This is a genomic window from Desulfovibrio simplex (assembly GCF_055387835.1).
Window position 1 is genome coordinate 3,215,903 of the sequence record NZ_AP042377.1, and the last position, 57,671, is coordinate 3,273,573.

Below are 57,671 nucleotides of genomic sequence, written 5' to 3' on the forward strand. Positions count from 1 at the left end.
CGTCAGCGGCGGCGTCCTTGAGGTGGATGGTCTTGCCCGCAAGCACCTCGCCGTCCATGCCGCTGCGCTTCACTTCAACCGACCCCTTGCGCAGGTAGGTGGCGGAAAGGCCGTAGGCAGCGCTGGGCAGCAAAAAGCGGCCCGTGCTGTCCAGCAGGCGGATGGTGCTGGCTTTGCAGCCCATGGTGACAGCCGTCTGTTCGGTTATTTTGTGCAGGACATCCTTGGGCTCAAGGCTGGAGTTGATGACCAGCGCAACATCTCTGAGAGCGCGAAAATAGTCTTGTGCCATGTGTGCCTCCTTGAAGAAAGCGTTGCAAAGTCGTCTGCCTGTACTGTGGCCAGCGGCCACTGGAGCAAGTGCACTTTGAAGTTGCTCTGGCGGGCGCGAGAGCAGGCGTCCGCCATGGGGGTCGCAATGTAGTTACGCGGGTAAACGCCATTTTGGCGTTTCTGGCGGCTCTGCGCGTAAACATACGCAAAGCCATGCCGCCAACCGACTGTGCCGGTTGTGCAACGTACCAGAGTATGAGTATGCGCTATTTTCCCTCATGGGGCAAATGGCGGCGGGGGAGGCCCCCCGGAGCGCAGGCGGGGAGGCACAAAAAACTCTGTGCGGCCTCCTGTGCGTCTGTGTGGGCTGAATTTCTTGTGCGGGTGGCGCGCCTATGTGCCTGTGCTTCAGAGTGGGCTGTGCGCCTAGACCAGATTAACTTTGAGAATGGACATTCTCAAAGTTTAAGACACGCATGCTTCGGCGCTTAACAGCGCAAATGAATAGCGGTGCTGTCTTCGCGGCAGCCGTTGCCCGCAGGGCTTACGGATGGCGACAGCGATTGTATGGGGCAAGCCGTGTCGTTACGCGTGCTGTCTTCAAGCGTAGTTTCCTGCGTCACAACGCTTGAAGCATCCGTAAGCCCTGCGGGCAACGGCTGAAGCTGCGCTTACGCCTTCGCTGCGGGCGCCTGCTCACGCAGTCGCCAGAGCAATTTCAAAGTGAAAATGCTCTAAGCAGGCTGTATTTCTTGCTGGCGGCGTTTTTGCGGGAGGTGTTTTGGCGCGCGTTCACGTCAGAACACACGTTGCAGCAGGCGAGAGCAGCGGTAGAGCATGTATACTTTTTCAAAGGTAAACTGCTCTAACACAGTAAGAGTTTTAGGGGGTGGGGGCGTGGAGGGAGGAGACCCTTTTGCAAAAGGGTCCCTCCCCCACAAAGAACTCCAAAATAATATTTCCCTAGGCTTTGACCTTGCCGGAGCTCTGCATGCTCACCTGCCCTTCAATGATGCCGCCTTCTTCGGTCAGCAGCACGGGGGTTTGCACGCGGCCTTCAAGGATTCCCGATCCGTAGACGACCACCCGGCGGCGGGCCGTGATTTCGCCGGAGAACCGGCCGGAGAGCAGAAGTTCGCCCACATCAAGCGTGCCGGTGACCTGAGCGTCCTTGCCCACATTCAGTGTGCCTTCGCTCACGATCTCGCCATTGTATTTGCCTTCAATGCGTACGGTACCCTTGAAATGCAGTTTGCCTTCATAAACTGTATCGGAACCCAGGTAGGCTATTTCGTCCTTGGCCACAGCAGTCTCCCCGTTATATTTGCGATTAACCCTTGAACATGAATCGCCGCATGGACACGTTGAGCACTATGCCCAGCAGCGTGAAATTGACCAGGGTGGCGCTGCCCCCGTAGCTGATGAAGGGCAGCGGAATCCCCACCACGGGCATGATGCCGATGACCATGCCCATGTTGATAAGTATCTGCCAGAAAAAGTAAAAGAATACCCCGACCACCAGCATGCTGCCAAAACGGTCTTTGGCCTGCACGGCTGTGGAAAAAATGGAAAGCAAAAAGAGGCAGAACAGGGTGACCAGGGCAACGCAGCCCACAAAGCCCCATTCCTCGCCAAAAACGGCCACGGCAAAGTCCGAATGGCGCTCGGGCAGAAAGCGCAGCTGGCTTTGCGTGCCCTCCTTGAAGCCCTTGCCCCACAGCTCGCCGGATCCGATGGCGATGCGCGACTGGATGATGTGGTAGCCGGTGCCGCGCGGGTCTGTGGTCGGATCAAGGAAGGTCAGAATGCGCTGGCGCTGGTAGTCGTGCATGCCCACAAACCACATGAAGGCCCCCACGCCGGGCACGGCCAGAAGGCATGTTTTCAGCACATAGCCCTTGAGCCCGTGAAAAAGTATCATGCCCGCCAGGATAAGCAGGAGGAGCATGGTGGTGCCAAGGTCCGGCTGGGTGATGATGAGCGCGCAGGGCAACAGGCAGACGAAGAATACGGAGAAAAAGTCCTTCCAGCCAAGGGGGCGGCTGTCGCGCGCCAGCAGGCGGGCAGCCAGCACCAGCACTGAAAGTTTGGCCAGCTCGGAGGGTTGAAGGCTCATGAAGCCCAGGGAAATCCAGCGTTTGGCCCCGTACACGGTCTTGCCCACAATGGGCACCAGCAGCAGAAGAAATATGGTCAGCAAAAAGAAGGGCCAGGCCAGGTTGCGCAACTGCCGGTAGTCAAACATCATGGCCAGCAGCATGCAGACCAGGCCGCACAAGCCCCAGATGACCTGGCGCTGGTAAAAGCTGTTGAAGGCCAGGCCCGATTCGACCCGCGTGCCGCTGGCAGAATACAGATTGCCCACGCCCACAAGGTAGAGCAGCAGCATGCAGGCCAGCAGGCCCCAGTTGATATAGCTGAGAAGACTTTTATCCATGCGCTTCTACCTGGTCAGAACATGTTCCCCGGACCGTAAAGGGTATGCCGCCGATGTCGGCGTCCTTAGAGCATTTTAACTTTGAAAAAGTGTAAATGCTCTAACGCTGCACGACAGTGCAGCGCGCCACAACGTGGCGTGGATTCAGCCGAAAATCGCATTTTTCGGCTGAATGAAAACTTTGAAATGCTTCTCATTTCAAAGTTGATCTGCTCTAGTCGGCCCGTTCCCCCGGGCTGGCTGGGGCCTGAACCGCAGGCGCAGCCGGGGCGTAGGGGTCGGGACCAAAAAGGTGATCGTAGACTTTCCGTGCCACGGGGCCAGCCACGCTGGAGCCGCCGCCGCCGTGCTCGACCATGACCACCACCACATAGGATTTGCCGTCCTTGATGCCCCATGTGGTTACCCAGGCGTGGTCGCGCTGGGCGTATTCCATTTCGTGGGTGCGCAGACGGCGGTCATTGGCGGCCATCTTGAGTTTGACCACCTGGGCCGTGCCCGTTTTGCCGCCCATGTCGGCGTCCTTGCGGCCCACCACTCTGGCAGTGCCGTTGGCGGCCGTTTTGCGCATGGCTTCCACCACAAAGTTGAGGGTGGAGGGTTTGGCGGGTATGCGGCCCTTGCTTTCGCGCGGCGCGTCATCCAGCAACTGGGGCTTGAGCAGGTCTCCGCCATTGAGCAGGGCGGACACAAAAACGGCCATCTGCACGGGAGTGACCAGGGTATAGCCCTGGCCGATGGAGACGTTGTAGGTCTCGCCGCGCACCCAGGGACGGCCGAAGCGGCGGCGCTTCCATTCCTTGGAGGGCACAAGCCCGGATTTTTCGTGCGGCAGGTCAATGCCGGTGGGGCGGCCAAAGCCGCTGGCCTTGGCAAATTCCTCCAGCTTGTCAATGCCCATGCGCTCGCCCATCTGGTAAAAATAGACGTCGCAGGAGTTGATCAGGGCGTTCTGCATGTCCTGTGAACCGTGGCCGCCCCGCTTCCAGCAGCGGAATATCTGGTTGCCAAGCGTTACCTGCCCTGCGCAGTTCACGCTTTCACGCGGGCTGACGCCACGCTCAAGCAGCATGGCGGCCACGACCAGCTTCCACACCGAACCAGGGGGGTAGACGCTCTGAATGACCCGGTTTTGCAGGGGAAAACGGCTGTTGGTGCGCAGGGCGTCCCAGTCGCGCTGCGAAATGCCCGCCGCAAAAAGATTGTTGTCATAGGCGGGCGAGGTGACGAGCGCGCGCAGCTTGCCCGTGTCCGGCTCCATAACCACCACGCAGCCAGCCTCGCCGCCAAGGGCGTTCCAGGCGGCCTCCTGAAGGTCCCTGTCCAGCGAGAGGCGTATTTCCTTGCCGCCACGGGGTTCTTCACGCAAAAACTTGCCAAGCACGCGGGAGTGGGCGTCCACTTCAACGTCGTAGAGGCCCTTGCGGCCGCGCAGCTGTTTTTCCAGTTCCAGTTCCAGACCCTGCTTGCCCACGAGGTCGCCCATGGCAAGGGCGCTGTCTGCGGCCATTTCCTGCTCGTTGGCTTCAGCCACGTAGCCGAGCACATGCGCGAAGAGGTCTTTTTCAGGGTAGCTGCGTTTGGTGCGCACCACGATTTCAAGGCCGGGCCACGCATAGATTTCCGACTCAATGCGCGCGACCAGGTCAAAATCGATATCTGTAATCATCAGGAGAGGTTCAAATGATTTGACCTTGAACCTGTCCTGACGGAACTTGTCCCATATCTGCGGCAGGGGAATGCCCGACCACGCGCTGATCTGGGCCAGGGTCGCCGGGATGTCGGGGCAGTCTTCGCGTACCAGTGAAAGGCCGTAGGCCGTGCGGTTGTCGGCCAGCACCTTGCCCTGATCATCCATGATGCGGCCGCGCGGGGCGAAGATGCGCTCGATGCGCAGGCGGTTGTTCTGCGCCTGCTGCGCAAACTCTGCTCCACGGTGCATCTGCAAATACCAGAACCGCACCACAAAAACAAAAAACAGCAGGCCAACCAGGACCTGAAGCAGGATGACCCCGCCGCGCGGGGGCTGGTAGCCCTCGCTTTCAACCTGAATTTTCAGCCAGGAGCGTATGCCCTTGCGGGCGTGCTTTTCTTTTACGCCGAGCAGGCTCTTCTTAGCTTTCCGAAACATGGCCCTTCCCACGGCGGGTTGCCACCAGTATTTTCCAGGCAAAGGGTATGAAGATTGCCTGGATCAGGCTTTTGTCCAGTATGTCGTGCGTATTGAAAGGCAGGTCCTGCAATGGCGCCATAAGCCATGCCACCGCATAATACGCCGCGCCCATACAGGCCGAAAGCAGAAAAATGAACAGAAAATTTTCGGCCTCAAACAGCCAGCGGCCCATGCGAAACAGCACGATTACGGCCGCGTACCAGACGATGACGCCGCCAAAGAACCTGGTTCCCATGCCTTCCTGCAAAAGAATGAAGGCTGGCAGCAGCCAGAGCATGTTTTTGTAGTCCCGTTCCTGAAGCAGAATAATAAGGCCCACCGTCATGACGTCCAGCCCCGGAACCGCAGCCTGTATGCCCACAGCCACGGCCAGAAAGCAGAGCCACCAGAGGATGTCGCGCAGGGTGCTCATGGGCCGGGGCGACCGGGCGCGGGAGGCCCGTGAATTTCTTTGGGCGGCGCGCCCAGATCCGGAGGCGGCGCTATGCCTGTGGGCTCCAGCAGCAGCACTTCTTCCAGATGGTGCAGGTCCACCAGCGGTTCGGCCTTGATGGCCATGAACTGGGTGTAGTCAGAGGGGGCAACGCTGAGCACCTTGGCCACGGGTATGCCCTTGGGATACTTGCCGTCCAGCCCGGAGGTGATGAGTATTTCCCCTTCGCGCACCCTGGCCGCGCGCTGCACGAAATTCACTTCCATCGGCTGTCCGGTACCGTGCCCGGTAAGGATGCCGGGGGCGCGACTTTCCTGAGAAAATACGGCAATGCGGCTGCCCGGATCAGTGAGCAGCAGGGCAATGGCGCTGTGAGCGCTGGCCTTGAGCACGCGGCCCACAAGGCCCTGGTGGGTGACGATGGGGGTGCCGGGTCGGCCGCCCGTGCTGTAGCCACGGCTGATGGTGATGCTGTCAAGCACGGCGTTGGGGCCCATGCGCCCGGCCAGCACCCGCGCGCCGAGGGGACGCCAGCTCTGGTCCACCGGCAGCTGGATGAGGGAGCGCAAACGCTTGAGTTCCGCCATGTCTTCGCCGTTGGCCAGCAGCTTGGCCTCAAGCTCGTTGACGCGCTGCTTGAGAACCTCGTTTTCTTCGCGAACGGCCACAAGGTCAAAGTAGCGGTCCCACATGTCCTGCCCGGTATCCTGGAGGGTGCGCAGGGGCTTGAGCACGGCCCCGGCCAGTTCAAGGCCGACTTCCGCGGCAAGGTCGTCCAGCGCGCGCGTGCGTTGATTCCAGGAATACATGGCCAGAAAAAGGATGAGCATGATGCCCGCAAGAATGAGAATACGCCGCAGGGTCACAGGCAGGGGCTCCCGTTGAGCAGACCGTTCAAACGCGAGCGGCGCCACGCTGGAATGTGTTTTTCCAGCACGGCGCCGTCAGCAATCCGGCATTGAAGCTGGGTGCGCGCGTATGCCGCACAGATCAGTCGATGCACACTTCTTTAAGAATATGCAGGTTGTCCATAGCCCGGCCCGTGCCCACAACCACGGTGGACAGGGGGTCGTCCACAACCGTGATGGGCAGGGAGGTTTCTTCGCGCAAAAGCTGGTCCAGGCCCTTGAGCAGCGCGCCGCCGCCCGTAAGCACGATGCCCCGGTCCACAATGTCGGCCGCCAGTTCGGGCGGCGTCTGTTCCAGGGCGATGCGCACGGCCTGCACTATGCTGTCCACCTGTTCGGAGATGGCCTTGCGCACTTCCTCCGAGGTGATGATGATATTCTGGGGAATGCCCGTCACAAGGTCGCGGCCCTTGACCTCGATCTGCTGTTCCGGGTCAAGCGGATAGGCCGAGGCGATCTTGATCTTGATTTCTTCAGCCGAGGATTCGCCGATGAGCATGTTATACTTGCGCTTGACGTGCGTCATGATGGCTTCGTCCATCTTGTCGCCGCCAACGCGCACCGAGCGCGAATACACGATGCCCGAAAGGGAGATGACCGCCACTTCCGTGGTGCCGCCGCCGATGTCCACCACCATGTTGGAGGTAGGCTCCTGAATGGGCAGGTCCGCGCCAATGGCCGCGGCCATGGGCTCCTCGATGAGGTATACTTCACGCGCGCCGGCGGACTGGGCCGATTCTTTCACCGCGCGCTTTTCAACCTGGGTGATGCCCGTGGGCACGCAGATCATGATGCGCGGGCGCACCAGACGGCGCGAGTTGTGTACCTTGGCGATGAAGTGGCGCAGCATGGCTTCGGTCACTTCAAAGTCGGCAATGACGCCGTCCTTCATGGGGCGGATGGCCCAGATGTTGCCGGGCGTTCTGCCGAGCATGCGCTTGGCGTCCTGGCCGACGGCCAGAACCACATTGTTGCCCCGCGCATCCTTCTTGACGGCCACCACCGACGGCTCACGCAGCACGATACCGTGTCCCTTGACGTAGACGCAGGTATTGGCCGTGCCAAGGTCGATGGCCAGGTCATTGGAAAACATGCCTAATGCGAAATCCAGAATTTTGGACATTACTCTAACTTGCCTCACTGTGCTGGTATGCGTATCTTCGCCCCAAGGGAAATTGTCCGTCAAGTTCAAAGACAACGCCCCGCGCCCGGTGTGCGGATAAGGCGGGGGGCGGTAAAAATCGGTAACGTCAGGCTGAAAACTGTTCTGCTAAATCGGGCGTGAAGTCAAGATGGCTGGCGCGAGGTTCAAAATCTTTGTCCCCCTGCTGCCCGGATTTTTCCGCCGTCAAGGCTTGTAAACATGCTGCGCTGGCATACTCTGGCCGTGTATTTTCGCCGCAAGTACGGCACACGGGTGCAAAAAATTCCACTTGACGCAGGAGCCTCCTGCCCCAATCGCGATGGTTCCCTCTCGCGTCGCGGCTGCACGTTCTGCAATGCTTCCGGCTCCGGTTCCGGCCTTGGCGGGCGCGGCTTTTCCCTGGACAGCCAGTGGCTGGCCTGGTTTGAAAAGTACCGTGCAACCGATGCAGACAGGGCCTTTATGGCCTATCTTCAGTCCTACTCCAATACCTACGGTTCGCCAGAACGCTTGCAACTTCTGCTCCAACAGGTGGCGGGCCTGCCCGGCTGCCTTGGGGTGGCCGTGGGCACGCGGCCAGACTGTCTTGACCACCGCAAACTGGACATGCTGGCCGCCTGCGGCACAAAGGCCTGCGCCACCAGGGGCGATGCAGGGCACTATACGCGAAATACCGGCGGAGACAATGGGCAGAAAAGCGGCCTCGCCGAGGTGTGGCTGGAGTTGGGGCTGCAAAGCATGCATGACGCCACGCTCAGGCGCATAAACCGTGGGCACGACGCCGCCTGCTCCGAGTGGGCCGTGCGCGCCGCGGCCGCTCGTGGTCTTGCGGTGTGCGGGCATCTCATGGCCGGGCTGCCAGGCGAGGATGAAAAAGCCTTTCTGCAAAGTCTTGACTGGGCGCTCGCGCTGCCGCTCAGCGGGTTGAAAATACACAATGTCTACGTGCCGCGAGGCACGGCTCTGGCCCGTCAGTACGAGGAGGGCGGTTACAAGCCCCTGGCCCGCGACGAATATGTGGACCTGCTCTGCACGGCCCTGCCGCGCATCCCCTCCATCGTGGTCATGCACCGGGTACAAAGCGACCCGGCCCCCGGCGAACTGCTGGCCCCGGCCTGGGCGGCGGAAAAGCGCGGCGTCATCACAGACCTCCGACGGGCCATGACAGCGCGTGATCTCTGGCAGGGCAAGGCGGCGGATGTGCCCGAAGCCCGGCCAGAGTGGTACGGCGGTTAAGGAAACGCTGACTTATGCCGCTTGGCGGCGTTGCTTCACTTTTTTTGAAACAGTCGAGGACGGGAGAGTCCACTCCTGCTTCAAAAAAAGATCGCGCCTTGCCAAACGAAGCAACTGCGCGTTTCCAGGAGGCTCTTTAATCAGTGCGCCCTTAACCGCGCAGATAAACGGCACTTACGCATCCGTAGCGAACGCGTGCTCACGCAGTCGCCAGAGCAACTTCATTTTGAAATTGCTCTACATGAAAATGCAGTAAGGATTTTAGGGGGTGGGGGCGTGGGGGAGGAGACCCTCTTGCAAAAGGGTCCCTCCCCCGCAAAGCCTTTCAAGGTTCGGCCCTGGCTTTGTCAAGGAATGCAAATGGCGGCCCCTCCCCCCACAAGACATTTCAGCGACGTGCCCTAATCCAGATTCAGAATGACTGAAAAAGATTTGAACAGCACGGTGGCTTTTTGTCCCGCCTTGAGCGCGGCGGAAGATTCAAGGCAACAGCTTTGTATGGCGCACACAAGGCTGCCTTCGGGCAGGGCCACCACAACCTCGGCCACCATCTGGTCCTCGCGCACCTTTTCAACCACGCCAAGAAAGCAGTTTTCCGCCGGAGGCGAGGAGTTTTTGGGCAGTTCGCCCGGCGACACGAGAACCCACGGGGCCTTGACGCTGGCGTTGACCAGCTTGCCCTCGGTCAGGGCCAGGGTGCGGCAGCTTTCGTCTGTAATAAGCGAGACGATGCGCAGGCCGCCAGCGGTGCGCAGCACCACTTCCACCAGGATGCCGGTCTGCCGCAGTGAGGTAATGCGCCCCTGAAAGACGTTTCTGGCGCTGGTTTTCATCGGGCGCTCCCTTTGCAGTTGTTCGCGCAGAAGGCGGCGGGCCTCCTGCGGGTCGCAGCGCACAATGCTGCTCTGTCCCGGAGCGGCGCGGCGTCCCAGAAAGATGTCCACCACAGGCAGGGGCAGGCCCTGGCGTCCCAGTTCAAGCGCGCGGCTATGGCGCAGGGCGCGGGCGCTTAAAAGCCCCTTGGGCAGCCCGCAGGCGGCCCCGCACTGTTGGAGGCAGCGCCGCACGTAGCTGGCGTCACAGCGCATGAGGTCCTGGCTTTCAGGAAAGAGCGCGGGGTCTTCCAGCACGCGGCGCAGACGGCGGCTTACGGTCAGCGGCAGGGGCACCTCACGCCCGGGGGTTCCGTTGCCATCCGGCACGCGGATGATGCCTTCCTGAAGATCCAGATGGGGAGGCCTGAGGTTGAAAATCTCTACAAGGCGTAAGGCTGCATAGCGCAAAAGCATAAAAATGAGCCACATGCGCAGGCGAGGGCGCTTTTCGCGCGGGCCACGGGCCGCGCTGGCCTTTTCCCACAGCCATGATTCCACGGCCAGCAGTTCACGCGGGCTGATGCGCCCGGTGTCCTGCAACAGCGCGGTGGAGTCCCGGCGCATGAGACGCTGGCGCAGCCATGCCCGGTCCGCAGAAGATAGGGTGCGCAACAGCGCGGCCATTTCCTCACGGTTCTTATTTTTTTCCATGCCGGATCCTGCCGTTTTTTGGATCTTGTACATGTAAAACTATCATGTTGTACAGTCTTCACGCTTTTCGTAAAAAACGGGATCGTCTTGCCCCTTTGGCCTGCTCCTGTATGAGATAACCAAAACTAGCGCGCTGCGGCGCCCAGGAGAAGCACATGAAAAAACCGTTCTTTTTGCGCATTTTTCTTGCTCTGGCTTGTACAGGATTGCTGGTCCTTCCCGCGCAGGCAGCTGAAATGACCGTTTCGGGCGCGGCCAGCCTGACCAACGCCTTCACCGAACTGAAAGGCCTCTTTGAAAAGCGGCACGCCGATCTCAAGGTCAATGTGAACTTTGCCGCGTCCAACCCTCTGCTCAAGCAGATTCAGGAAGGCGCGCCCGTGGACGTCTTCGCTTCCGCCGACCAGGCCACCATGGACAAGGCCGTGACCGCCAAGGTCGTGAACCCCGCCACGCGCGTGAATTTTGCCGAAAACGATCTGGTTCTTATCGTGCCTGCGGGCAGCAAGAAGCCTGCCAAGCTTGATGACCTCAAGAATCTGAAGAAGATCGCCATCGGCAATCCCGACTCTGTGCCCGTGGGCCGCTACACCAGGGATGCCCTTGGCAACGCCAAACTGTGGGAAGCCGTGCAGCCGGCCCTTATTCAGGGCAACAGCGTGCGTCAGGTGCTGGACTATGTGGCCCGAGGCGAGGTGGATGCGGGTTTTGTCTATGCCACCGACGCCAAGCAGATGGCTGACAAGGTGGACGTGGTGATGATTGTGGGCGGTCACGAACCTGTGACCTATCCCATTGCTGTAGCTCTCACGGGCTCCAACCCCAAGATGGGGCAGGCATTCATCGATTTCGTGCTCTCGCCCGAAGGGCAGGCGGTTCTGGCCAAGTACGGCTTTTCCAAGCCGTAGGGCAGAGTGCCTTTGTGCTGTGGCAAGGGGCGTGACGCCCGGTATGGCGCGGCACAGCGCGGCCAGACAGCGTGGCACAGCACGGGTAAACAGCGCTTGCGCCTTCACTTACGCGCCTGCGCACGCAACGGCCAGAGCGGTTTCAACTCGAAACGGCGCTGGGACGAAAGCATGTCGGGGCCTGACCTCCGGCTGGCAGTGGCATTGGTCTGTCTGAATTTAGAGCATTTTAACTTTGAAAAAGTGTAAATGCTCTAACGCTGCACGAAAGTGCAGCGCGCCACAACGTGGCCTGGATTCAGCCGAAAGTCGTACTTTTCGACTGAATGAAAACTTTTAAATGCGAAGCATTTCAAAGTTAATCTGCTCTAGTCAGCGAATACAGTGTGGCAAGTAAAACGCCTCACGAGGTATCAACCGCGTCGCGCCGGGCGTCAACAGCGCCCGGCGCGGTTTTGCTCCTGCCGGTTCGGTCAGTCGCTGTACGGGGCAGCGGGAGCGTCTGAGAATTCCCGGTGCCTGAAATTTGCATTGCCAGTTTTTTCAGGCATGCGGCCAAAGGGCCGCAACCGATGCCAGCCTGTTCGCGCCGTTCGCGTTGTTTGCGTTGTTTGCACGGGCCAGACCGGCAGCACGCTCCTGCCCGCATAGGGCAAGCCGGCGCGCGGCAGTGCGGGCGGGGAAAGGTTGAAGGCAAGAGAGCATGCGGCCAAGGGCCGCCTGCGACAGCAATGTGCGGAGGGGACGCGTTTTAATGGACTTTGACGGCATTTCCATCTGGAGCCCGCTGGAGCTTTCGCTCAGGGTGGCTGGCATGGCCACGCTGGTGTCCTTTGTGGCGGCCACGCTCATGGCCTGGGCGCTGGCCCGTAAAAAAGGTCCCATGCCCGCGCTGCTGGACGCCCTGTGCACCTTGCCTCTGGTTTTGCCGCCCACAGTGCTCGGTTACTATCTCATTCTGCTGGTGGGCCGACGGGGGGTGTTTGGCCATTGGCTGGCAGAACTTGGCATCAATCTCATATTTTCGTGGAAGGGGGCGGTAGTGGCGGCCACGGTGGTGGTGTTTCCGCTTATCTATAAATCCGCCAGAGCGGCCCTGGAGCAGGTGGACGCGCATCTGGAAGACGCCGCCCGCACTCTCGGCGCGTCGGAGTGGCGCGTGTTCATCAGCGTGTCCCTGCCGCTGGCCTGGAAGGGCATTTTTGCCGGGCTCATGCTGGCGTTCGCGCGCGGGATGGGCGAATTCGGCGCTACGCTCATGATTGCGGGCAACATCCCCGGCAAGACCCAGACGCTGGCCCTGGCCATCTATGACGCCTTTCAGGCTGGCAACGACGCGCAGGCCACCTGGCTTGTCTTCGTCACTTCCCTTGCCTGCGTGGGGCTGCTTATGGCAGCGGAATTGCTGTTGAAATTGAAAAGGCGGCGGCGATGATTTCCCTGCGTTTGTACAAGAGCTTCAAAAACGCGGCAGTGCCCTTCAGCCTGGACGTGGACTATGAAATAGGCGGAGACCACAAGAGTGTGGTGCTCTTCGGGCCTTCCGGTTCGGGCAAAAGCCTGACCATGCAGTGCCTCGCCGGGCTGGTGCGCCCGGATTCCGGCCATATTCTTCTTGGCGGACGCACGCTGTACGATGGGAACCGCAATGTCTTTGTGCCCGCCCAGCGCCGCAAAATCGGCTACATGTTTCAGGATTATGCCCTGTTTCCGCATCTGACCCTGCTGCAGAATGTCGCCTACAGCGGCACCGGCCTCTGGCCGTGGCGCGTGTGCGCGGCCCAGCAGCGGCGTGCCCAGGACATGCTCGAAAGGTTCGGCATCGGGCATCTGGCCCGCAGCCTGCCCTCACAGCTTTCCGGCGGCCAGCGGCAGCGCGCGGCTCTGGCCCGCGCGCTCAATGCCGAGCCGGAACTTCTGCTGCTGGATGAACCGTTTTCAGCGCTTGATCCTTTGCTGCGTGAGCGTCTGCGCGAAGAACTGCTGGAGTTGATGGCGGACCTCACCATACCCGCGGTGATTATCACGCACGATCCCGGTGATGTGGATGCTTTTGCGGGCAGCCTGATTCTTTATGAGCACGGTCATGCCCGGATGGTGCCCGACTATGCCGCCCTGCGGCGCGGCTTTGACAGCCCCGGCCACTGCCTGCGGTTTCTGCAGGAGCAGGGGCCGGATGTTGGGCAGGATGCACGCCTGGGGCAGTCTCACTGATCTGACCCCCTGGGCAGAATGGCGCGCTCTTGCAGCGCGACAGCGCACAGCCAACGCGACTCCGGCTGTGCGCTGTTTTTTTGTGTGACCGGGTAACCGCTCAGATAAACTGCGCTTACGCCTCCGTAGCGAACGTCTGCTCACGCAGCCGTCAGAGTAATTTCAAAGTGAAATTGCTCTATAGTACAATTTTGTGTGAAAAATTAGTGAGTAACGTGTTTACGGCGCAATACGCATGAAAAAACGCGTAAAACAGCGCCATGTGCATGGCCCGGGGTATTGCTTTTTTACAGCGGAACTTGATACAATTTTGTATCATCGTAGTACCATAATGTTGTTTGACAGTTCACCCATTGCGGCTATGCTGTTTTTCCGCAAAAAGGCTTATTTCCCGGATGGATGAGGCGTTTTTGCACGTCTGTTCCTGTTTTTCCTGAAGGCGCGTCGCGCAGGCGTCATTCATGACAGGCCCTGAACCGGAAACCGTGTGTGAGGCATGAAGGAAGTCCGTGTTGCAGGAATGCGCAGCCAGAGGCCCGCATGGCCTTAGAGGCCCTGCGGTCACACGCTGGCGGGGCTGGTTCGCGCCAGAGAAGAAGAATTTTCATCCGCAGGGCAGGTCATTCTGGAACAGACTCTGAAAAATACCGCCCTGGCCGCCTTGGAAGTGTTGGGCTTTCAGTCATTGTGCGAATGATGTTGAAAGCTGCAATTATTATGAAATGGGGCGACAGTTTTTTCGCCGTGTATACAGCTTGGCGGAATGGCAAGATGTTTTTCTGCCCTGCAACAACTAAGACGAAATTGTTCCTAATAAGATGAGCTTATTTTCAGCATACGGAAATTGTTTGATAAATCTTGTTGTTATGGGTGGTTGTGGTGGAAAAGCCTGCTTACAAAGTTTTGTAAACGCTGCGCCGGGGTATGGCGGGCAGGCCTGATTGATTAATCGACCTGCGGGGACGCCATATCAGCCAGCAGAGCGGCTTTTTGCAAGTCAGCTATATTTTGACAACAGTGGTCCTGGATTTTTTTAGCGGGCTGTAACGGGCAAGCTTTATCAGATTTACGCAATATGTAATTGCATTTTTTATCATAATATATTGAAAAATAATGATATTAGTGGCTGGCATAAAAGAGGCTCGCAATGAAATGCTGCAAATTTTTTTGCATCCATGGACATAGGCAGGTACCCGTGGTATCACTTGCACATAATCTGAAATTAAAGCAGAAAAATTTTGAAGAAAGATATCAGACTTTTTTATAAATTTAGTATTGCGAGCAGCATAAGGTGCGCTTTTTCAAAAAATGTTTTTCCGTATGTTGAAAAGCTTTTTCGGGTTCCTGGTATTGAAAAATAACGATGTCTGAAGGGCTCATTTTTTGAATATATAGTGTTTTGTGTCCATAGGAAGGTTTTTGTATGGGGTATCGCCCCATACACTGATAATGTCAGCCGTGTATGTTGCTATATCCGATGCGGGAGGACGTTGTGGTCAGTTTTGACAGGCCGGTGTGGGCGGAAATAAGCCTTTCGTCACTACGGCATAACATGCGCCAGATCAGGTCGCTGCTCAAGCCTGGAGTGATTTTCTGCCCCATCATCAAAGCAGATGGGTATGGACACGGAGCAGTGCCGCTTGCCCATGAAGCCGTGGCCCTTGGCGCGGGCTATCTTGGCGTGGCCATTCTGGACGAGGCCGCCGCGCTGCGTGCCGCGGGCATTACCCTGCCCATTCTCATACTTGGCTATACGCCGCCGCAGGCGGCGTCATTCGTGGTCAGCAACCACATTACCCAGACCATTTTCAGCAAGGAGCAGGCGGACGCCCTGTCAGCGGCCGCGGCCGGGCTTGGCATGTCCGTCAAGGTGCACGTCAAGGTTGACACGGGCATGACGCGGATCGGCGTGCGCCCCGAAGACGCTGCGGCCTTCTGCTCCTATGTGTCCAGCCTTGATAACATTGTACTTGAGGGCATGTTTACCCACTTCGCCAGTTCGGACAGCGCCGACCGCTCGTACTGCCTCAAACAGTTTGCGCGTTTTCAGGCTGCCATGGCGGCGGTGGAGGCATCGGGCATACGCCTTGCCATCCGGCATTGCGCCAACAGCGCCGCCATACTTTCCATGCCCGAGGCCCAGCTTGATATGGTACGGGCGGGCATAATCCTTTACGGATTAAAGCCCTCGGACGAATGCCCCATCCCCATTGAACTGCGCCCCGCCATGCGCCTCAAGGCGCGGCTGGCCATGGTCAAGCAGGTTCCGCCCGGCGTGGGCGTGAGTTATGGCAGCATTTTTCATACGCAGAAAGACAGTCTCCTCGCCACCATACCCATCGGCTACGCTGACGGGTACACGCGCATGCTCAGCAAAAAGGCCGAGGTGTGCGTGCGGGGCGAGCGCGCGCCCGTGGTTGGGCGCATCTGCATGGATCAGTGCATGGCCGACGTGAGCCATATACCTGATGTCCGTGAAGGTGATGAAGTGCTGCTCTTCGGCAGCCCCGAACTGCCCGCAGATGAAATCGCCGCCCAGCTTGGCACCATCAATTACGAAGTTGTGTGCATGGTGGGCAAGCGTGTGCCCAGAGTATATGTTGAATGAGCCCTTTGCCGTTCACGTGCCGTCACTTGTAATGCTTTGTACGAGGAGAATGCAGTAATATCGCGTGGCAAGGCGATTGAGGTCATATGCGGATGACCGGATCGCCGCCCGAGATACATACAACACACTCAAGAGGAAAAAGGAGGCTCCCCCCACTCACGAAACCTCGGTGTTCTAAGGATTGGCATTCAAACTCGATCACGGTTTTGCAAGGAGACCATATGTCGAGCGAAAACAAAAGCGTAACTGGCGAAACACTAACCCGAGGGTTAGAATCAAGACATATTCAGCTCATCGCCATCGGCGGGGCTATCGGCGTAGGCTTGTTTCTGGGGTCAAGCACGGCCATCAGAACCGCCGGCCCAGGGTTGCTGTTGTCTTACCTTATTGGCGCAGCCGTCATCTTTTTTGTGATGCGCGCCCTGGGCGAAGTCGCTGTAGCCTACCCCGTGTCCGGTTCGTTCAGCGCGTATGCCAACATGTTCATGGGCCCGCGCATGGGTTACATAACCGGCTGGACCTACTGGTTCATGTGGATCATCACAGGTATGGCCGAAATCACGGCTGTGGGCGTGTACTGCACCTTCTGGTGGCCGGATTTGCCGCAATGGATTCCGGCATTGCTGGCTCTGGTGGCCATGACAACCGTCAACCTCATTTCCGTAAAACTCTTCGGTGAATTTGAATTCTGGTTCGCGCTCATCAAGGTTGTGGTCATTATCGCCATGATCGCCATCGGTCTTGGCATCATCCTGTTTGGCATAGGCCATGGCGGCGTGCCCACGGGCATCAGCAACCTGTACGCCCTTGAAGGCGGCTTCTTGCCCAATGGCATGACCGGCGTGTTTATGGCCTTATCAATGGTCATGTTCGCATTCCTGGGCATTGAGCTCATCGGCGTCACCGCCGGTGAGGCCTGCAATCCCGAGCAGTCCATCCCCTCGGCCATCAACAAGGTGCTGTGGCGTATCCTCGTGTTCTACATCGGCGCTCTGTTCGTCATCATGAGCATCTTCCCCTGGAATGAGATCGGCGTGCATGGCAGCCCCTTCGTGCTGACCTTCAAGAACATCGGCATCGCCGCGGCTGCGGGCATCATCAACTTCGTGGTGGCCACCGCCGCCCTGTCTTCCTGCAACAGCGGCATCTACAGCAACGGGCGCATGCTTTACAACCTGGCCCTGCAAAAACGTGCGCCCCAGTACTTTGGGCAGACCAGCCGGGCCAATGTGCCCGCGCGCGGTATTCTGGTGTCTTCATGCATCATGCTCATCGGCGTGTTCCTGAACTACATCGTGCCTGAAGAAGTCTTTATCATCGTGACCAGCATCGCCACTTTCGCGGCTTTGTGGATATGGGGAACCATCATCATCGTTCAGATGAAGTCCCGTTCCAGCAAGTCGCCGGAAGAAACGGCCAAGATCGCGTACAAGATGCCCTGGTACCCCTACTCTAACTATTTCGCCCTGGCCGGACTGGTGTTCGTGTGCGTTATTCTCACCATTGGAGAGTCCACACGTATCGCCATGATAGTCGGGCCGCTCTGGATCATCGGCATCAACGTTGTGTACAACCTGCTTGGCTGGAACAAGAAAGACGCTCAGTAACGGCAACATGTCCAGTACAGTGTGGCGACAACCGCGCATCGGGCGCTGGCTGCCGCACAAGAGATAAAAAGAGTATTTAACGTCCCAAGGAGTCTTATAATGAAGTTTCAGGGTATGACTATCGGTGTGCCGATGGAAATCATGCACGGCGAACGCCGCGTGTCCGCAACTCCTGATACCGTCAAGAAGATGGTTGGCGAAGGCGCCACGGTTCTGGTCGAGAAGGGCGCGGGCGACGGCGCGTTCTTCTCCGACGCCGCCTATGTCGAAGCTGGCGGCAAGATTGTTGAAGACGTTCAGGAAATCTTTGCCAAGTCCGACGTGATCCTGAAGGTCAAGGAACCCCTGTTCAATAAAAAGGTGAACAAGCACGAAGCGGAAATGGTGCGTGACGGCCAGTACCTGATCACGTTCCTGCATCCCGCCGCGCCGGTGAACCATGAAATGATGAAGAAGCTGGCGGCCACGGGCGTGATCAGCATCACGCTTGACGGCATCCCGCGTATTTCGCGCGCCCAGGGCATGGACGCCCTGACCTCCATGAGCACCGTGGCCGGCTACAAGGGCGTGCTCATGGCCGCCAACCGTCTGGCCAAGTTCATGCCCATGGTGGGCACGGCCGTGGGCGTCATCAAACCCGCCAACGTGCTGGTCATCGGCACGGGCGTGGCCGGTCTTCAGGCCGTCGCCACGGCCAAGCGCCTTGGCGCCGTTGTGACCGCGGTGGACATCCGTCCCGACGCGCGCGAGCAGTCCACGAGCCTTGGCGCCAAGAGCTTTGACGTGGGAGTGCCCGCCGACGTGGCCATTGGCGAGGGCGGCTATGCCCAGCGCCTGAGCGACGAATGGCTGAACAAGGAACGTGAGGCCCTGAAGCCCCTGGTGAAGGATTCGGACATCATCATCCTGTCCGCCCTGATCCCCGGCAAGCTGGCCCCCATCCTGATCACCAAGGAAATGGTGGCCTCTATGGCTCCCGGCTCCAGCATCGTGGACATCTCCATCGACCAGGGCGGCAACTGCGAGCTGACCGAGGCCGGTGAAGTGGTGGTCAAGCACGGCGTGACCATTGACGGCACCAAGAACATCCCCGGCATGATGCCCACGAGCTCCACCTGGATGTTCGCCAACAACGTGTACCAGCTGCTTTCCTTCCTGGCCAGGGACGGCAAGATCGTGCTGGACAAGAGCGATCCCATCATCGAATCCACGCTGACCACCATCGACAAGCAGATTGTCCATCGTGGCGCGCGTGAGGCCATGGGGCTGTAAGTCTGTAACTGAGTGCCCGGGCGGCGCCTGCCGCCCGGGCACTTGCGCATGGGCCCGGAAAAAAATTCAAGGAAGAGCATATGACCCCAATTACCCTGCTGGCAGTGTTCGTTGCCGCGACGCTGCTTGGCTACAAGATCATCAGCCATGTGCCAAGCCTGCTGCACACGCCCCTGATGTCGGCCATGAATGCCCTTTCGGGCGTCATCATTCTTGGTGCGGTGACGGCGACCTATCTTGCGGGCTCCGTCTTTTTCACCATCCTGGGCGCCATTTCCGTCGCCATGGCCATTGTGAACGTTTTCGGCGGGTTTGACATTACTCACAAGATGCTTCGAATGGTCGCCGGGAAAAAGAAGTAACCCTTCATTCTGGCCTTTGCTACAACCATAAATCAGAAGAAAGGGTTGCAGTGACATGAATGCACTAACCTACAACATCATTGCCGGACTTCTTGTGGCGTCAGTACTGTTTGGTCTGCGCCTCATGAACAAAGTTCCCACCGCGGTCAGGGGCAATCTTTTTTGCGCCTCGGCCATGGGCCTCGCCATTCTTGTGACCATGTTCAAGGATGGCTCCATGACGACTCCCACGCTCTGGCTGGCCATTGCCGTGGGCATGACGCTGGGGCTTACCCTGTCCAACAAGGTCAAGATGATCCAGATGCCGCAGATGGTCGCCTTTCTGCACGGCATCGGCGGCGGCGCCGCCGCCATTGTGAGCTTTCTTGTCCTGACGGACACGGGCGCGCCCACGGCCTTCGAGCGCGGCAGCGCCTGCCTGGCCATGGCCATGGGCATGACCACCATCACGGGCTCCTTTGTGGCCGCGGGCAAACTGCACCAGATCCTGCCGCAAAAACCCATTATCCTGCCCGACCACACCAGGATCATCCTGTCCATTCTGGGCGTTATGGGCTTTTCCGTGCTTATGGGCACGATGTTTCCGCACTTTCTGTTCGGCTTTTTCATCTTCATGATGCTCCTGTCGGGCACGGCCTTTGGCATCGGGTTCACCATCCGCGTGGGCGGAGCCGACATGCCCATCACCATTTCGCTGCTGAACTCCATGGGCGGCGTGTGCGCCGCCATCGCGGGTTTTGCGGTGAGCGATCCCCTGCTGGTGGCCATCGGCGGCATCATCGGCTCTTCGGGCTTTCTGCTGACGCGCATCATGTGCAAGGCCATGAACAGAAAGCTGCTGTCCATCCTGCTTGGCGAATCCTCTGTGGTCACGCCCGCCGGCAAGGCCGCGCCCAAGGCTGCCGCCGCCGCTGCTCCGGCCCCTGTCAAATCCACTGAGGCCGAAGTGGCCAGGCTGGTGCAAAACGCCAAAAACGTGATCATCGTGCCCGGCTACGGCATGGCCCTTGCCCAGGCCCAGTACAAGGTCAAGCAGCTCGCGGACCTTCTGGAAAGCAAGGGAGCCAGGGTGAGCTACGGCATCCATCCCGTTGCGGGGCGCATGCCCGGCCACATGAACGTGCTGCTCGCCGAAGCCAACGTGGACTACGAACATCTGCTTGAAATGGACACGGTGAACCCGATGTTCGCCGATGCCGACCTTGTGGTCATCGTCGGCGCCAACGACGTGGTGAACCCCGCGGCCAACAGCGCGGAAGGCACGCCCATTTACGGCATGCCCATTCTTGACGCCGAAAAGGCCAGGAACATCATCATCTGCAACTATGACAGCAAGCCGGGCTACGCCGGCGTGCCCAACCCCCTGTATGAACGCGCTGGCGTGCATCTCATGCTGGGCGACGCTGCCAAGACCTTTGATACCCTGCTGCACTACGCCCAGGGCAATGCTCCGGCCGAGCAAAGCGCCGCCCCGTCCGGCGGCGACAGCAATGAAGCCGCGGCCGCCAGGCTGGTGCAGAACGCCAAAAGCGTGATTATCGTGCCCGGCTACGGCATGGCCCTTGCCCAGGCCCAGCACAAGGTCAAGCAGCTCGCGGACACGCTGGAAGCCGGTGGCGTCAAGGTGAGCTACGGCATCCATCCCGTTGCGGGGCGCATGCCCGGCCACATGAACGTGCTGCTCGCCGAAGCCAACGTGGATTACGAAAACCTGCTCGAAATGGATACCGTGAACCCGATGTTCGCGGAGACCGACCTTGTGGTGGTCATCGGGGCCAACGACGTGGTAAACCCGGCGGCCAACACGGCCGAAGGCACGCCCATCTACGGCATGCCCATCCTCAAGGCCGAGGAGGCCAAGGGCATCATCATCTGCAACTATGACGACAAGCCTGGCTACGCCGGCGTGCCCAACCCCCTGTATACCCGCGAGGGCGTGATCCTCATGACGGGCGACGCGGCCAAGACCGTGGACCGTCTGGTGAGCTTCGCCCAGGGCGAAAGCCCGGCGGCAGCCGCCCCGTCCGGCGGCGACAGCAAGGAAGCCGCGGCCGCCAGGCTGGTGCAGAACGCCAGAAACGTGGTCATCGTGCCCGGCTACGGCATGGCCCTTGCCCAGGCCCAGTACAAGGTCAAGCAGCTTGCCGACCTTCTGGAGAGCAAGGGAGCCAGGGTGAGCTACGGCATCCATCCCGTTGCGGGTCGCATGCCCGGCCACATGAACGTGCTGCTCGCCGAAGCCAATGTGGACTACGAACACCTGCTTGAAATGGACACGGTAAACCCGATGTTCGCCGACGCCGACCTTGTGGTCATCGTCGGGGCCAACGACGTGGTGAACCCCGCTGCCAACAGCGCGGAAGGCACGCCCATTTACGGCATGCCCATCCTCAAGGCCGAGGAAGCCAAAAACATCATCATCTGCAACTACGACGACAAGCCTGGCTACGCCGGTGTGCCCAACCCCCTGTATACCCGTGACGGCGTGATCCTCATGACGGGCGACGCCTCCAGGAGCTTTGACAAGCTGCTGGCCTACGCCCAGGGCGAAAACCCGGCGGGGGCCGCTGCGCTTGAGGCTGGCGGAGATCAGGTGGACAAGGTGCTCAGGGACGCCAAAAGCGTCGTTATCGTGCCCGGCTACGGCATGGCCCTTGCCCAGGCCCAGCACAAGGTCAAGCAGCTTGCCGACCTGCTGGAATCCAGGGGCGTCAAGGTGAGCTATGGCATCCACCCCGTGGCGGGGCGCATGCCCGGCCACATGAACGTGCTGCTCGCCGAAGCCAATGTGGATTACGAAAACCTGCTTGAAATGGACGTTGTGAACCCGATGTTTGCCGAAGCCGATCTGGCCATCGTCATCGGGGCCAACGACGTGGTGAACCCTGCGGCCAACACGGCCGAAGGCACGCCCATCTACGGCATGCCCATCCTCAAGGCTGGCGAGGCCAGGAACGTCATCATCTGCAACTATGACGACAAGCCCGGCTATGCCGGGGTGGACAACACCCTGTACGGCAAGCCCGGCGTCATCATGATGCTTGGCGATGCCTCTGCCACCATGGACAAGCTCATAGGCATACTCCAGAAGTAGCGCCACTGCGCGATTACCCTTGCGCGATTACCCCGAGGGGGCGCATTCTTCCGTGTGAAGAATGCGCCCCCTCGTCATTTTGGGCATTGAGGCGCGGCGACAATAGGCGTATGCAGTGCGGACGGCGGGCTGTGCCCCGCCATATCATGACGCGGTCAGCGCAAGGATTTTGAGTCGCTGGAGCAATGCCGCGTTGAAATGCTTTGTGGGGGAGGAGACCCTTTTGCAAAAGGGTCTCCTCCCCCACGCCCCCACCCCCTAAAACCTTTATTGTATTCCGGCATAGAGCATACAATGAGGTTTTTGATCTGTGGGGGGCGGAGACAGCATTTTCCAGGCAGTACACCACCTCAAAGGGTGTCTGCTCCAGCGTAGAGACGCTCCCTGTGCAAAGACTACGAAGCCGCGTGAAGGAAGGATGTATGACGACCCTGATCACACTATTTGCCGTGGGCCTGACCGGAGGCCTGGTTTTTGACTACTTTGACCTGCCGGGCGGTCCCATGACCGGGGCCATGGTGGCCGTGGTAATTTTTAAAAGCCTGGGCACCGTCAGCACGCCGTATATGCCGCACTGGATCAGGTATCTGGTGTACGGCTGCGTGGGCGTGATCGTTGGCAATATGTACAGCCCCGGCATGCTGAGCGTTGTGCGTGAAACGTGGCCCATCATGCTGCTTTCAACCTTTATCATTCTTACCGCCGGCCTGGGTTGCTCCTGGATAAGCATGCGGTTCGGCGGCATGAGCGCCGAGGGCGCCTACCTTGCCACCAGCCCCGGCGGCTTCAACGCCATCATGGCCCTGGCCGGAGATGCGGGACGCGAAGCGCCCATGGTCATGGTGTACCATCTGGTGCGCATTTATGCCATTGTGCTGCTTTCGCCGCTCATAGCCAAGCTGTTGACCCTTATGGCGAGAATGTAGCGAGCGGTTGCGTGAGCAGATTAATTTTACTGCCTATGGAACCCTAAGAGTTTCAGGGAGTGGGGGCGTGGGGGAGGAGACCCTTTTTTAGAGCATTTAACCTTTAAAAAAGGTTAAATGCTCTAACGCTGCACGAGAGTGCAGCGCGCCACAACGTGGCGTGGATTCTGTCGAAAATCGCATTTCCGGCAGAATGACACCTTTGAAATGTGAAACATTTCAAAGGTAATCTGGTCTAAAGAGGGTCCCTCCCCCACAAGGCATTTCATACGTTCAATACGCTAGGCAGACAGATCCACCCGCACCCGCAGGGCGGCGGCTACCATATTTTCCAGTGCCGGATACGCCTCTTCCCAGCGTCGCGTCTTGAGGCCGCAGTCGGGGTTGACCCAAAGCTGGCTTTTGTCAATGTGTTGCAGCGCCAGGTGCAGCAAGCGCACCATCTCGTCCGCCGTGGGAATGCGCGGGCTGTGGATATCATATACGCCGGGGCCGACCTCGCCCACATAGTGAAAGCGGGTGAAGGCGTCCAGCAGTTCCATGCCGCTGCGGCTGGATTCGATGCTGATGACATCGGCATCCATGCGCGCGATGGCGGGCAGGATGGCGTTGAACTCGCTGTAGCACATGTGGGTATGCAGCTGTGTGCGGTCCTCAACGCCTGTGGACGCCAGAAGAAAGGCGTCCACCGCCCATTGCAGGTACACGGCGGCCTCGGCGGCGGTAAGGGGCATGCCCTCGCGCAGGGCGGCTTCGTCGATCTGGATGATGTGTATGCCTGCCGCCTCGAGGTCGGTCACCTCATCACGGATGGCCAGGGCGATCTGGCGGCAGACCTCGCTGCGGGGCAGATCGTCGCGCACAAAGCTCCAGCAGAGGATGGTCACGGGCCCGGTGAGCATGCCCTTGACGGGCTTTTGCGTCAGGGACTGGGCATAGCGCGCCCATGCCACGGTCATGGGCGCTTTGCGGTACACATCACCATAGATGACGGGCGGCTTGACGCAGCGGCTGCCATAGCTCTGCACCCAGCCGTTGCGCGTAAAGCAGAACCCGCCCAGCTGCTGCCCAAAGTACTCCACCATATCGTTGCGCTCGGCCTCGCCGTGCACGAGAACGTCCAGACCAAGCTCCTCCTGCTTTTTGATGCAGGAGGCAATCTCCGCCTTGATGGCGGTTTCGTAGTCAGCCTGGGTCATTTGCCCGCGCTTGAAGGCCAGCCGAGTTTTACGGATATGGTCTGTCTGCGGAAAAGAACCGATGGTGGTGGTGGGCAGAAGCGGCAAACGCAGCCATGCCTGGGCCTGTTTTCGTTCGGCGAACGGGGATTTGCGGGCCAGCATGGCCGGGGTCACGGCGGCGGCGCGCTCACGCACCGCTGCCTGAACCGTGTCGGCATGGGCTTGAGCCTCGGCCAGCACAGCGGCGTTGGCTGCCAGAATGTCCGCGCCCTGTCCCTGGGCGATGGCCTTGAGGTCCGCCAGTTCCCCGCATTTTTGCACGGCAAAGGCCATGCGGTTCTTGATGTGTGCAGGAAGTCCGGTTTCTTCCGCAAGGTCCACGGGGCTGTGCAAAAGCGAGCAGGAAGAGGCCAGAAGAACCCGGTCCGCGCCAAGGGCGCTCACGGCGCGGGCTATGAGGTGGGCAGCCTGCGTGTAGTCGGTCTTCCAGATATTGCGTCCGTTGACCAGTCCGAGCGACAGGGCCATGTGATCGGGCAGGGCGGCGAGCACGGCGTCCAGCTGGCCGGGGCCGCGCACAAGGTCAATATGCAGGGCCGCGCAGCCGCTGTTTGCAGCCAGGGCAAGGTGCTGGTCCAGCGGGCCGAAGTAGGTCGCCAGCAAAAGCCTGGCTGACCCGGCGCGGGCCGCCGCCGCATTGAGCGTTGCATACGCTTCGGCAAAGCGCGCAGCGGCGGGAGCGGGCAACAGTTCGGTGCAGAGCACGGGTTCTTCAATCTGCACGCAGCCGCAGAGGGGAACCAGCTGTTCCAGCAGCGCCGTATAGGTTGCCAGCACCTCGTTCAGGCGCGTCCACGGATCTGCGCCGTTCTGGCCCTTGGCCAGGGCCAGCCAGGTGAAGGGGCCTATGATGGCGGCCTTGGGCGTGAAGCCTTTGGCGGCGGCGCGCCGGGTGGCTTCCAGCACGGGGTGTTCGCCGGGCGTCCATACGGCGTCGGCTTCAATTTCCGGCACAAGGTAGTGGTAGTTGGTGTCAAACCACTTGGTCATCTCCATGGCCGGAATGTTGCGTGAGGCGTCGCCGCGCGCCAGAGCGAAATAGCGCGTCAGGGCATCCTTGCCGCAGTGGGCAAAGCGGGCAGGCACGGCCCCAAGCATGAGGCTTGTGTCCAGCATGCGGTCATAGAAGGAAAAATCGCCCGTGGTCACGTAGCTCAAGCCAGCCTCGCTCTGGATAGCCCAATGGGATTCCTGAAGCTGGTGCGCTGTGCCGGTGAGATCCTGGGCGGAAGTGTCGCCACGCCAGAAAGATTCGAGAGCCTGTTTCAGCTCACGCTGCCTGCCCATGGAGGGAAAGCCGAGAATGTGGGTACGCATGGTTGCTCCTTTCATATGGTGTTGAAAGGGCAGTCTTTTTCACGCTAGAGCTTTTATACCTGAAATGGCGTGCGACCTGCCGGTCTTGCCGCCACTTCACAATACGGATGCAATCCGTACCGACGTGCGGCATCACCATGCCGCACGGCTCTGGCCGGGCGCAACAACGCCTGACCGGGCACTTGCCTGAACGCGAGACAGTACTGCCTTGCCGCCGGATGGCGGCAGGTGATGAGGCGTCTCCTGGCTTCCGGCCCCTGCGCGTTTGTCGTTGCGCGTGGCCGTACCTTCCCGTCCCCGGAGCAGACCGATGTTGCGGCATTCCCAACATTTTGACGGCCTGGTCGATGAACAGTGGCACGGCGCGGGTTTGTGCCGGTTACAGTGGCGCGTCCGCAACGGATTTTCACCGTTTTCCGTTTTTCATCACAATATCTAGATAAATTGATATATAACAGCGGCCACAGTGTCAAGCGCAGACAGGGCAAAAAATGATGACGGTTAATACTCGTAGCCGGCAGAGCAGGATAGCTTTGAGCTTGTGAGGTGTCTTAGAGCAGATTAACTTTGAAATGCTTCACATTTCAAAGTTTTCATTCAGCCGGAAAATGCGATTTGCGGTAGCCGTTAGCGGGTCTTTGCCGCTTACGGATAACCAATGCTGTCTTTGCGGCAGCCGTAGCTTCCTTCGTCGCAACGGCTAAAGCTCGGCTGAACCCACGCCACGTTGTGGCGCGCTGCACTTTCGTGCAGCGTTAGAGCATTCACACTTTTTCAAAGTTAAAATGCCCTAGACCAGATTAACTTTGAGAATGGACATTCTCAAAGTTTAAGACACGCATGCTTCGGCGCTTAACAGCGCAAATAAATAGCGGTGCTGTCTTCATCCGTAAGCCCTGCGGGCAACGGCTGAAGCTGCGCTTACGCCTTCGCTGCGGGCGCCTGCTCACGCAGTCGCCAGAGCAATTTCAAAATGAAAATGCTCTAAAAGCGCAGTTTCAGCATCCCTTGGCCAGGGCAGCCCTGCAGCAGACTGAAATACCAATAAGAGTTTTAGGGGGTGGGGGCGTGGGGGAGGAGACCCTTTTACAAAAGGGTCCCTCCCCCACAAAGTATTTCAGCACAAAGCATTCCCAAAATAAAATGCTCTGCGTTTAGTCCTGGCGGGTGAGGTGATAGACGGCGGGAATCATGTACATGAGGCTCATGGTCTGGCGCGTTGGCTCATACCGCGTGGCCACAACAACGGAGCCGAGGTTCCAGAGGTGGTCGTCGTCGCTTTCTCCGGCGGAGGGCGCGCCGAAGCGTTCACTGACCATGCGCACGATGGTCTGTGCCGTGGCCTTGTCCGGCACGGCGTACTCCAGTTCCACAAAACCCAGGGGGGAGGGGCGGCCGGGTCCGTAGCAAAAGGCCGCCTGCCGCGCGCCGGGCACAAGCGCGCCGGGCGTGTAGGTGTCGCAGATATAGGCATCGTCCTGGCGGGATGCGCGCATGCCCGCCTTGGCGAGCGCATCGCGCATGGCGGGCCGGGTGGCGGTGTCCAGGCGCAGCCCGAAAAGCACGGCGCCGGGACGTGAGGCGGAAGGCCCGGCCATGTCTTCCAGTTCCTTCATGGCGTGGATGGACCCGCGCATGGCAGCCGCATAGAGCAGAAGGGTGGCGCGCGCCTGATTTTTTTCCACCCCCTGGCCTGTGCGGTAAAGATGGCCGAGGCGGGCCAGGGCGTCGGTCTGCTGCTGCGCCGCCGCACGACTGTACCAGGCAGCGGCCGCCTTGTGGTCTTGCTGTACGCCGTGCCCGCTCTCATACATGAGGCCGAGATTGTACTGGGCCTCGGGTTGTCCCTGCCGGGCTGCGAGGTCAAACCAGCGGGCGGCTTCTTCGGGGTTGGCGTCAATGGCGCGCCCCTGTTCCAGCATGCGCCCGTAGTTGCTCATGCCGGAAGGGTTCCCCGCTGAAGCGGAGCGGGCAAACCAGTAGAGCGCGCGCCCTTCGTCCAGGTCCACGCCCTGGCCGAGGTCAAAAAGCACCCCAAGGTTGTTCATGGCCTGGCCGTCGCCGCTCTCCGCCATCTGCTGCCAGATGGCGTGAGCCCGGGCGTAGTCGCCCTTCTGATAGGCCTCATTGGCCTGAGCCTCAGGGCTGCCGGGGGTAACTGAACTTTCCGGTTTTTCCCCCTTCCTGGTTGTTTCGTGCCCGTCATTTGTGGGGACGTGGGGCGCGGAAGCAGCCTCTGGCGTTTTGGGGGCATGCGCCGCAGGAGCCGCCTCTTTTTTATTGTCGGCGGCCTTGGCGCGCGGCGCGCGCTGCGTAGCCTGGCGTCCCCGTTCCTGCCGCTGGCGTTCACGCTCCTGATTCAACTGCTGCTGGCGCAACTGGGCTTCCGGCGACTGGGGCTGCAGGCCGTCAGCAGCGGGATTTCTGGGACTGGCGGGAGCGTGCGCGGCAGGTGTTGGGGCCACAGGCGCGGGCGGCGGCACAGGCATTGGCGAAAGGGTCGGGGCCTGCCCAGGAGCGGCAGGAGCCGTACCTGAATGGCCGTTGCTCTTTTGCCCTGGCTGGCCGCCTTGTTGTTGCAGCGTGGCCGCTTCAGCTTCTGAGAGTTGGCCGCCAAAAAGAAATCCCATTATTTCGCGCCCTCTGGCGGGCTGGCCATTTTCTGCTGGCTGGGCGCTGCCCGCCCAACCCGGCCTTTGCCCGCCGCCGGGAGCTTGCAGGGCCGGAGCCTGCACCGTGGGAGCCTGTACCGTGGGAGCTTGAACAACAGGCGCCTGAACTGTGGGCACCGTGACGGTGGGCTCGGTGTTGGTCGGTGTGGGAATGGAGGCCGCCGCAGCCAGAGCCGTGCGTGGCGTCATGCCTCCCAAGGCGGCTGCGCAGAGGAGAAAGCCCCCCAGCGCAAGGGCGCGCAGACAAGAGATGGCCAGGGCTGAAGCGCTTGGAACGGCGGCGCGCAGGGCAGAAGCGCCCGGAATTGCCGCATCCTGAAGAGAAGTGCGCGGAGGAGCGGTACGCGGGGCTGAGGTTCCCGAAACAGTTGCGCCCCTTTGGGCTGCAGGCACGTCAGAACCGCCCGAAAACCCTGCATCCGGAAAGGTGGCGGACATGCCGGAAGCGCTCGGGGCAAAGCCGTGCGGGCCGTCATGCGGGCCGAGATTATGCGAGCTTGATTCGCGCGGGTCGAAAGGTCGCGGGTTGTGATCGCGCAGTTGCCCGTTCGCGTGTGGGCCGCAAAGAGTGTGAACCCGCAGGGCCGTCAACGCGGCCCTGCGGGCAGGCATACTGTTTTGAGCGGAGCCCTGGGGCTCTGCTGTACAACTGGAGGTGTTCCGGCGCATGGCTCCCATCCCTGGCCAGGCCTCGCGGCGATGGCGCTCCTGTGGCTCGGCGCTGTGTCAGTCGCTCGCGGCCAAGTCCGGGCCTTGTCATGCCGTTTGCGGCCTATGGTTTACGTTTGGGACAGTTGAAATTGTTAAAATCAATTTCCGGCTTGTCCGTGAGGCGCTGGTCAAAAACCAGGGCGTGCCCGCGCCAGTCGCGGATGGTCGCATTGATTTTTTCCATATTCACGTAGGTCAGCAGGGCGGGCCAGCGATCAGCCATATCCCGCAGCATACGCGCATAGGTTACTTCGCCGCCGTGGAAGCCGTCAACAAATTCGCAATCACTGGAGCCGAAGGTGCGTGGATCGGTAAAGTCGATAACTTCAATGCCGCGTGCCAGCAACGCCTCCCGCAGGTGGAAGAGGTGCGGGTAGTTGGCCTCGTGTTGGCGTATGGCGTCCAGCACTTTCACGGACAAGGGCGAAATAAAGACAAAGGTGGCTATGCCGCGTGCCTTGAGGCGGCAGTAGATTTCGGCAAAGGCGTCCACATGGGCGGAGCTTATGCCGCCGGCATCGCGGCTGCCTTCAATGGGCTTGGCGCGAAAAAACGCCTTGATGCCGTGCCGCACCTGCTTGAGCGAGTCCTCGAACTGATAGTCGAAGGGGCGCTTCTGGCCTGTGGTTTCCGCCGTGTAGTACCATGAGCCGTCAGGGCCGAATCCGTCGTCCGTCTGCTGGGCCATGATGCCGTAGCGCCCGGCGCGGAAGCCGCCAGCCGATTCCAGCAGGACGGGGGCAATGAGGTCGTGGACGGATATCTTTCCTTCGAGCAGCCAGGCCCAGGGCTTTTTCAGGCTTTCGAGGCCGCTGTTGTAGGAGCCGCTGGTGGGGGGCTCGTCCTTGAAGGGATCGGGCTGCCACTGGGGCATGAACCACCAGAAATCCAGGCCGATGATGACGGCATCGGGCTTGTGGATGGCCAGCATGGCGTCAAGGGTGGAGCGCAGCACCGAAAGGTTGCCCGCCGTGCCGCCCACGTTGAGAAAGGGTTTACGAAAGTAGGCTCCCCGGAACTGCATGACGCGGGATGAGCCCACGGCGGCGATTTCCGGTTTGACCTTGGCGTAAAGCTGCAGCTTGTAGTCCACAAAGTCCTGTGAGACGCCAGAGCCGAAAACGGCGAATTGCCCGGAGGACTGCGCCTCCACCGCGCGCTCGACGCCCACGTCGCCGCTTTTGTAGAGCCACCACAGGGTATAGGGCAGGGCCAGCAGGCCGACCACAAGGGCCAGAAGCAGCAACACACGGAAGTAACGGGAAAGATAGGCGGATTCGGTGAGGATTTTGCTCATGATGTGTCCGCTTCTTTAAAATTGGAAGTACAGGAAGGTTGCCTTGCGCGACACCAGAATGAGCGTCACAAAGGCCAGGCAGGCAAGGCTCGCGGCCCACGCCGCCGAGGGCCGCCAACTGAGGTACGGGCGCGAACCGTCGCGCCTGCCGTGCAGCAGTTCGTGGCTGTTGGGGAATGCCCAGCACAGCACAAAGCTTATGCCCAGCAGGGCAAAGGGCAGCCAGCCCTGAAAATAGTTGTTGGGCAGCCACCGGGCCGCCAGAACGCCCGTTGCGGAAAGCCCCGCGTAATCAGCCGTCAGGCCTGCGGCCTCGGCCGTAAAGGGCCCGGCAAACATGGCCCCGAACATGGCGGCGGCCCCGTCAAGGCTCACCGTGCGGAAGATCACCCAGCCAAGGTTGATGCACAGGAAGGTGAACAGGATGAAGAAAATCCGCATGGGCGGGGTAGCCAGCACCTTTTCAAGCAGGGTGCCCTTGATGCAGGCCCGGAAAAAGTGGTTGACGCCCAGCATGGAACCGTGCAGGGCCCCCCATATGATGAAGGTCCAGCCCGCGCCGTGCCATGCGCCGCCGATGAGCATGGTCAGAAAGAGGTTACGGTACTGCATGAGCCGCCCTTTGCGGTTGCCGCCAAGGGGGATGTACAGAAAATCGCGCAGCCACGAACTCAGGGTGATGTGCCAGCGCCGCCAGAAGTCCACAATGCCTGTGGACTTGTAGGGCGAATCGAAGTTTTCAGGCAGGCGCAGGCCCAGCATGAGGCCAATGCCGATGGCCATATCCGTGTAGCCGGAAAAATCGAAATACAGCTGGAAGGTGTAACACAGGGAGCCCAGCCAGGCCTCGGCCCCGCTGATGGGAAAAGCTTTTTCCGCCGCGTTGAAAACGGCGTTGGCGTACACGGCCAGCCCGTCCGCCAGCAATACCTTTTTGGCAAGGCCAATGGTGAAAAGCGTGAAGCCCTGGGCCAGCCCCTCTGCCGTGGAGCCTGAAAGATCGTCAAGCTGCGGGCCCATCTGCTCGTAACGCACGATGGGGCCGGAAATCACGTAAGGAAAGCAGGCCGAAAACAGAGCGTGGCGTGAAAAGCCCTGCGGCGTCACCTGCCGCCGGTACACGCTGACCAGCCATGCAATCTGTATGAAGGTATAGAAGGATATGCCGAGCGGCAGCCCCGGTGGGGTGAAGTTCCACTGCGTGCCCATAAGAAGGGCCAGGTTCTGGGCGAAAAACCAGGAATACTTGAACCAGAGCAGGGGCAGCAGGTTCAGTATCAGGGCCAGGGCCAGCAGCCCTTTGCGGCTGCATGCACATGCGCGCAGCCCTTTCAGCCCGTCGCCCTGAAAAAGACGTCCGCCCCCGCGGAGTCTCGCAAGGCGGGAGCCAGACCCTTCCGCCTGTGCGTCCGGGGCCTCAGTGGGAGAAGCCAGCGCTTCTTCCTCGGGGATGATCTCCGTTGCCGCCGTGGCGCCGTCAGGCCGGTTTGGGTCGGCCAGGGCCAGCGCGAAAGCGTAGTTCATGCCCAGAATGACCGCCAGCAGCAGCAGAAAGGGCAGACCCCAAAGAGCGTAAAAAATTACGGAAAAGAGCAGCAGAACCAGGCTCAGCCGCGTGGCCCCGTAGCCTGCGGTCAGCCGCCAGCACAGCAGCAGAAGTGGGAGAAAAAGAAATATGAAAGAATAGGAATTGAACAGCATGCGCAGCTCCCGTGGCGTTGACCTCGAGCATTTGTGGCGAAAAGGCCCAGGATCAGGCGATAACGCAGCCCCAGAACGGCAGAAGCCGGACACGAAAAAGCGCAGGGCAAAAAAATACCCTGTCCGTGCAACGGCTGACGGCTAAAGATAATGCGCGCCAGACCAGCGCGGCAGGGCCCGGCAAAGCCCGCCGTGAAGGTGCAGGCGTGGTGTTGCCGGCTAGGGGTTCAGTTCCGAGCGGAACTTGCGCGACAGACGGAACACCATAACCTTGCGCGGGGGCAGGGTGATGGTTTCGTCCGTTTTGGGGTTGCGCCCCTTGCGCGATGCCTTGTCATAGCATTCGAACTTGCCAAATCCGCTGATAAGCAAAGCCCGGTCCTTTTTGATGGCGGACTTCATTATGTCCAACAGTTTCTCAACCACGTTCTTTACATCAACGCGGTTCTTGTCGGTTTCCTCGTAGATGGCCTCCACGATGTCCGCTTTGGTCAGTGTTTTTTTCATTGTGAGTTCTCCGGCGCGTAACAATGCGCTGGTATGGCGGTCACAAAACATGATCTTGACAGGTATGGCCCAACGGGCAACGAAGGAGCGCTTCACATGAAGCGCACTTTTGTGTAAAATACACGCAACTAACGGGCAGAGCAAGATTTTTCTTAAAAATTGTCTTCTTACGTATAAAGAGCCATTGTGCGCGCCGCACGTGGCTTCGCAGCCATTGAGCATGTATGGAAACGGTATCTGCCCGAATTTTTTCTTCAACCTTGCCATGGTGCGTACCCCGGCCTCAGAGGCACGCCCTGATCCCCCTCTTTCTGCCTTTCAGCGGGTGCCCGGTACGTTGCGTGTTTTGCGCACAAGACGTGCAGACGGGGCTTGCCAACTGCATGGACCCTGCCTCGGCCTCTTCCGGCGCGCCGGTTCTGCCTGCGTCTTCCCTTGCCGCGCTGTTGCGCACAACCAGTGAAAACCTTGAACACCGTCACGCCATGGGTCTGCCGCCAGCCGAGCTGGCCTTTTACGGCGGAACCTTTACGGCCATGCCCGTGCAGGACCAGAACGCCTGCCTGGATCTGGCGCGCACGGCGCTTGAGCGCGGCTGGATTCGCAGCTTCCGCTGTTCAACCCGGCCAGACTGTGTGGACGCGCCGGTCCTTGCTCGGCTGCGCGCTGCCGGTTGCCGCTGTGTGGAGCTTGGCGTGCAAAGCTTCGCGGACGACGCCCTTGCCGCCTCAAAGCGGGGCTATGACGGCTCCACGGCCCTTCGTGCCTGCGCCCTTGTGAAGGAAGCGGAACTGGCGCTCGGGGTGCAGTTGCTGCCCGGCATGCCGGGCAACAGCACGGCGGATTTTTTGCGCGACGTTCCCCTGGCGCTTGACGCCGGGGCTGACATGCTGCGCTTTTATCCCTGTCTTGTGCTTGAGGGTACGGCCCTTGCCCGCATGTGGCGGCAGAATCTCTATACGCCGTGGCCGCTGGAAGAGACGCTGCACAGCCTCGCGCGGGGCTGGCTTCTGGCGCAGGAGGCGCGTGTGCCCGTCATCCGCATGGGGCTTGCGCCCGAAGCCGCGCTGACCGAGGCTGTGCTGGCCGGGCCCGTGGACAATGCCCTGGGCAGCCGCGTTATGGGGCGGGCCCTGCTGCTGGCGGTGCGCCGCGCTCTGGACGCGCTGGCGGCTTCTTCGGGCATGGCCGCGCCGCCGCGCTTGCGCGCTCTGCACGTGCCCCCTTCCTGCCAGGGGTATATATGGGGAATGCGCGGCGAACTGCGCTCCGCCTGGGCGGGACTGGGGCTGTCGGCTGACGGCCTGCGTTTTGACCCCGCCTGTCAGCGGGAATTGCGCCTGACCGCGTCCTTCTGATCCTGTGTTTCTGATCGCGTCCTTTTGCCCATGGCCTTCTGATTCTGTCCTTCTGATTGTGTCCTGACACTCCCACTACGCCTTTCCGTCTTGTCCTGTATCCGGCTTCCTTTGAGAATATATATTTTTAGAGCATTTTCACTTTGAAATTGCTCTGGCGACTGCGTGAGCAGGCGCCCGCAGCGAAGGCGTAAGCGCAATTTATTTGCGCTGTTAAGCGCCGAAGCATGCGTGTCTTAAACTTTGAGAATGTCCATTCTCAAAGTTAATCTGGTCTAAGGATATGCCCGCCCCCTTGCCGCGCGCGCCAGCGCGGGAAAGCCGCGACTGCGCGACTGCCGCTGGCGCTTTCGCGGCTGACCGCCCAGACGTCGTACTGTCCCTCATTCCCAAACTGCGGGTCTCGCAGGCATGTAATATATGAGAAATCCGTGCAAAATGGCAGTCTCGTCGTGACGCGCGTACTCCCGATTTGTGGCTCCAGCCGCCGAAATCCGCCCTTGCGCCACGGCCTGGAAAAACTTTTTTGGAATAATTGCGCATTTACCATAATATTTTTTGCATAAAAATGCGAAAAGCTATATAGGTAACTTAACCTAGACAGCGCAGTCAGGAATCCCCCCTCCTTCCGCTTTATTTCCTCACCTCCTTCCTACGCCACTCTTCGTTCTCCAGGTCTGATCCGGCGTGATTCCATCTCCCGCCAGTAATCTGAAATACATATGAATCCAGAGGTCCTGAATATGAAAATGGGAATAATGAACAAGATGATGCTTACCATTCTGGTTCCGTCCCTACTTGGACTGACTGCGGTATGCGGCCTCAGTTATTGGCAGGCAGAAAATTCTCTCACGCAGCAGATAGGGCATGAATTCGACAGCGTTATAGACAAGCAGATCGAGGGGCTTGGCTCCGTGCAGAAAATGACGCACGGCCTTATCAGAACCAATGCCGAATCGGCCCATATCAAAAAAGCCCTGTTCGCCCGGACAGGCAACCAGGCGGCCCTTGAGAGTCTCGGCGAACCGGATGTCCAGAGCGTGCTTGATGACCTTTCACAGCACTTTGGCATGGTTGACGGCGCGGGATTGATAGACGCCTCCGGCATTGTTGTGGCCCATACCACCAGGGAAATGATCGGCGGCAACCTGCGCGACCGAAAGTCCGTGCAGGTGGCCCTCGCTGGTCAGATGAGCATGGAAAACACCCGCAACCATGCGGGCGAGATGTCGACCATGGTGGCGGCTCCCGTCATGGCTCAGGGCAAATCACAGGGCGTTCTGTACGCGTATATGAGTCTGGCCCGTCTGAGCGTGAGCACCACAGACACCATCAAGATGGGAAAACACGGGTATTGCGCCGTATATGACAGTACGGGGACGGCCATCATGCATCCCGACAAGTCTGTACTCGGCAAAGACTGCAGCCAGGAACCCTTTGTGAAGGCAGCCCTGATGAACGGAAGCGGGCGTGTGCAGTTCGCCCGTGGTGAGCAGCAAATGGTGGCCTACTACCGGCATATGCCTGAAAGCAACTGGCATGTGGTCATGGTCGCGGACAGGGATGAGATGCTTGCTCCTTCAAGCAAGCTGCTCAAGGCCAACGCGCTTGTGGGTATAGCCACAGCGCTTGTATTGGGCTGCGTCATTGTGTTTGTTTCGCGGGGCATAGCGCGATCACTGAAGATCAGCGAAAAGTATGTGCAGGTGGTGGCAGGGGGCAACTTCAATCCTCCGCCGCAAGAAGAGGAAGCTCTGGCGAAGGCAGCCAACAGGAGTGATGAAATTGGCGGGCTTTCCAGCGGCATTCAGAACATGGTGGGCAAGTTGCGCGGTCTGTTCAAGGAAAGTGAAGAAAAAACCCATCAGGCAGAGATGGCTACGGGCGAAGCCCGCGTCGCCATGGAAGAGGCCCAGGAGGCTCGCAAGGAGGCAGAAACAGCCCGTCAGGACGGCATGCTGGCCGCCGCCGGACAGCTGGAAACCTCCATCGGCGTCATTTCTTCAGCCTCAACCCAGCTTGCCGCCCAGATCGAGCAGTCCGACCGCAGCGCCACAGAGGCGGCGCAGCGTCTTTCCGAGGCCGCCACTGCCATGAACGAGATGAACGCCACTGTGCAGGAAGTGGCCCGCAACGCAAGCGCGGCTTCGGAAGCCTCGGTGCACACCAGAGAAAAAGCCAGGGCTGGCGCGCATATTGTTGAGCAGGCAGTGCGAAGCATAGAAGCCGTGCGCCGCATGTCCGAGGAGCTCAAGGGCGACATGGCCGAGCTTAACGAGCACGCCCAAAGTATTTCGCAAATCATGAATGTCATTTCCGACATCGCCGATCAGACCAATCTGCTGGCCCTCAACGCGGCTATTGAGGCCGCCCGCGCGGGCGACGCCGGCCGGGGTTTTGCCGTGGTTGCCGACGAGGTGCGCAAGCTGGCTGAAAAAACAATGGATTCCACCAAGGATGTCAGCCATGCCATCAGGTCTATCCAGGACAGCACCGCCAAGAGTATGGGGTCAATGGACAACGCGGTAGGCCAGATCGCTCAGGCCACGGACTTTGCCAATCAGTCCGGGCAGGCGCTGGAGGAAATAGTATCGACCGTGGAGGCCACGGCGGATCAGGTCAACGCCATTGCCACTGCCAGCGAGGAGCAGTCCGCAGCCAGCGAAGAAATCAACCAGAGCATTGTGCTCGTCAACGAAATATCACGTCAGAGCGCCATGGCCATGGCTGAGGCTTCACAGGCGGTTTCCGATCTGGCTGGCCAGGCCCATACCTTGAAGAACCTTGTGGCGCAGATGAAGCTCGGCTAGGCATTTACACTATGAAATGCCCGGCAGCGGCGTGAATGGAAGCCCGCTGTGAAGGGCAGGCACGGGGTGTCCGCGCGGGTAAACACCGTGCCGGAAGCGGCGTACCCTGAGGCGGCATGGCCGCAACGGTAATCCGCCTCCAAGCGCCTCTGGCGCAACACACCTGTTTTGGACTGTACCGCCGCATGCGGCCCTCTTTATGAAGGTAGCGTACTTTTGTACCCGACTGGAATGAAGAGGGCCGCATGCTTTGTCTGGCCGCGCGCCAAAAGGTGCGGCGGCCGTGCGGGAACGGGCCTGCGCGCCGCCCCGGGGCGTACGCGCGGAGGATGTGCGGCCTGCGTCTTCAGCCGGCTCCAGGATGTTTCAGGGAAGGAATTGGGGCGGGATCTGGCGCAGTGCCAGTTTGCCGAGAGTCTAGAGCAGATTAACTTTGAAATGCTTCACGTTTCAAAGTTTTCATTCAGCCGAAAAGTGCGATTTGCGGCAGCCGTTAGCGGGGCTTTACCGCTTACGGATAACCAATGCTGCCTTTGCGGCAGCCGTTGCGACTCAGGCTGTCTTTATCCGTAGCTTCCTTCGTCGCAACGGCTGAAGCTCGGCTGAATCCGCGCCATGTTGTGGCGCGCTGCACTTTCGTGCAGCGTTAGAGCATTTACACTTTTCAAAGTTAAAATGCTCTAAAAGAGAGGCGGCCGCCGGGGGCAACCGGCGGCCGAGAGAGGGAGGATGTTCCGATGGTTAGAGGTTCTGTTCAAAGGAGGAGGTTTTCGGGGGGGGGGATCCGGAGGCCCTCAATGGGGGCGGAGGACTTCACGGAAGTTTGGTATCATGTATATCTCTACCGCCCGTCGGCGGATTGGCTGGGTTGGCGACGCGTTGGCCTTTTGACCTGCCCTGTTTTTGTGCGCCACGGTTTGCCGGGTGCGTACCCTTGGGCGGGTTGTTATTGCCAATTGCCGGGTTTGGGATGTCCGGCAGTGTTCACTTCTGTCGGCTCCGTGGCGGCGTTGCTCACAGCCTAACTTTTAAAATACAGCCAGTAGGCGCTGTTCCGCCGCTTCACGGGATTTTTCCAAAGCTCCGCCGTTCTGACGGATTGAGAAGCCTGCTCTTGCGCGGTTAGACTTTTTAAGTGTTTATGTATTTTTTCTATCCGTTTCACGTATTCTTGTATTATTAAAAGCAATTCTTGTGCCAGTATCGACATTGTGGAATTATTTTTGATAATAGATTAAAATTATTTGAGTATTTCGATTTATCTTTTCGTGGTGCCGAAACTGTGGTGCATATTTTTTATACATGTGTATCTTGGTATGTTTAAAATTTAGACAGATGAGACCATGCATGGCTGCTTCGCTCTTGGAGAAAAAAGCCTGTGACGTTTTTGTGACCGGCGCTCACGCCCGTATATTTATCCTGTAATGTTACGGTATTCACTTTGCGATGGGGCTACTTTAGCCCGCCGTTCCACAACATCTGCTCAAAGTTCATGCTACAGCCTCTGCTCGCCAGGGTGCCCAGGGGAACGCCAACTTCAAGACGCATTCTCTGATCGGCATTCATAAGCAGGGTGCGCAGTTCGTCGCGCAGTACCTGCAACTCATATCCCAGGCGCGGCAGTGTGTCGGGTGACGTTTTTTTGTCAAATTTAAGACTTTCAAGCTCACGTTTTTTAATGTCAATAAGATTACGTATATATTGATTTTTTTTATTGAAATCATCCATAATGGCTATGGCCTTGGCGCACTTTTGCGGGGGGAGGTCCTCCAGCGGCATCCCCATTGCGCCCATGGGTATACATGGTTGGGTTTGAGGCGAAATATCATACTGCTGGTTTTGCGCTAAAGAAGATATGGGAAGCACCAGACTGGCCATCGCAATGAAAAGAAAGAATATTTTTTTCATGTCGCACGCAATCCCGAATCATTTACATGAGCCGTTAACAGAGAAGCCACGCCGCATGCTTCCTTTTGGATATAGAGGCAGTGGCATGTTGCCTTGGCAACATAAAATGGACTATATATAAATTGCGAAGCAAGATTCGTGCAAAATATTGAAGGCCCGCCTTGTGCACAGGGTGACAGTGCGGCCTCATGAAGCTATATCTGTCCTATGAGTGCAAAACACGATGAAATGTGTGAAACTGCCGGGCCTGCCGCGCCGAAAACCCCTGTGGGAGGGCTGTACGCTTCCCTGAAGGGCGCACGGGGCGTCCTGCGAACGCCGCTTGGTCTGCTCATGGGTGGGGCCGCGCTTGTGCTGGCCCTCATGATAAGCCTGCTGGCCTATATTTCCATTGAGCGCAGTGAAGCCGCCATGGGACGCTTGCTGGCCGAAAAGGGCTCATCCTTTATTATTGCTTTCGAAAGCATTTTGCGCTCCGGCATGCGCAGCGAGGCCGGGGTGCGTCTTCAGGTGCTGCTGGAAGAAATGGCGTCCAGTCCGGGCATAGTCTTTATCGCGGTGACCATGCCTGATGGAACCATAGTGGCGCACAGTGACCGCTCCCGGCTGGGCGAGATCCTGCGGGTGGAAGACAAGGAGATGGACGAGGCGCGCATGCGGGCGCTGAACCCCGGCATGCTGGCGCGCTGGGGCATAATGCACCTGGAGGGACGCAGGGTTTTTGCTGTGTACCGCCAGTTTTCGCCCGGAGTGGCCGACGCCATGCGGGGGTATCCCACGCCCATCATATTTCTGGGGCTGGATATTTCACCCTTTGAAATTACGCGCAGCCAGAACAGGGACTATGTCGCCATGCTCTCGGCCGTGACCCTGCTTGTGGGGCTGGCCTGCCTTCTGGCCCTGTATTACGCCGAGCGTGCGCGGGAATCCCGCCAGCGGCAGCGCAAGGCCGAGGTGGAAATACGTCGCCTTGAAGGGGAGGTGCGGCGCAAGGAAAAGCTCGCGGCCGTCGGCAATCTCGCCGCCGGGGTAGCGCACGAAATCCGTAATCCCTTGAGCTCGATCAAGGGCTATGCCACGTACTTCGGCCAGCGTTTTCCCGAGGGCAGCGAAGACCGCGCCGCGGCCAACGTCATGGTTAACGAGGTCGACCGGCTCAACCGCGTCATCATGGATCTGATCGGCCTTTCCCGTCCGAGCGATGTATCGCCGCGTCCCGGCAACGTTGCGGACGTTGTGCAGCATGTGGTGCGCCTTATCGGCCAGGATGCGGAAAAACGCGGGGTTGAGGTCGAGTGCAAGGTTTCGCGCGAGGTGCCCAAGGCCTTGGTAGACCCCGAGCGCATGGGCCAGGCCTTGCTGAACCTCTGCATCAACGCGCTGGACGCCATGCCCGAAGGCGGACGCCTGACCCTGGCGGCGACCCGGAACAAAAAAGGCGTTTGCCTTATGGTGCGCGACACGGGCGTGGGTATTCCGCCGCGCCAGTTGCCGCACATTTTTGACCCCTACTTCACCACCAAGGGGCAGGGGACCGGGCTGGGCCTGGCCATGGTACACAAGATCGTTGAGGCGCATAATGGTGAGATCAGCGTTGTTTCCCGGCAGGCGACGCCTGGTGGACAGGGTGAAACCCTGTTCCGCATCTGGCTGCCGGAGGCGCTTAATGAGTCACAGCTCTTTGTGGAGCGCAGAAAGAGAAAGCGCGTGTAACAGCCAACCCCGCCAGAGCGGATGACAGTCCGGATCAGGCGGCGCCTGCAACAGATCCGCCGCGCCAACCAAGGTGTTTCGCGGACGGGCAATCAGGCGCCGCGCTCGCGGCAGATCAGAAGGAATGGGCAGAGTGAGCAACAGTATTCTTGTGGTTGACGACGACGGAGCGCATCGCGGCATGCTGCGCACCATGCTCCGCTCGTGGGGCTATGACGTGGAAGAAGCTTCGGACGGGGACGAAGCCGTGGCCCTGGTGCGCGAAAAAAGTTTTTCCGTCGTGCTGACAGACGTGCGCATGGCCCGCATGAATGGCATAAACGCGCTCAGGGGTATTCTCGAATATAATCCCGCCCTGCCCGTGGTGCTCATGACGGCCTACTCTTCAGTAGAAACCGCTGTGGAAGCCCTGCGCCTTGGAGCCTATGACTATCTGGTCAAACCGCTTGATTTTGACAACCTGAAGCACACCCTGCGCCAGGCCATCGAGCATTCACGCTTAAGCGTTGAAAACCGCGAACTGCGCCGCCAATTGAGCCACACCGCGTCCGCGTCGGGCATTATTGGCCGCAGCAAGGCCATTGCCCGCATGCAGGAGATCATGAGCACAGTGGCCCCCACCGAGGCTACGGTGCTTATTTCGGGCGAATCGGGCACCGGCAAGGAACTGGTCGCCCGTGCCCTGCACTCCCTCAGTTCCCGTGCCGACAAGCCCTTTATCACGGTGAACTGCGCCGCCCTGGCGGAGAACCTGCTGGAATCGGAGCTGTTCGGGCATGAAAAAGGCTCCTTCACCGGGGCTGAACGTCGGCGCGAAGGGCGCTTTGCCCAGGCCCACGGCGGTACGCTTTTTCTGGATGAAGTGGGTGAAATGCCCTTGTCCATTCAGGCCAAACTGCTGCGCGCCCTGCAACAGGGCGAGGTGCAGCGCGTTGGCTCCGACACGCAGCTTATGGTGGACGTGCGCGTTCTGGCCGCGACCAACCGTGATTTGCGGCAGGAAGTGGCGCAAAAGCGTTTTCGCGAAGACCTGTTTTTCCGGCTCAACGTCATCAGTGTGGATGTGCCGCCGCTGCGTGAAAGAGCAGAGGACATCCCTTTGCTGGCGGCCCACTTTCTTGAAGAATTCGCCAGCCGCAACAGAAAGGCCGTGCGGGGGTTTTCTGCCCAGGCGCTGGACACCATGCTGCGGTATTCGTGGCCGGGCAACGTGCGCGAACTGGAAAACGCGGTGGAGCGGGCCGTCATCCTCTGCCACGGCGATCTCATTACCGGGCGCGAGCTGCCCTCCATGCTGTCCTGCGAAGCCCGTGTGGAGGATCACCCGGCAGAGCCGGACGCTTCCCTGGCGGGCCTGCCCCTGGATGAGGTGGAGCGCAGGGCCATTGAGGAAACGCTGCGCCAGGCCGAAGACAACAAGAGCGAAGCCGCGCGCCGTCTTGGCATCACCCGCGCCACCCTGCACAACAAGCTGCGCAAGTATGGCCTGGAATAGCATTTTTTAACGGGCCGGGGTTTTACGTCCACCATCATACCGGAACAATCATGAGTGATACAGACAGGAAAGCAGAGGCCGGGGAGTTCAACGCCGCCCGGTTGGAACGTCTCGCCGATTTTTTTAATGAGGTTGGCATGCTGCGGCACACGCCGCGCACCGGCTATGCCTTTCTCGGGTCGGGCAAGGAGAATGTGGCGGAGCACTCCTACCGGGTCAGCGTCATAGGCTATGTGCTGGCGCGCATGAGCGGCCTTGATCCTGCAAGGGTCACCTTTCTTTGCCTGTTTCATGACCTGCATGAAGCGCGCACAGGCGACCTCAACTATGTGAATCACCGCTATGACCAGTGCCGGGCGCGCCGCGCCCTGGAAGACTGCGTGGAGGGCACCGGCCTTGAAGCCGATGTGCTGCCCATGTGGGACGAACTCGACGCGGGCGCAAGCCCGGAATCTATTTTGGCCCATGACGCGGATCAGCTGGACCTGATCTGTAACCTCAAGGCGGAGTTCGACAAGGGCAATGCCTTTGCCGCGCAATGGCTTGAAAGCGCGGTCAAGCGGCTGCGCAGTCCCGAGGCTCAGGAACTGGCGGAGGTCGTATTGCGCACAGACCATAATCGCTGGTGGTATGGCCGCGTGGAAAAGGACTGGTGGATTCGCCGCAATCAAAAATGATAGTGATAGCTGTTGTTGCAATTGTGGAAAATTCTTTACAAAAGATTTCAGACTACGCTAGCCTTACTCGCCCAGAATTGTAGACTGCTCCACTGTGGAGCCTTTGCGCCGGACCGAAAAAGGGGGAGGCATGCATTTTCTGGATGATGAGGGGGGGCAGTACGGGGGCGATGTCTGGCCTTCTGAACTGGCGGCGGAAAACCTTGCCCCGGAATTGGACCTGAAAACCAGGGAAAGCTGCCAGATGCGCCGTCTGCTGAGCCGCATGGAGCAGTATGACCGCACCACATGGCTCATGCAGTTTGAATCATTTCTGCAAAGGGCTTTGTGCGTGGTGCGTTCTGACCGCACGGCACGGCGTTTTGGCGTTCTGCATGCCGACATGCAGGGCTTTCAGGTGCTCAACCGCATCTACGGGGAGCGGGCTGGCAACAGCATGCTGCGCGCCTTTGCCGCCTTTTTGCGGCGGCGCGAGGAGTATGTGTGCGGCAGCCGCATTTTTGCCGACCAGTTCGTCATTCTATTCACCATTCCCAATGGGTACAGCCTGCAGGCCATAACCGACAAGCTTGTGGCCGAAGGCGAGCAATTTCTTGCGGAAAAACGCAGGCTGCATCCACGCAGCCATCTGGCCTTTGTGGGCGGCGTCTGCCCGGTCGAAGGCAGGCCAGAAAGCCTGCACGCCCTTGTAAGCCGTGCGGATCAGGCACGGCGTTCGCTCAAGCCCACCCTGCGCTCACGCGGCGGCGTGTTCACCGAGGCTATGGAGATCTGCCGCCTGCAACGGCAAAGCCTTTACGAAGACGTGACCAAGGCGCTGGAGCACGGCGGCGTGTTCTTTCTGCTGCAACCGCAGGTGGACATCGCCACCGGCGCCGTTGTGGGGGCGGAGGCTCTGGCCAGGATGCGCACGCCGGACGGCAAGCTGATCATGCCCGGAAATTTTGTGCCGCTTCTCGAAGAGTCGGGCGACATAACAGGGCTGGATTTCAACATATATGGTCAGGTCTGCCTTTATCAGCAGGCACGTCAGCGTGCCGGCAAGACATTGCTGCCAATATCCGTGAATATTTCACGCGAGCACTTCAGAAACCCGGCCTTTGTGGACGACCTCCATGCGCTGGTGCAGTCTTACGGGCTTGAGCCCCGCTGGCTGGGCCTTGAAATCACAGAGAGCGTCTTTGTAAAGAATCTTGAAGAAATCAGTGAAAGCGTGCGCCAGCTCAAGCAGTACGGCTATTCCATCTGGCTTGACGATTTCGGCGCCGGTTATTCAAGCCTGAACGTGCTCAAGGACGTGCCCTTTGACGTCATAAAGATCGACAGGGGCCTCCTGGGGTCGGGAGCCATAGCGCCCACAAACAAGAGCATCATCAACAGTGTTGTGCGCCTTGCCGAGGATCTGAACATGGGGGTTCTGTGCGAGGGCGTCGAAAACGCTTCGCAGCGCGAGTTTCTGTCCCGGCTGGGTAATCTCCAGGCGCAGGGATTTCTCTATGCCCGCCCCATGAGCCCGGAAGACTTCACGGCCCTGCTTGAAGGCGACTAGAGCAGATTAACTTTGAAATGCTGCGCAATTCAAAGTTTTCATTCAGCCGAAAAATGTGATTTGCGATAGCCGTTGCTTTAGCCGTTGTGGCGCACTGCACTTTCGTGCAGCGTTAGATCATTTACACTTTTTCAAGTTAAAACGCTCTAAAAAACTCCTTACGGCGGACGAACACGCTTCCGGCGCATGCGCGCAGGCCCGTGACGGCATTGGCGTGCCGTACTTGCGCGCCGCTCTTGCGCCCGCCGGCCATCTGGCCTGTCCGCCTTGTCCGTGTGGAGCCGCTTGAAAGCTGTTGCGAACAGCAGCATACTTCAGACGTCTTCTGTCCGCCCCGAAAATAGTCTTCGGCGCGTTTTTTGCGCCCACGGGCGGCAGCCATTTATGGAGGATTTATGATCCGCAGTATTCGACTTGGTCTTGCCTTTTGTCTGTCAATGGCCTCTCTGGCCGTGCTTCCCCCGGCTTCCGCCAGCGCCGCTGCGGCGGATGCTTCCGCCCGGCGCATGGAACTGCCCGCTCCGGATAAAACCGGCGGCATGCCGCTTATGCAGGCGCTGGCCCAGCGTCATTCAACCAAAAGCGGGTACAGCGGCGCGCCACTTCCGGCGCGGCAATTGAGCGATCTGCTCTGGGCTGCCTGGGGCGTCAACCGCGAAGACGGACGCCGCACCGCGCCTTCAGCCATGAATCGGCAGGAAGTGCAGGTTTTTGTGGCGCTGGACGATGGCGTATGGCGTTATGAACCCGGACACAGCCTGACCCTGGTGCAGGAGGGCGACTGGCGCTCCAAACTTGGCGGCGGTTCGCTGGTCTTGCTGTATGCGGCCCCCACGGCGGGCAAATGGTCGGGCATGCATGTGGGGTCGGTATATCAGAATGTGGGGCTGTTCTGCGCATCGGCGGGGCTGGGCAACTATGTGCATGCCTCAAATGCCTCGGCACTGGATGGCAAGCTGCCGCTGCCAGAGGGCTGGAGCGTGCTTATAGCCCAGAGTGTGGGCTCCATCAGGTAGCGCGTTTGCCTTGGGAATATCCAGTAAGGGTACGGCGGTCCGTGGCGGCGCGTGCCAGCGCGGACACCCCGCGCGCATGCGTCATAAAAAAAGAGGCAACCGGAGTTTTCGGTTGCCTCTCGGCATTTTTGCAAGGCCGCACGGGCTCAGTTCATAACCACAGTGCCCAGCGGCGCGTCGTCCAGCAGGTAGCGGCGCAGGCTTGACGGGGAACGGCCGTCAAGAATAAGCGCGCGCTGGCAGCCCGAGTCAAGGGCGTGCAGGCAGGATTCGACCTTGGGAATCATGCCGCCGGTAATGACGCCTTCAGCCCGGAGCTTTTCTATCTCAACGCGGGTAAGGGCGGTAATGAGCCTGCCCTCGGCGTCCAGCACGCCCGGCACGTCGGAGATAAGCACAAAGTAGTCCGCCGCCAAAGCTCCGGCCAGCGCGCCTGCGGCCGTGTCGGCGTTAATGTTCAGGGCCTGCCCGTCAGGGCCGTTGGCCACCGGAGCCACAACAGGCACAAAACCCCCTTCAAGCAGGCAACGGAGCAGGGCCGGATCCACGGCCTCCACTTCGCCCACAAGACCTAGGGCGGGATTTTTTACAGCAGCGCGCAGCAAATTGCCGTCCCTGCCGGATATGCCCGCCGCCCGCGCGCCGTGGGCCGCAAAAGAAGCCACGACAGCCTTGTTCACCTGGCCGCACAAAACCATTTCAACGGCTTCCATTGTGGCTTCGTCGGTGACCCGCAAACCATTTTCAAAGCGGCTTTCAATCTTCAGGCGCGCCAGCAGCGCGGAAATTTGAGGCCCGCCGCCGTGCACCACCACAAAGCCCATGTCCTGGGCCGAAAGTTGGGCCAGGTCAGTGGCAAAGGCCGTGCAAAGTTCGGGCTTGTCCATGGCGTGCCCGCCATACTTGATAACGACGGTGGCGTTGTTCATGCGTCTTCCTCATTATACGGGAGGTCGGCCTCGCTGCATGGGCGCGGCAAATTCCCAGTGACGTGGTATTCGATTTATCCTGGTAGTTGTCTAAACTAGCACCCCGTCATGCGGCGTGCAAGCCGACAGCATGTCGGATGTGCGACAAAATCCAGATGATTCCGGCAATAATTGCGCGGAAATGCCGTGTGGTCACAGGCACGGGTGGATGCTGCAAAACGGCATTGTATTGCCGGGCCAAAAACGCTAGCCTGCACCACAAGTTTATGGAGGCGAAATGGTGTTAGAGGCACAACAGGGTTTTGGAGAAGGACTCGCCTGGGGGCAGGAGGCCCTGGCGGCGGCCAGCGTTGGCCTGTGGGTTCTCGAACATGATATGGGCAGCGGCGTTACGCGCCTGCTCACCAATGCGATCACCCGCCGTCTGCTGGGCGTGCCCGATGATATCACACCGGAGGAGTGCGCGACATTCTGGCGTAGTCGCGTGGACAGGCGTGATATAGACTCCATATGGAAAAAGCTTGAAGATTTCAAAAATCATGCCGACATGCGCGAGATGCGCTACTGCTACAACCATCCGCAGTGGGGCCCCATACACGTGCGCTGCGGGGGCAGGCGTGTTTCAAGCGATAGCGAGTCGATTTTGCGCGTTGCCGGGTTTCATCAGGACATAAGCGAACTGCATGCGGCCCATCAGGCCTTGCGTGAGAGTCTGTCACGGCTTTCGCTGGCCTGCCGCCTGGGCTGGCTGGGCGTGTTTGAACTGGGCCGCCGCAAGGACAGGCTGGAATTCACCTGCAACGAGGTTTTTTACGAACAGTTTGGTCTGCGTGAAGGGGCCAACGCCGAAGAGCGGCTTGCGGCCGTGGAAAAGTGCATCCTGCCGGAAGACAGGCGGCGCTGGCGGAGCCTTTGCCGTTCCGAGGGCTGGACAGTGGGCTTTCAGGAGCATGTGGAACTTCGCGTTAATCACCCCTGGCGCGGCCTCTGCTGGTTCGCCGTGGCCTGCGAAGTGGTGGGCACGCCGGATGAACCCCGCATCGCGGGCTATGTGAGCGACGTTACAAAGCACCGCCAGCATGAGCGTATGCTGCGCGAGGCCAAGGAAAGCGCGGAGGCCGCCAATGCGGCCAAAAGTATATTTCTGGCCAACATGAGCCATGAAATCCGCACGCCCATGAACGGCATCATGGGCATGGCCCATCTTGTGCTCAATACTGACCTCAATGCGCAGCAGCGGGACTATGTGGGAAAAATTCATTCCACATGCGAATCACTGCTGGACATCATCAATGATCTTCTGGATTTTTCAAAGATTGAGGCCAACCATATGGAGCTGGAAAATCTTCCTTTCCAGCCCGAGCGGGAGGTCGAGGCCGTGCTGGCCCTGCTGCGCCCGAGACTGCAGCACAAAAAGTGCACGCTCGAAAGCCGCATAGACCCGCGCATACCGCCAACCCTGACAGGCGACGCCCTGCGGTTGCGTCAGATTCTGCTGAACCTTGGCGGCAACGCCATAAAGTTTTCAGAGCGGGGCACGGTGCGCATAGACTTGCAGCTGGTGCGCCGCAAACAGCATGGCATCACTCTGGCCTGTCTTGTGCGCGATGAGGGCATCGGCATGAGCAGGGATGAACAGGCGCGTATTTTTACGCCCTTTTCCCAGGCGGACTCCTCCATAACCCGCCGCTTCGGCGGCACGGGTCTGGGGCTTGCCCTTTGCCGCCGTCTGGCCGTACTTATGGGCGGGCGCATCACCGTGCAGAGCGAACCCGGCGAGGGCAGTGTTTTCAGGGTGGAACTGCCCTTTGGCGTGGGCCAGGAGGATATGTTCGCCCCGACCAGCATGGAAGCCGATGCTGCAATGGAATATGGCTGTCTGCGCGGTCTGCGGGTGCTCATGGCGGAAGACGGGGACATAAACCGTGAGATTATGGAAGTGCTGCTGAGCGGCATGGGCGTGGAGTGCATGGCCGTGAGCAATGGGCAGGAAGCGCTTGATGTCTGGCAGAAGCATGCGGACGACATTGACCTTGTCCTTATGGATGTGCAGATGCCCCTTATGGACGGCTATACGGCCACGCGCGAGATCAGGGCCAGCGGTATGCCCGGCGCTGTGGATGTGCCCATTGTGGCCATGACGGCCTATGCCATGCGCGGCGATGCGGAACGCAGCCTTCAGGCGGGCATGAACGCCCACCTGACCAAGCCCATTGACGTGAGGGAGCTGACCCTGACCCTCAAGCGCCTTGCACGAACCTGCGATGAGCGGCACGAAGCCGCCTCCGACGCGGAAAGACAGAATCTTTGAACATCACGGCGGAGTTCGGGTGAAGTTTTTTGCGGGCGTTTGCCTTCAGAACCTGAATGAGTCCGAGAATCTGCCTTGCGGCAATATATTGGGGACGGCACAGATCAATTGGCAATGTGCATTTCCAACGTTTACAGGACGTCCGCTCCGGCGTTTGACAGTGCAGGCAAGCTGCGTTTACGCCTTCGCGGCGGGCAATGCTTGCACAGTCGCCAGAACAATTTCACTTTGAAATTGTTCTAGAGCAGATTAACTTTGAAATGCTACATATTTCAAAGTTTTCATTCAGCCGAAAAATGTGATTTTCGGCTGAATCCACGCCACGTTGTGGCGCGCTGCACTTTCGTGCAGCGTTAGAGCATTTACATTTTTTCAAAGTTAAAATGCTCTAACAAAGATACGAGAACAGGCAGGCTGACAGCCTGTTTGTCTCACAAGCCCAGTCAAGGATAGCATCATGACGCAAGTGGTTACACGATTCGCCCCCAGCCCCACGGGGCACCTGCACATCGGCGGGGCGCGCACCGCCATTTTCTGCTGGCTTCTGGCCCGGCATTTCAACGGCCGCTTTCATCTGCGCATAGAAGATACGGATCTTTTGCGCTCCAAGCAGGAGTATACCGATTCAATCCTGGCTTCCATGCGCTGGCTCGGGCTGGATTGGGACGGCGATCTGGCCTATCAGACGCAGCGCACCGACCTCTACAACGCCTATGTGGACAAGCTGCTGGAAAACGGCCACGCCTACTGGTGTTCCTGTACCCCCGAAGAGGTGGAGGCCATGCGTGAAGAAGCCCGGCAAAAGGGCCTCAAGCCGCGCTATAACGGCTGCTGCCGCACCCGCGATCTGGGGCCGGGCGAAGGGCGTTGCGTGCGCCTCAAGGCCCCTCTGACGGGCAAGGTGGTCTTTGACGATCTGGTCAAGGGCAAGATTGCCGTGGATGTGGGCGAACTGGACGACATGGTCATCCGCCGCGCCGACGGCATGCCCACCTACAACATGGCCGTGGTGGTGGACGATCATGACATGGGCATTACCCACGTCATTCGCGGTGACGATCACGTGTCCAACACGCCGCGCCAGATTCTCATCTATGAGGCCCTGGGCCTGCCCGTGCCGCGTTTCGGCCACGTGCCGATGATTCTCGGCCCTGACCGGCAAAAACTTTCCAAGCGCCACGGGGCGCGCGCTGTTATCGAATACCAGCAGGACGGCCTGCTGCCGCAGGCTCTCGTGAACTATCTGGTGCGCCTTGGCTGGTCCCACGGCAATCAGGAGCTGTTCACGCCCGAAGAGCTGGTGGAATATTTTGACGGCAGCAATCTTAATCCCGCGGCCGCGGCCTTTGACCCCGCCAAGCTGGAGTGGTGCAACGCCCATTTCATGCGCGAAATGCCCCTGAACGAACTGGCCGCGCTGACGGCTCCCTTTGTGGAGCAGGCGGGCCTTGGCGTGCTGACGCGGGAAAGGCTGGAGCCCCTGTGCGCCATGTTCCGCGAGCGCGCCAATAATCTCAAGGCTCTGGCCGAAAGCTTCCGCCCCTTGCTGGTGCCCGCCGCTGATCTGGAGTACGCTGAAAAGGACACCGTCAAGCACCTGACTGACGGCGGCAAGGCGCACCTGCGCGCGCTGGCCGCGATCTTCGTGGCTTGCGAGCCCTTTACTGCTGAAAATATCGAGGCCGCCCTTAACGCCTATGTGGCGGACAACGGCCTCAAGTTCAAGGAAGTGGCCCCGCCCCTGCGTACCGCCCTTATGGGCTTTATGGGCGGCTCGCACCTGAACGAGATCATGGCTTTTCTCGGCAAGGACGAAACCCTGGCCCGGCTGGCAAGGGCAGCGGGGTAGGGTGCTGCCCATAAGTCTTTATCTCCTGCGTCGCCGTCCCTCTTGCTGAAATGGGCGGCGATGCAGGAGACATGTTCGTCAGGAACAGGGCAATACCCGTTAGCGTGACCTGCAAGGGTTTTGCGCGTGAAGCGACACACTACAGCTAGGGGATGTGTTTTTGCACCTTCAATGATCGCAACAGCTGGCGCCTCTGGGGTACACGCGTTGACCTGCTGCCATACTGCGTCTGTGTATAGATGAATCTCCCCCTTCGGGAGACTAATTGATTTGCCCCAGTGCACTTGGGGCTAGCCAGAATGTGCAAGTTGGGGAGGGGGATATGGCACAAATTCCTGCCAGTCCGTGGATGACGGACCCAGAAGTTAAACTTTTTTCTAAATGGCTTCCTTTTGGCTGTACGGCTCTGGAATTTGGCTCTGGTGGAAGCACGCGGTTTTTTTTTGAAAATGGTGCAAAACAGCTTAGTTCAGTGGAAGGAGACGGCAACTGGATAGAAAGTCTTGTTGCGGATCCTTTTTTGGCCTTTTTTTTGGGAAAAGGCCGTCTGAAGATACATATGCCTGACATCGGTCCAATCAGAGAAAATTCATGCAGTAACCCCGCTGGAGACGTGAGTCCAAAATGGCTGAATTATCACAATGAAATATGGGAATTGATCGATTGTTCGGCCTTGAACTTTATTCTCATTGATGGAAGATTCAGGCTTGCTTGTGCATTGCAAAGTATCGTTTATTGTGAGCAAAAGCCTCTGCTTTTATTTCACGATTTTTGGAACAGGCCTGTATATCATCCAATCCTTGAGTTTGTAGATGTGCTTGATCGCGCAGAAACTTCGGCTGTACTACGGCAAAAAGATGTTGTTGATTGGCGTAAGCTTACTGTGTGTCTGCAGCGCGCGCAGTTTGATCCTTCATAGAGGATGGATTCTTTGGGTGCTTGTAATTTTCTAGGCCGAGTACGCCAAGGAGCATCCCCAGTGGAAGTTCCCCTTACATATGCAGAGTATTACGCTTTGAAATAATTGGTAGGGGGAGGGATGCCTGCAATCCAGGTAGGGGGGTATTGTGGGAAAAGGTGTAGCAAGAAATATCTATGTGCTTGGGAAATGTTCCGACAGTGTTTTGCCTGGATCAAAGACTGTGGTGCTATTTGAGGGAATCGTATTCTTCTTGTAGATAATATTTAGAAGTATAATGTGTAATAACAATTTGCATTCACCTAGTGAACTCATACAAAAAATAGTCGACAAAAAATTTAAATATGCTTTTTCTGCGCGAGTTTTTCAAGGATGATATCCTTGAAGACTTGGGCACGACGTTTCATGCTCCACTCCGTGAGGCAGCGCTTTTGCCCTTTTTGGGCTACTGTCGCCCTTTCATCTTCATGTGTCAGATAGTAGCATAGCTTACTAATGAGGTCCTTTTCGCTGGAAAAGGAGATAATTTCCTCATCCACTTTAAAAAGGCGTGAAAGGCCAGGCATCGCCTGGGTTAGCAGCAGTGATCCTGTGCCAGTGGCCTCAAAAAGTCGCATATTTGCTGTGTCCCCTGCGGCTAAATCAACCATTCTCTTGCCATCTGGTCGGATAAAGCCAATATCCCCTTGGCAGTCAAAAACAATGCGCCCACGGCGCAACGCTTTGTGCATCTCAACTCCAAAAACAGGAGGCCTGAGCCAAGGCCGCATGGCTGGTGTAACCAGCGAAGGATCGCAGGTAAGATGTAGTGCTAAGGAAAAATTGTGTTTGATAGCCGTCTGGGCAACAGCATCAATCAGCATTCGTCTTTGATTGTGCTGGGTTGGGGAGATACTGCCAACAAAAACGATATCAGTATCTTGCGGAATGTTCATGACTTCCTTGGTTATCCATTCTGGCATTCCGGGGTAATAAAGTTTTGCATCAGCGGCACCTAGCTCTTTGGCGAGCGGTAACATGCGGGGAAGTCCAGACAGGATAAGATCAAAGTCATGCCAATCAGTGCCAAAAGGAACATCTGCTGCGCGCCAGCCTGCCACAAGTGGTGGCTTGTTGGTCAAGCTTTTAATAAAGGAACCATCATAGTTAATGCAGTCAAGCGCATAGAGTACGTCAGGCTTAAAAATTTTAATCTGCTCACGAACAATGTCAAATTTCCAATCTTCAGTGAACGGGATGTTATGCTCTCTTGCCCAAGCTTTTTGAGCAATTTTGTCATTGGCAATAACAAACATGCCAGTGCAGGACTGCATGTACGTAATTGGTTGATGTGTTGCTGCAAATCCATCACGAAGAAAGCCGTTAATTCGTGAAGTAAAACTGCAATCTCTAAGATGCCGATGTCTGCTGTTAAAATTTATCAAGTATTGTTCGTAGAATGATGCAATTTCAAGTACACGAATATTTGAATTGTTGTTTTGCATATGACATCCAATGTAACGAATGCAGGGGCATTGCGCTAGCCGTTAGTGAAAGGCTTGATTTAAAAAAAAGTAATTCTCTGGTCTTCAGGTAATTGGCTTTGGGCCGTGATGATAGCCTGCGGGCTACGCCAGCGTGGGCGATCTGCTTTTCGTTTCCATGTCATTGGAGGTTGTAGAAATATTCTACCTGCTCCGCTTTTTGGCGTGGGGGAAGATATTGCTTTCTCAACAACAGCGCTGATGAACTCAGGTTTAATGCCGCTCAAACAGTACGGTTCTGGGTAGAGGCATCTCCATGCGCAGCCAAAGCACTCAAGGGGAAGGCACACAGCGGTGGTCGTCGGGTGGCAAGGCAAAAATCTGCCCACTTGTGAACCATTAAGTACAATCACGTGGGGAACATCCAATGCGGCTGCAATATGGGCCAAGCTTGTATCCACTCCAACAGCAAGTCGGCACTTGCTCAGGAATGCAGCGGTAGTCAGAATGTCCAACATTCCTGAAAGATTGCGTGTACGAATCCCCTGAGAACGCAGATGTTGGATGTTTTCTTCATTAATTCCGTATTCAGCCTCGGCCCCCAGCGCAACAACTGACAAATCATGCTGTGTGCATATTTCGACAAGGGCCTTGCCAATAATTGTGCAGTTTCTCTTTGGTATGCTCCCGCCAGAAAAGATCGCAATGGTTTTTTTGTGATCAAAATTTAAGTCTGCCCATTGTAGCTTTGCCTGTTCAATGCTTTTTTCAGAGAGCCATATTTTTGCCTTTGGCGTGTACTTGGTACATCCTAGCTGCTTTGCTATCTCATCGTATTTCATTAGTTCGCTTTGCATATCGTTTGTAATAGTCAGGGGATAGGATAATGAGTTATTGTACACGTCGGCGTACTGCTGTGTCTGATTTATTGTATCAGACTTTACACCCAAGACAGGGGTGTCAAGTGACAATGTTAGTGCGGATATGTCTGGCGGAAGAGAATTTGTTGTCTGAATGATTAAGTCTGGTTTTGAGCTTTTAAGCAGTTTTACGCATTTTTTAAGATAGTCCTCATCAGAAGTTGCATGCTTGTTTATTGAAAGGACAGATGCAACAACTGGGCTCGACTCATAAATTGGAGTGCAGGCTTGGTCGCAAGCTACAGTAATTTGGGCACTGGGGAATACTTCTGGTAAGTTGTCCAAAAGTGCATTGGCAAGAATCGCGTCGCCGATACCGTCAAGCCGGATATAAAGAATTCTTTCAATAGCGTTAAAGTCTAATTCTGAATATGCCATCTCTTTAGCAATGGGGTGGTTTAAAGTAGTATTAGAATTTGATATTTGTTTTTCATTTGATGTTTTTATTGAAGGTGTATTTGGATTAAATTTTGCAATGCAAAAGCCAAATTTTTCTTTTGAAGATTTTATGATTTTAAATCTGGCATCATTTTTCATTATAGTGAAACTTTTATGATGCTTTATATGGTAGATGTCATCAAGGGCAAGATAGCACGGACTGTTTAGTTGTGATATTATATAGTTGAATTCTATAAATCCGAGGTGTCCCGCACTGTCAAGAACAAGGAGTTCCGGGCAAAAATCAAATTGCTTTAAACAGAGGCCAAGAAGATTGTCGGGTACATCGATATGGTTTGTTTCCAGATAATAATTATCTGAACGCTCCCATTCTTCATGATCAGTAAAGATATCTACATCGGGGCAAGAATCCACGAAATCTTTTTGAATCTGCTCTTTGGTTAGCAGCATATCGCGGGGGAGTGAAAGTCCATTTAATACTCTGACGTAAGGAAATAGTTTGTTCTGTAAAAGATTGCGCAATGCTATCGCATAGTTTTTTGGATTTACTTCAATTGAATAGAAGATGCTCTGTAATTCAGGCATAGAGGCCAAGCCCCGCGCAATGGCCGCTGTTGTGCCAGTGCCATGATATGTGCCCGTTTCAATAATGGAAAAGGGACGTATTGTGCGGACAAGGTTTTCAAGAGATTTTGAAAAATCTGAATCAGCAGAAACATTTGTTCCAGCCTCTTGAGACGCATAATGCGAAGCAATTTTGAGATTTTTTTTCACGCTATTAGTCTCCGTTTTTCATTAAATTGCTTTTTCGCCGAAGTTTGCGCAAGATTTATGTTTATTAATTTTTTCCGCTAGAGCCTTTATCTTTAAAAAAGGCTAACTGCCTAGATGAATAAGAGTTCAGGGCTCCGCAACGCGGCGTGGATTCTGCCGCAAATCGCATCCTTCGACAGAATGACAACTTTGAAATATGAAGCATTTCAAAGTTAATCTGGTCTAGGTCGGTATTTCTTCCAGGCTGTCATCAATGTCTGCCATAAGCCTGACGCTGGTTTCCACAAGTTCGCGGGCCTTGGGGGCGATTTGCGAAAGCAGCACGCGCCCGCGCTCGTCAAGGAGCGTGCGGTTGCCTGCATTGTCGCTGAGGCCGCCCATTTCCATATAGGACACAATGACAGGCAGACGCGCGATATTGCTGCCTGTAAGGATGCGCGCGGCGAATTCAAAATCGCCCGCTATCCTGTAGCTGGCATCAAATTTTTCTTTTTGCAGCACAGGCAGGCGGGTGAAGGTGGCGGGAAAGGGCACGCCCATATCTGAAAGAAATCCGTTATATACCCGGTAGATGGTACGGTTCAGCAAGTGCTCGATCTTGCCGTCGTGCCCGCGCAACAGCGCGCCGAAGGCCATGACGGTCTCCGGCCCGAGCGTGCGGAGGCGGCGGTGGCACTGGGTGATGGAGTGACGGCTGACAAAAAAATCGTCCGCGCCCAAAAAAATGGCCCAGTCCCCAGTGGCGCGATCCAGCGCCTTGTTCCAGGCGTCGTACACGCCGGAATCCGGTTCGGACACCAGCTTGATTCTGTCCGCGTGCGGGCGGAGGATATCCAGCGTGCCGTCTGTGGAATCGCCGTCCTGCACAATCCACTCGACATGCGGGTAAGACTGGTTGAACACGGATGCCATCAGTCGGGAGATATATTTTTTTCCGTTGCGTACGGCTGTGATGATGGAATATTTCATATGTGTCCGCCGATGTTGCGCCTGCTACCGGGGGAGATGTCTACAGGGTTGTTATTGGTGTCGCCGCGTGTCGCCATCCGTCATCAAGGTATTTTGCTTTACCCGCAATCGCGGTTGCTACTGATACAGAGGACTCATAGACCGTAGCAGGTTGGCGAACAGGCCGTCCAGTCCCAGAACAAAGGTTTCCACATGGTCTGCCATAATGACCAGCAGCAGGCCCACAAAGAAAAAGCCCACGCCGATCTTGGCCGGAAAGCCGAATTCCATAATGTGTATTTGCGGCGAAGTGCGGGCCACGAGGCCCAGGGCCACTTCCACCATAAATAGCGCCACCATCACCGGGGCCGCGATCTGCAGAGCCAGCACGAACATCTGCGCGGCAAGGTGCAGTATCTGCCACAGGATTTTTGAACCGATGAAGAGCCCGCCCGGCGGGATCAGCTTGAAGGATTCGGCAAAACCTTTGATCATGTACAGGTGGCCGTCCAGCACCAGAAAGGTCAGCAGCGAGACCATCCAGAGAAAAAAGGCCGTGACGCCCGTCTGATTGCCGGTGAGCGGGTCAGCGAAGTTGATCATGGTAAAGCCCATCTGGAAGCCAAGCAGCTCCCCCCCGGCCTGTATGGCCATGAACAGAAAATTGACGGCCATGCCCAGCACCAGCCCCATGACCGCTTCACCCAGAATCATGATCACAATGTCGAAAGGGTGGGCGGGCATCTGGTTTCCCGGCAGCGCCAGATGCGGCCATACGCCCAGCGTGAACACCAGGGTTATGGCGGCCTTGACCTGCACGGGAATATTGTTGGTGGAAAACACAGGCAGCATGAACATGACGATGCTTACCCGCATCATGGTAAGTATGAGGCTCAGCACCTCTGCCTGGTTGTAGTTGAACACGTCCATGCCGGGGGATTTGCAAAATGGCTGCCAAAGAAAACAGCCTGTTGGGGCCGCCGCGCGTCAGAAGGGTGACGCGCGGCGGTTTTGTATGAAGGAGGCATGAAACCAAGCATGCATCGGGCATGCAAGGGCGCAGGACGCCGGGCAGAAAAACCGCAGGCGCAGGCGAGGAAGGGCACAGGACATACAAGGGAATATGACCCGCGCGTGACGCGAGGTCCGCAACGCCCTGAAATCCCGCCCAGATATGTTTGTGGGGATGGGCTCCGCGGGATCAGGCTTTGCCCTGTTCGTCGGGATTGTAGTTGCGCAGTCCGTTGAAGACCCAGATTCCCAGCAGGCACACCAGAAACGCTGCGGACAGCAGCACCGTGCTGTGCGCGGCGGAAAAGGCCGCCTGTCCGGCCTCTGCAATGGCCCTGCCCTGTTCTCCGCCTGCCAGTTCCGCTGCCACCATGGTGTCGCTGATGGAATCCGCGACGCTGTGCGGCAGGCTTTGCCGCAGCTGTGCCGGCAGCCGCAGGGCGGAACTGTAATTGGCGGCCAGCAGCACGCCAAAACCTGTGATGCCGAGTCCCGCGCCCAGGTCATAACCCAATGCCTCAATGGACCCTGCGGCTCCGCCTTTTTCCGGCGGCACGCTGCCCATGATGGCAATGGACGAGGCCGTCAGGCCGATGCTGAGTGAAAGGCCCAGCACCACCATATAGGAAACCACAAGCCAGCCCGCGTCGTGAAAGCTTGCAAGGCCAAGCCCGGCAAGGCTGGCCCCTGCGGCCAGCAGCGAGAGCGTGCAGACCTTTCGCAAGCCCCCGAAGACCACCAGCTTTCCTGCCAGCGGGCCGCCCACGGCGGAGGCCGCCATGATGGGCAGCATGAAGATGCCGGCCTGCAAAGGCGTGCGGCCAAGAACAAATTGCAGTTCCTGGGCGATGGTCAGTTCCACGCCAGCCAGTGCGCCCGAAACGATAAGGGCTGTCACAAGGCCAACGCGGATGGCGGGCAGCCGGAAAAGCCCCAGGTCAAGCATGGGCGTGCGCGCTGTGAGCTGGCGGTGGACAAAAAGCGTCAGCAGCGTGACGCCGCAAACCAGCGCGCCGCCGCACAGCAGAAGTGACGCGCCCTGTTTGAAGACGGCC

41 protein-coding genes and 1 riboswitch (2 of these 42 running past the window's edge) are annotated in these 57,671 nt (G+C 58.3%); of the genes, 20 read left to right on the forward strand and 21 right to left on the reverse strand.

The features are described from left to right. The 8 genes from ACZ5DH_RS13100 to ACZ5DH_RS13135 all read right to left on the reverse strand — a co-directional run. Positions 1-292, reverse strand: the 5' portion of a protein-coding gene (locus ACZ5DH_RS13100) for a GAF domain-containing protein (RefSeq protein WP_464254695.1). 263 nt of this gene lie to the left of the window's left edge; the window shows 292 of its 555 coding nt (coding positions 1-292); it begins with the start codon at positions 290-292; its stop codon lies off the left edge, out of view. A 469-nt stretch (positions 293-761) separates the two neighbouring features. After that, positions 762-896, reverse strand: a complete 135-nt coding sequence (locus ACZ5DH_RS13105) for a hypothetical protein (RefSeq protein ID WP_464254696.1) — start codon at positions 894-896, stop codon at positions 762-764. A 340-nt stretch (positions 897-1,236) separates the two neighbouring features. After that, positions 1,237-1,578, reverse strand: a complete 342-nt coding sequence (locus ACZ5DH_RS13110; RefSeq protein WP_179980278.1) for a bactofilin family protein — start codon at positions 1,576-1,578, stop codon at positions 1,237-1,239. Positions 1,579-1,603: 25 nt separating this feature from the next. Then, the gene (rodA, locus tag ACZ5DH_RS13115) at positions 1,604-2,710 is read right to left on the reverse strand and encodes a rod shape-determining protein RodA (protein ID WP_464254697.1); all 1,107 of its coding nucleotides are present in this window, start codon (positions 2,708-2,710) and stop codon (positions 1,604-1,606) included. A gap of 214 nt (positions 2,711-2,924) precedes the next feature. Further along, on the reverse strand, positions 2,925-4,841 hold the full coding sequence (gene mrdA, locus ACZ5DH_RS13120; protein WP_464254698.1) for a penicillin-binding protein 2: 1,917 nt from the start codon (positions 4,839-4,841) through the stop codon (positions 2,925-2,927). After that, complete coding sequence (locus ACZ5DH_RS13125) at positions 4,825-5,295, reverse strand: hypothetical protein (protein ID WP_464254699.1); 471 nt, start codon at positions 5,293-5,295, stop codon at positions 4,825-4,827. The genes mrdA and ACZ5DH_RS13125 overlap by 17 nt, the downstream gene beginning before the upstream one ends. After that, positions 5,292-6,182 carry a rod shape-determining protein MreC gene (mreC, locus tag ACZ5DH_RS13130; protein WP_464254700.1) on the reverse strand — a complete coding sequence of 297 codons (891 nt, stop codon included), beginning with the start codon at positions 6,180-6,182 and terminating at the stop codon, positions 5,292-5,294. The genes ACZ5DH_RS13125 and mreC overlap by 4 nt, the downstream gene beginning before the upstream one ends. Before the next feature lie 124 nt (positions 6,183-6,306). Continuing rightward, entirely contained in the window at positions 6,307-7,347 is a 1,041-nt protein-coding gene (locus ACZ5DH_RS13135) for a rod shape-determining protein (RefSeq protein ID WP_179980274.1), read from the reverse strand. A 240-nt stretch (positions 7,348-7,587) separates the two neighbouring features. On the opposite strand from ACZ5DH_RS13135, the gene ACZ5DH_RS13140 reads away from it, so the two are divergent. Continuing rightward, the gene (locus ACZ5DH_RS13140; RefSeq protein WP_464254701.1) at positions 7,588-8,604 is read left to right on the forward strand and encodes a TIGR01212 family radical SAM protein; all 1,017 of its coding nucleotides are present in this window, start codon (positions 7,588-7,590) and stop codon (positions 8,602-8,604) included. Positions 8,605-9,005: 401 nt separating this feature from the next. Here ACZ5DH_RS13140 and ACZ5DH_RS13145 read toward each other — a convergent pair whose 3' ends face one another. After that, the gene (locus ACZ5DH_RS13145; RefSeq protein ID WP_464254702.1) at positions 9,006-10,130 is read right to left on the reverse strand and encodes a TOBE domain-containing protein; all 1,125 of its coding nucleotides are present in this window, start codon (positions 10,128-10,130) and stop codon (positions 9,006-9,008) included. A 155-nt stretch (positions 10,131-10,285) separates the two neighbouring features. Here ACZ5DH_RS13145 and modA point away from each other — a divergent pair, with 155 nt between their 5' ends. From modA to ACZ5DH_RS13190, 9 genes are all read left to right on the forward strand, one after another. Further along, the gene (modA, locus tag ACZ5DH_RS13150; protein ID WP_464254703.1) at positions 10,286-11,038 is read left to right on the forward strand and encodes a molybdate ABC transporter substrate-binding protein; all 753 of its coding nucleotides are present in this window, start codon (positions 10,286-10,288) and stop codon (positions 11,036-11,038) included. 754 nt (positions 11,039-11,792) lie between these two features. Then, positions 11,793-12,473 (forward strand): molybdate ABC transporter permease subunit, encoded by a 681-nt coding sequence (gene modB / locus ACZ5DH_RS13155; RefSeq protein ID WP_464254704.1) that lies wholly within the window; start codon positions 11,793-11,795, stop codon positions 12,471-12,473. Next, positions 12,470-13,252, forward strand: coding sequence for an ATP-binding cassette domain-containing protein (locus ACZ5DH_RS13160; protein WP_464254705.1), 783 nt, complete (start codon positions 12,470-12,472; stop codon positions 13,250-13,252). Before modB ends, ACZ5DH_RS13160 begins: the two co-directional genes overlap by 4 nt. 1,462 nt (positions 13,253-14,714) lie before the next feature. Then, positions 14,715-15,860 (forward strand): alanine racemase, encoded by a 1,146-nt coding sequence (gene alr / locus ACZ5DH_RS13165; protein ID WP_464254706.1) that lies wholly within the window; start codon positions 14,715-14,717, stop codon positions 15,858-15,860. A 221-nt stretch (positions 15,861-16,081) separates the two neighbouring features. Beyond that, the gene (locus tag ACZ5DH_RS13170; protein ID WP_464254707.1) at positions 16,082-17,467 is read left to right on the forward strand and encodes an amino acid permease; all 1,386 of its coding nucleotides are present in this window, start codon (positions 16,082-16,084) and stop codon (positions 17,465-17,467) included. 99 nt (positions 17,468-17,566) lie between these two features. Beyond that, positions 17,567-18,739: an NAD(P) transhydrogenase subunit alpha gene (locus tag ACZ5DH_RS13175; RefSeq protein ID WP_464254708.1), complete on the forward strand. Its 1,173-nt coding sequence runs from the start codon at positions 17,567-17,569 to the stop codon at positions 18,737-18,739. Positions 18,740-18,819: 80 nt separating this feature from the next. Then, positions 18,820-19,101: an NAD(P) transhydrogenase subunit alpha part 2 gene (locus ACZ5DH_RS13180; protein ID WP_179980264.1), complete on the forward strand. Its 282-nt coding sequence runs from the start codon at positions 18,820-18,822 to the stop codon at positions 19,099-19,101. A gap of 55 nt (positions 19,102-19,156) precedes the next feature. Further along, complete coding sequence (locus ACZ5DH_RS13185) at positions 19,157-22,195, forward strand: NAD(P)(+) transhydrogenase (Re/Si-specific) subunit beta (protein ID WP_464254709.1); 3,039 nt, start codon at positions 19,157-19,159, stop codon at positions 22,193-22,195. A 422-nt stretch (positions 22,196-22,617) separates the two neighbouring features. Further along, complete coding sequence (locus ACZ5DH_RS13190; protein ID WP_464254710.1) at positions 22,618-23,121, forward strand: AbrB family transcriptional regulator; 504 nt, start codon at positions 22,618-22,620, stop codon at positions 23,119-23,121. Positions 23,122-23,402: 281 nt separating this feature from the next. Here ACZ5DH_RS13190 and metE read toward each other — a convergent pair whose 3' ends face one another. The 5 genes from metE to ACZ5DH_RS13215 form a co-directional block, all read right to left on the reverse strand. Next, positions 23,403-25,679, reverse strand: coding sequence for a 5-methyltetrahydropteroyltriglutamate--homocysteine S-methyltransferase (metE, locus tag ACZ5DH_RS13195; protein WP_464254711.1), 2,277 nt, complete (start codon positions 25,677-25,679; stop codon positions 23,403-23,405). 216 nt (positions 25,680-25,895) lie between these two features. Beyond that, a riboswitch (cobalamin riboswitch) is annotated at positions 25,896-26,150 on the reverse strand. A 683-nt stretch (positions 26,151-26,833) separates the two neighbouring features. Beyond that, positions 26,834-29,020 carry a tetratricopeptide repeat protein gene (locus ACZ5DH_RS13200; RefSeq protein WP_464254712.1) on the reverse strand — a complete coding sequence of 729 codons (2,187 nt, stop codon included), beginning with the start codon at positions 29,018-29,020 and terminating at the stop codon, positions 26,834-26,836. A gap of 103 nt (positions 29,021-29,123) precedes the next feature. Next, positions 29,124-30,359: a hypothetical protein gene (locus ACZ5DH_RS13205; protein WP_464254713.1), complete on the reverse strand. Its 1,236-nt coding sequence runs from the start codon at positions 30,357-30,359 to the stop codon at positions 29,124-29,126. Between the two features lie 15 nt (positions 30,360-30,374). Further along, entirely contained in the window at positions 30,375-32,060 is a 1,686-nt protein-coding gene (locus tag ACZ5DH_RS13210) for an MBOAT family O-acyltransferase (protein ID WP_464254714.1), read from the reverse strand. A 219-nt stretch (positions 32,061-32,279) separates the two neighbouring features. Then, complete coding sequence (locus ACZ5DH_RS13215; RefSeq protein WP_179980258.1) at positions 32,280-32,567, reverse strand: integration host factor subunit alpha; 288 nt, start codon at positions 32,565-32,567, stop codon at positions 32,280-32,282. A gap of 224 nt (positions 32,568-32,791) precedes the next feature. Between ACZ5DH_RS13215 and ACZ5DH_RS13220 the strand changes: the two genes are divergently transcribed. Continuing rightward, positions 32,792-33,925, forward strand: coding sequence for a radical SAM protein (locus ACZ5DH_RS13220; RefSeq protein ID WP_464254715.1), 1,134 nt, complete (start codon positions 32,792-32,794; stop codon positions 33,923-33,925). 743 nt (positions 33,926-34,668) lie between these two features. Next, on the forward strand, positions 34,669-36,735 hold the full coding sequence (locus ACZ5DH_RS13225; RefSeq protein ID WP_464254716.1) for a methyl-accepting chemotaxis protein: 2,067 nt from the start codon (positions 34,669-34,671) through the stop codon (positions 36,733-36,735). A 1,452-nt stretch (positions 36,736-38,187) separates the two neighbouring features. On the opposite strand, the gene ACZ5DH_RS13230 is transcribed toward ACZ5DH_RS13225, so the two are convergent. Beyond that, positions 38,188-38,643: a hypothetical protein gene (locus ACZ5DH_RS13230; protein ID WP_464254717.1), complete on the reverse strand. Its 456-nt coding sequence runs from the start codon at positions 38,641-38,643 to the stop codon at positions 38,188-38,190. A 207-nt stretch (positions 38,644-38,850) separates the two neighbouring features. Between ACZ5DH_RS13230 and zraS the strand changes: the two genes are divergently transcribed. The 5 genes from zraS to ACZ5DH_RS13255 all read left to right on the forward strand — a co-directional run bounded on the left by zraS (position 38,851) and on the right by ACZ5DH_RS13255 (position 45,093). Continuing rightward, positions 38,851-40,356: a two-component system sensor histidine kinase ZraS gene (gene zraS / locus ACZ5DH_RS13235; protein ID WP_464254718.1), complete on the forward strand. Its 1,506-nt coding sequence runs from the start codon at positions 38,851-38,853 to the stop codon at positions 40,354-40,356. A gap of 133 nt (positions 40,357-40,489) precedes the next feature. Beyond that, positions 40,490-41,851 (forward strand): sigma-54-dependent transcriptional regulator, encoded by a 1,362-nt coding sequence (locus tag ACZ5DH_RS13240; protein WP_464254719.1) that lies wholly within the window; start codon positions 40,490-40,492, stop codon positions 41,849-41,851. Between the two features lie 50 nt (positions 41,852-41,901). Further along, complete coding sequence (locus tag ACZ5DH_RS13245; RefSeq protein WP_464254720.1) at positions 41,902-42,528, forward strand: HD domain-containing protein; 627 nt, start codon at positions 41,902-41,904, stop codon at positions 42,526-42,528. Positions 42,529-42,658: 130 nt separating this feature from the next. Further along, entirely contained in the window at positions 42,659-44,077 is a 1,419-nt protein-coding gene (locus ACZ5DH_RS13250; protein ID WP_464254721.1) for an EAL domain-containing protein, read from the forward strand. A gap of 395 nt (positions 44,078-44,472) precedes the next feature. After that, entirely contained in the window at positions 44,473-45,093 is a 621-nt protein-coding gene (locus ACZ5DH_RS13255) for a nitroreductase family protein (protein WP_464254722.1), read from the forward strand. 146 nt (positions 45,094-45,239) lie between these two features. Here ACZ5DH_RS13255 and argB read toward each other — a convergent pair whose 3' ends face one another. Then, complete coding sequence (argB, locus tag ACZ5DH_RS13260) at positions 45,240-46,022, reverse strand: acetylglutamate kinase (protein WP_464254723.1); 783 nt, start codon at positions 46,020-46,022, stop codon at positions 45,240-45,242. Positions 46,023-46,299: 277 nt separating this feature from the next. Between argB and ACZ5DH_RS13265 the strand changes: the two genes are divergently transcribed. The 3 genes from ACZ5DH_RS13265 (at position 46,300) to ACZ5DH_RS13275 (ending at position 51,101) form a co-directional block, all read left to right on the forward strand. Continuing rightward, entirely contained in the window at positions 46,300-48,333 is a 2,034-nt protein-coding gene (locus tag ACZ5DH_RS13265; protein WP_464254724.1) for a hybrid sensor histidine kinase/response regulator, read from the forward strand. A 457-nt stretch (positions 48,334-48,790) separates the two neighbouring features. After that, complete coding sequence (gltX, locus tag ACZ5DH_RS13270) at positions 48,791-50,182, forward strand: glutamate--tRNA ligase (protein WP_464254725.1); 1,392 nt, start codon at positions 48,791-48,793, stop codon at positions 50,180-50,182. Between the two features lie 322 nt (positions 50,183-50,504). Continuing rightward, the gene (locus ACZ5DH_RS13275; RefSeq protein WP_464254726.1) at positions 50,505-51,101 is read left to right on the forward strand and encodes a hypothetical protein; all 597 of its coding nucleotides are present in this window, start codon (positions 50,505-50,507) and stop codon (positions 51,099-51,101) included. Between the two features lie 338 nt (positions 51,102-51,439). On the opposite strand, the gene ACZ5DH_RS13280 is transcribed toward ACZ5DH_RS13275, so the two are convergent. The 5 genes from ACZ5DH_RS13280 to ACZ5DH_RS13300 all read right to left on the reverse strand — a co-directional run. Then, positions 51,440-52,585: a glycosyltransferase family protein gene (locus ACZ5DH_RS13280; RefSeq protein WP_464254727.1), complete on the reverse strand. Its 1,146-nt coding sequence runs from the start codon at positions 52,583-52,585 to the stop codon at positions 51,440-51,442. Positions 52,586-52,644: 59 nt separating this feature from the next. Next, on the reverse strand, positions 52,645-54,657 hold the full coding sequence (locus ACZ5DH_RS13285; RefSeq protein WP_464254728.1) for a glycosyltransferase family 9 protein: 2,013 nt from the start codon (positions 54,655-54,657) through the stop codon (positions 52,645-52,647). A 222-nt stretch (positions 54,658-54,879) separates the two neighbouring features. Next, complete coding sequence (locus ACZ5DH_RS13290; RefSeq protein WP_464254729.1) at positions 54,880-55,626, reverse strand: glycosyltransferase family 2 protein; 747 nt, start codon at positions 55,624-55,626, stop codon at positions 54,880-54,882. 117 nt (positions 55,627-55,743) lie between these two features. Further along, a complete protein-coding gene (fliR, locus tag ACZ5DH_RS13295) occupies positions 55,744-56,535 on the reverse strand; it encodes a flagellar biosynthetic protein FliR (protein WP_464254730.1) in 792 nt (263 codons plus the stop codon). Positions 56,536-56,806: 271 nt separating this feature from the next. Beyond that, a protein-coding gene (locus ACZ5DH_RS13300) for an MFS transporter (RefSeq protein ID WP_464254731.1) crosses the window boundary here: on the reverse strand, positions 56,807-57,671 show its 3' portion. Its footprint extends 707 nt past the window's final position; 865 of the gene's 1,572 nt are visible here — the last part of the coding sequence; the start codon falls outside the window, past its right edge — the gene reads right to left on this strand; the stop codon is at positions 56,807-56,809.

Coding starts and splice junctions, on each gene's coding strand:
- rodA (WP_464254697.1), bottom strand. CDS start 2,710: ATGGATAAAAGTCTTCTCAGCTATATCAACTGGGGCCTGCTGGCCTGC.
- mrdA (WP_464254698.1), bottom strand. CDS start 4,841: ATGTTTCGGAAAGCTAAGAAGAGCCTGCTCGGCGTAAAAGAAAAGCAC.
- ACZ5DH_RS13125 (WP_464254699.1), bottom strand. CDS start 5,295: ATGAGCACCCTGCGCGACATCCTCTGGTGGCTCTGCTTTCTGGCCGTG.
- ACZ5DH_RS13135 (WP_179980274.1), bottom strand. CDS start 7,347: ATGTCCAAAATTCTGGATTTCGCATTAGGCATGTTTTCCAATGACCTG.
- ACZ5DH_RS13140 (WP_464254701.1), top strand. CDS start 7,588: ATGCTGCGCTGGCATACTCTGGCCGTGTATTTTCGCCGCAAGTACGGC.
- ACZ5DH_RS13145 (WP_464254702.1), bottom strand. CDS start 10,130: ATGGAAAAAAATAAGAACCGTGAGGAAATGGCCGCGCTGTTGCGCACC.
- modA (WP_464254703.1), top strand. CDS start 10,286: ATGAAAAAACCGTTCTTTTTGCGCATTTTTCTTGCTCTGGCTTGTACA.
- modB (WP_464254704.1), top strand. CDS start 11,793: ATGGACTTTGACGGCATTTCCATCTGGAGCCCGCTGGAGCTTTCGCTC.
- ACZ5DH_RS13160 (WP_464254705.1), top strand. CDS start 12,470: ATGATTTCCCTGCGTTTGTACAAGAGCTTCAAAAACGCGGCAGTGCCC.
- alr (WP_464254706.1), top strand. CDS start 14,715: ATGTTGCTATATCCGATGCGGGAGGACGTTGTGGTCAGTTTTGACAGG.
- ACZ5DH_RS13170 (WP_464254707.1), top strand. CDS start 16,082: ATGTCGAGCGAAAACAAAAGCGTAACTGGCGAAACACTAACCCGAGGG.
- ACZ5DH_RS13175 (WP_464254708.1), top strand. CDS start 17,567: ATGAAGTTTCAGGGTATGACTATCGGTGTGCCGATGGAAATCATGCAC.
- ACZ5DH_RS13180 (WP_179980264.1), top strand. CDS start 18,820: ATGACCCCAATTACCCTGCTGGCAGTGTTCGTTGCCGCGACGCTGCTT.
- ACZ5DH_RS13185 (WP_464254709.1), top strand. CDS start 19,157: ATGAATGCACTAACCTACAACATCATTGCCGGACTTCTTGTGGCGTCA.
- ACZ5DH_RS13190 (WP_464254710.1), top strand. CDS start 22,618: ATGACGACCCTGATCACACTATTTGCCGTGGGCCTGACCGGAGGCCTG.
- metE (WP_464254711.1), bottom strand. CDS start 25,679: ATGCGTACCCACATTCTCGGCTTTCCCTCCATGGGCAGGCAGCGTGAG.
- ACZ5DH_RS13200 (WP_464254712.1), bottom strand. CDS start 29,020: ATGCGCCGGAACACCTCCAGTTGTACAGCAGAGCCCCAGGGCTCCGCT.
- ACZ5DH_RS13205 (WP_464254713.1), bottom strand. CDS start 30,359: ATGAGCAAAATCCTCACCGAATCCGCCTATCTTTCCCGTTACTTCCGT.
- ACZ5DH_RS13210 (WP_464254714.1), bottom strand. CDS start 32,060: ATGCTGTTCAATTCCTATTCTTTCATATTTCTTTTTCTCCCACTTCTG.
- ACZ5DH_RS13215 (WP_179980258.1), bottom strand. CDS start 32,567: ATGAAAAAAACACTGACCAAAGCGGACATCGTGGAGGCCATCTACGAG.
- ACZ5DH_RS13220 (WP_464254715.1), top strand. CDS start 32,792: ATGGAAACGGTATCTGCCCGAATTTTTTCTTCAACCTTGCCATGGTGC.
- ACZ5DH_RS13225 (WP_464254716.1), top strand. CDS start 34,669: ATGAAAATGGGAATAATGAACAAGATGATGCTTACCATTCTGGTTCCG.
- ACZ5DH_RS13230 (WP_464254717.1), bottom strand. CDS start 38,643: ATGAAAAAAATATTCTTTCTTTTCATTGCGATGGCCAGTCTGGTGCTT.
- zraS (WP_464254718.1), top strand. CDS start 38,851: ATGAGTGCAAAACACGATGAAATGTGTGAAACTGCCGGGCCTGCCGCG.
- ACZ5DH_RS13245 (WP_464254720.1), top strand. CDS start 41,902: ATGAGTGATACAGACAGGAAAGCAGAGGCCGGGGAGTTCAACGCCGCC.
- ACZ5DH_RS13250 (WP_464254721.1), top strand. CDS start 42,659: ATGCATTTTCTGGATGATGAGGGGGGGCAGTACGGGGGCGATGTCTGG.
- ACZ5DH_RS13255 (WP_464254722.1), top strand. CDS start 44,473: ATGATCCGCAGTATTCGACTTGGTCTTGCCTTTTGTCTGTCAATGGCC.
- argB (WP_464254723.1), bottom strand. CDS start 46,022: ATGAACAACGCCACCGTCGTTATCAAGTATGGCGGGCACGCCATGGAC.
- ACZ5DH_RS13265 (WP_464254724.1), top strand. CDS start 46,300: ATGGTGTTAGAGGCACAACAGGGTTTTGGAGAAGGACTCGCCTGGGGG.
- gltX (WP_464254725.1), top strand. CDS start 48,791: ATGACGCAAGTGGTTACACGATTCGCCCCCAGCCCCACGGGGCACCTG.
- ACZ5DH_RS13275 (WP_464254726.1), top strand. CDS start 50,505: ATGGCACAAATTCCTGCCAGTCCGTGGATGACGGACCCAGAAGTTAAA.
- ACZ5DH_RS13280 (WP_464254727.1), bottom strand. CDS start 52,585: ATGCAAAACAACAATTCAAATATTCGTGTACTTGAAATTGCATCATTC.
- ACZ5DH_RS13290 (WP_464254729.1), bottom strand. CDS start 55,626: ATGAAATATTCCATCATCACAGCCGTACGCAACGGAAAAAAATATATC.
- fliR (WP_464254730.1), bottom strand. CDS start 56,535: ATGGACGTGTTCAACTACAACCAGGCAGAGGTGCTGAGCCTCATACTT.